The 57,671-nt window shown below is 40.2% G+C and carries 43 protein-coding genes and 3 tRNA genes (1 of these 46 running past the window's edge); 23 read left to right on the forward strand and 23 right to left on the reverse strand.

The features are described from left to right. Positions 1-143: 143 nt before the first annotated feature. From cas2 to LV85_RS14945, 5 genes are all read right to left on the reverse strand, one after another. On the reverse strand, positions 144-491 hold the full coding sequence (cas2, locus tag LV85_RS14920; protein ID WP_111320841.1) for a CRISPR-associated endonuclease Cas2: 348 nt from the start codon (positions 489-491) through the stop codon (positions 144-146). Further along, positions 484-1,377, reverse strand: coding sequence for a type II CRISPR-associated endonuclease Cas1 (gene cas1 / locus LV85_RS14925; protein WP_111320843.1), 894 nt, complete (start codon positions 1,375-1,377; stop codon positions 484-486). The genes cas2 and cas1 overlap by 8 nt, the downstream gene beginning before the upstream one ends. A gap of 673 nt (positions 1,378-2,050) precedes the next feature. Beyond that, complete coding sequence (cas9, locus tag LV85_RS14935) at positions 2,051-6,649, reverse strand: type II CRISPR RNA-guided endonuclease Cas9 (RefSeq protein WP_111320845.1); 4,599 nt, start codon at positions 6,647-6,649, stop codon at positions 2,051-2,053. A gap of 371 nt (positions 6,650-7,020) precedes the next feature. Further along, on the reverse strand, positions 7,021-8,703 hold the full coding sequence (locus tag LV85_RS14940; RefSeq protein ID WP_111320847.1) for an AMP-binding protein: 1,683 nt from the start codon (positions 8,701-8,703) through the stop codon (positions 7,021-7,023). A 78-nt stretch (positions 8,704-8,781) separates the two neighbouring features. Next, positions 8,782-9,939 carry an acyl-CoA dehydrogenase family protein gene (locus tag LV85_RS14945; protein ID WP_111320849.1) on the reverse strand — a complete coding sequence of 386 codons (1,158 nt, stop codon included), beginning with the start codon at positions 9,937-9,939 and terminating at the stop codon, positions 8,782-8,784. Positions 9,940-10,112: 173 nt separating this feature from the next. Between LV85_RS14945 and LV85_RS14950 the strand changes: the two genes are divergently transcribed. Together LV85_RS14950 and LV85_RS14955 are read left to right on the forward strand one after the other, a co-directional pair. Continuing rightward, entirely contained in the window at positions 10,113-11,075 is a 963-nt protein-coding gene (locus LV85_RS14950; protein WP_111320851.1) for a phosphotransferase, read from the forward strand. Then, complete coding sequence (locus LV85_RS14955; protein WP_111320853.1) at positions 11,075-12,319, forward strand: ADP-ribosylglycohydrolase family protein; 1,245 nt, start codon at positions 11,075-11,077, stop codon at positions 12,317-12,319. The genes LV85_RS14950 and LV85_RS14955 overlap by 1 nt, the downstream gene beginning before the upstream one ends. A 143-nt stretch (positions 12,320-12,462) precedes the next feature. Here the strand turns inward: LV85_RS14955 and LV85_RS14960 are convergent, their stop codons facing one another. From LV85_RS14960 to LV85_RS14980, 5 genes are all read right to left on the reverse strand, one after another. Continuing rightward, the gene (locus LV85_RS14960) at positions 12,463-13,050 is read right to left on the reverse strand and encodes a hypothetical protein (RefSeq protein WP_111320855.1); all 588 of its coding nucleotides are present in this window, start codon (positions 13,048-13,050) and stop codon (positions 12,463-12,465) included. A gap of 375 nt (positions 13,051-13,425) precedes the next feature. Next, a complete protein-coding gene (locus LV85_RS14965) occupies positions 13,426-13,941 on the reverse strand; it encodes an acyl-CoA thioesterase (RefSeq protein ID WP_111320857.1) in 516 nt (171 codons plus the stop codon). A 2-nt stretch (positions 13,942-13,943) separates the two neighbouring features. Continuing rightward, positions 13,944-14,579, reverse strand: coding sequence for a bifunctional nicotinamidase/pyrazinamidase (pncA, locus tag LV85_RS14970; RefSeq protein WP_111320859.1), 636 nt, complete (start codon positions 14,577-14,579; stop codon positions 13,944-13,946). 56 nt (positions 14,580-14,635) lie between these two features. Next, positions 14,636-16,132: a nicotinate phosphoribosyltransferase gene (locus tag LV85_RS14975; protein ID WP_111320861.1), complete on the reverse strand. Its 1,497-nt coding sequence runs from the start codon at positions 16,130-16,132 to the stop codon at positions 14,636-14,638. 56 nt (positions 16,133-16,188) lie between these two features. After that, positions 16,189-17,001: a DMT family transporter gene (locus LV85_RS14980; protein ID WP_111320863.1), complete on the reverse strand. Its 813-nt coding sequence runs from the start codon at positions 16,999-17,001 to the stop codon at positions 16,189-16,191. Positions 17,002-17,144: 143 nt separating this feature from the next. On the opposite strand from LV85_RS14980, the gene LV85_RS14985 reads away from it, so the two are divergent. Further along, positions 17,145-17,594: a peroxiredoxin gene (locus LV85_RS14985; protein WP_111320865.1), complete on the forward strand. Its 450-nt coding sequence runs from the start codon at positions 17,145-17,147 to the stop codon at positions 17,592-17,594. A 418-nt stretch (positions 17,595-18,012) separates the two neighbouring features. On the opposite strand, the gene LV85_RS14990 is transcribed toward LV85_RS14985, so the two are convergent. Further along, complete coding sequence (locus LV85_RS14990) at positions 18,013-18,663, reverse strand: ABC transporter ATP-binding protein (RefSeq protein WP_111320867.1); 651 nt, start codon at positions 18,661-18,663, stop codon at positions 18,013-18,015. Between the two features lie 245 nt (positions 18,664-18,908). Here LV85_RS14990 and sucC point away from each other — a divergent pair, with 245 nt between their 5' ends. After that, entirely contained in the window at positions 18,909-20,123 is a 1,215-nt protein-coding gene (gene sucC / locus LV85_RS14995) for an ADP-forming succinate--CoA ligase subunit beta (RefSeq protein WP_111320869.1), read from the forward strand. A gap of 39 nt (positions 20,124-20,162) precedes the next feature. Beyond that, positions 20,163-20,236: transfer RNA gene (locus LV85_RS15000), tRNA-Arg, on the forward strand. Between the two features lie 229 nt (positions 20,237-20,465). Here the strand turns inward: LV85_RS15000 and LV85_RS15005 are convergent. Both LV85_RS15005 and LV85_RS15010 read right to left on the reverse strand, forming a co-directional pair. After that, complete coding sequence (locus tag LV85_RS15005; protein WP_111320871.1) at positions 20,466-21,302, reverse strand: DUF4249 family protein; 837 nt, start codon at positions 21,300-21,302, stop codon at positions 20,466-20,468. A gap of 1 nt (position 21,303) precedes the next feature. Continuing rightward, on the reverse strand, positions 21,304-23,706 hold the full coding sequence (locus LV85_RS15010) for a TonB-dependent receptor (protein ID WP_111320873.1): 2,403 nt from the start codon (positions 23,704-23,706) through the stop codon (positions 21,304-21,306). Between the two features lie 143 nt (positions 23,707-23,849). Between LV85_RS15010 and LV85_RS15015 the strand changes: the two genes are divergently transcribed. The 13 genes from LV85_RS15015 to dprA all read left to right on the forward strand — a co-directional run bounded on the left by LV85_RS15015 (position 23,850) and on the right by dprA (position 36,587). After that, on the forward strand, positions 23,850-24,815 hold the full coding sequence (locus LV85_RS15015) for a vWA domain-containing protein (protein WP_111320875.1): 966 nt from the start codon (positions 23,850-23,852) through the stop codon (positions 24,813-24,815). Next, entirely contained in the window at positions 24,816-25,460 is a 645-nt protein-coding gene (locus LV85_RS15020) for a tetratricopeptide repeat protein (protein ID WP_111320877.1), read from the forward strand. It abuts the gene before it with no gap. Next, positions 25,450-26,079 (forward strand): hypothetical protein, encoded by a 630-nt coding sequence (locus LV85_RS22090; RefSeq protein WP_158531191.1) that lies wholly within the window; start codon positions 25,450-25,452, stop codon positions 26,077-26,079. Before LV85_RS15020 ends, LV85_RS22090 begins: the two co-directional genes overlap by 11 nt. Before the next feature lie 92 nt (positions 26,080-26,171). Continuing rightward, a complete protein-coding gene (locus LV85_RS15035; RefSeq protein ID WP_111321035.1) occupies positions 26,172-27,350 on the forward strand; it encodes an acetyl-CoA C-acyltransferase in 1,179 nt (392 codons plus the stop codon). A gap of 57 nt (positions 27,351-27,407) precedes the next feature. Beyond that, positions 27,408-28,493, forward strand: coding sequence for a toxin-antitoxin system YwqK family antitoxin (locus LV85_RS15040; RefSeq protein WP_111320883.1), 1,086 nt, complete (start codon positions 27,408-27,410; stop codon positions 28,491-28,493). Between the two features lie 59 nt (positions 28,494-28,552). Next, complete coding sequence (locus LV85_RS15045; RefSeq protein WP_111320885.1) at positions 28,553-29,491, forward strand: phosphoribosylaminoimidazolesuccinocarboxamide synthase; 939 nt, start codon at positions 28,553-28,555, stop codon at positions 29,489-29,491. A 20-nt stretch (positions 29,492-29,511) separates the two neighbouring features. Next, positions 29,512-29,901, forward strand: a complete 390-nt coding sequence (locus LV85_RS15050; RefSeq protein ID WP_111320887.1) for an STAS domain-containing protein — start codon at positions 29,512-29,514, stop codon at positions 29,899-29,901. 47 nt (positions 29,902-29,948) lie between these two features. After that, entirely contained in the window at positions 29,949-30,815 is an 867-nt protein-coding gene (locus LV85_RS15055) for a ribonuclease Z (RefSeq protein WP_245942323.1), read from the forward strand. Continuing rightward, the gene (locus tag LV85_RS15060) at positions 30,812-31,603 is read left to right on the forward strand and encodes a queuosine precursor transporter (RefSeq protein ID WP_111320891.1); all 792 of its coding nucleotides are present in this window, start codon (positions 30,812-30,814) and stop codon (positions 31,601-31,603) included. Before LV85_RS15055 ends, LV85_RS15060 begins: the two co-directional genes overlap by 4 nt. A 775-nt stretch (positions 31,604-32,378) precedes the next feature. Then, entirely contained in the window at positions 32,379-34,157 is a 1,779-nt protein-coding gene (locus LV85_RS15065) for a DEAD/DEAH box helicase (RefSeq protein WP_111320893.1), read from the forward strand. 76 nt (positions 34,158-34,233) lie between these two features. After that, positions 34,234-34,938 (forward strand): 16S rRNA (uracil(1498)-N(3))-methyltransferase, encoded by a 705-nt coding sequence (locus LV85_RS15070; protein ID WP_111320895.1) that lies wholly within the window; start codon positions 34,234-34,236, stop codon positions 34,936-34,938. Positions 34,939-35,134: 196 nt separating this feature from the next. Then, positions 35,135-35,488, forward strand: coding sequence for a MerR family transcriptional regulator (locus LV85_RS15075; protein WP_111320897.1), 354 nt, complete (start codon positions 35,135-35,137; stop codon positions 35,486-35,488). After that, positions 35,469-36,587, forward strand: a complete 1,119-nt coding sequence (gene dprA, locus LV85_RS15080; RefSeq protein ID WP_111320899.1) for a DNA-processing protein DprA — start codon at positions 35,469-35,471, stop codon at positions 36,585-36,587. Before LV85_RS15075 ends, dprA begins: the two co-directional genes overlap by 20 nt. A 33-nt stretch (positions 36,588-36,620) precedes the next feature. Here the strand turns inward: dprA and LV85_RS15085 are convergent, their stop codons facing one another. The 5 genes from LV85_RS15085 to LV85_RS15105 all read right to left on the reverse strand — a co-directional run bounded on the left by LV85_RS15085 (position 36,621) and on the right by LV85_RS15105 (position 41,118). Continuing rightward, positions 36,621-37,781 carry a DUF4221 family protein gene (locus LV85_RS15085; protein WP_111320901.1) on the reverse strand — a complete coding sequence of 387 codons (1,161 nt, stop codon included), beginning with the start codon at positions 37,779-37,781 and terminating at the stop codon, positions 36,621-36,623. Between the two features lie 148 nt (positions 37,782-37,929). Next, on the reverse strand, positions 37,930-38,490 hold the full coding sequence (locus LV85_RS15090) for a 1-acyl-sn-glycerol-3-phosphate acyltransferase (RefSeq protein WP_111320903.1): 561 nt from the start codon (positions 38,488-38,490) through the stop codon (positions 37,930-37,932). Next, on the reverse strand, positions 38,487-39,290 hold the full coding sequence (locus LV85_RS15095) for a patatin-like phospholipase family protein (RefSeq protein ID WP_111320905.1): 804 nt from the start codon (positions 39,288-39,290) through the stop codon (positions 38,487-38,489). Before LV85_RS15095 ends, LV85_RS15090 begins: the two co-directional genes overlap by 4 nt. After that, complete coding sequence (locus tag LV85_RS15100; RefSeq protein ID WP_111320907.1) at positions 39,280-40,119, reverse strand: MBL fold metallo-hydrolase; 840 nt, start codon at positions 40,117-40,119, stop codon at positions 39,280-39,282. The genes LV85_RS15095 and LV85_RS15100 overlap by 11 nt, the downstream gene beginning before the upstream one ends. 51 nt (positions 40,120-40,170) lie before the next feature. Continuing rightward, entirely contained in the window at positions 40,171-41,118 is a 948-nt protein-coding gene (locus LV85_RS15105) for an acetyl-CoA carboxylase carboxyltransferase subunit alpha (RefSeq protein ID WP_111320909.1), read from the reverse strand. A 332-nt stretch (positions 41,119-41,450) separates the two neighbouring features. Between LV85_RS15105 and LV85_RS15115 the strand changes: the two genes are divergently transcribed. Both LV85_RS15115 and LV85_RS15120 read left to right on the forward strand, forming a co-directional pair. Beyond that, positions 41,451-41,524: transfer RNA gene (locus tag LV85_RS15115), tRNA-Asp, on the forward strand. Positions 41,525-41,677: 153 nt separating this feature from the next. Beyond that, positions 41,678-41,751 (forward strand) — tRNA-Asp (locus LV85_RS15120). A gap of 219 nt (positions 41,752-41,970) precedes the next feature. On the opposite strand, the gene LV85_RS15125 is transcribed toward LV85_RS15120, so the two are convergent. The 3 genes from LV85_RS15125 to LV85_RS15135 all read right to left on the reverse strand — a co-directional run bounded on the left by LV85_RS15125 (position 41,971) and on the right by LV85_RS15135 (position 50,143). Next, complete coding sequence (locus LV85_RS15125) at positions 41,971-45,531, reverse strand: PAS domain S-box protein (RefSeq protein WP_111320913.1); 3,561 nt, start codon at positions 45,529-45,531, stop codon at positions 41,971-41,973. Between the two features lie 271 nt (positions 45,532-45,802). Further along, positions 45,803-46,810, reverse strand: a complete 1,008-nt coding sequence (gene galE, locus LV85_RS15130) for a UDP-glucose 4-epimerase GalE (protein ID WP_111320915.1) — start codon at positions 46,808-46,810, stop codon at positions 45,803-45,805. Positions 46,811-47,038: 228 nt separating this feature from the next. Continuing rightward, positions 47,039-50,143: a PKD domain-containing protein gene (locus tag LV85_RS15135; RefSeq protein ID WP_111320917.1), complete on the reverse strand. Its 3,105-nt coding sequence runs from the start codon at positions 50,141-50,143 to the stop codon at positions 47,039-47,041. 164 nt (positions 50,144-50,307) lie between these two features. Between LV85_RS15135 and LV85_RS15140 the strand changes: the two genes are divergently transcribed. From LV85_RS15140 to LV85_RS15150, 3 genes are all read left to right on the forward strand, one after another. Continuing rightward, entirely contained in the window at positions 50,308-51,927 is a 1,620-nt protein-coding gene (locus tag LV85_RS15140) for an ABC-F family ATP-binding cassette domain-containing protein (protein WP_111320919.1), read from the forward strand. 149 nt (positions 51,928-52,076) lie between these two features. Further along, on the forward strand, positions 52,077-53,258 hold the full coding sequence (locus LV85_RS15145; RefSeq protein WP_111320921.1) for a class I SAM-dependent rRNA methyltransferase: 1,182 nt from the start codon (positions 52,077-52,079) through the stop codon (positions 53,256-53,258). Positions 53,259-53,313: 55 nt separating this feature from the next. Then, the gene (locus LV85_RS15150) at positions 53,314-53,748 is read left to right on the forward strand and encodes a hypothetical protein (RefSeq protein ID WP_111320923.1); all 435 of its coding nucleotides are present in this window, start codon (positions 53,314-53,316) and stop codon (positions 53,746-53,748) included. A 744-nt stretch (positions 53,749-54,492) separates the two neighbouring features. On the opposite strand, the gene LV85_RS15155 is transcribed toward LV85_RS15150, so the two are convergent. Both LV85_RS15155 and LV85_RS15160 read right to left on the reverse strand, forming a co-directional pair. Continuing rightward, entirely contained in the window at positions 54,493-56,070 is a 1,578-nt protein-coding gene (locus tag LV85_RS15155; protein ID WP_111320925.1) for an NAD(P)/FAD-dependent oxidoreductase, read from the reverse strand. A gap of 133 nt (positions 56,071-56,203) precedes the next feature. Further along, positions 56,204-57,671, reverse strand: partial view of a polysaccharide biosynthesis protein gene (locus LV85_RS15160; protein WP_111320927.1) — the 3' portion only. It continues 443 nt past the right edge of the window; only the last 1,468 of its 1,911 coding nucleotides appear in the window; the start codon falls outside the window, past its right edge — the gene reads right to left on this strand; its stop codon occupies positions 56,204-56,206.

Raw genomic sequence — 57,671 nt, forward strand, 5'->3', positions numbered from 1 at the left:
TGTCTGGTATGCTGTTTTTTATGTCCATTTTTAGAATTATAAAAAACTAGGGATTTCAGGTTGACAATTTTGTTATTTGGTGAGATTAATTTTCCAAAGTTTTAAACTTTTGGGAAATTTTAGACTGAAAGAGTTATCAATATCTAGAACAATTCTAACTGCTGAACTGGTTGTTCTTTTTCTGCAATTGATTTTCCATGAAATAATTCCATCATTCCAAACTGTCGATCAGTAATCTGCATAATCCCCACCTTCCCCTTTGGCGGTAGATTTACCTTTACTCTTCGCGTGTGAACTTCGGCATTTTCCCTACTGGCGCAAAAACGCATGTATATCGAAAATTGAAACATAGCAAATCCATCATTCAGCAATTTCTTTCGAAAAGAAGATGCAATCTTTCGATCTTTTTTAGTTTCCGTTGGCAGGTCAAAAAACACTAAAACCCACAAACTTCGATATTGATTAAGCCTGGAATAATAATTTTCATGCATACTCTGGATAAATAATCTTTCTGCTTATGCCCCTAAAACACTCATACAATGAGTTAGTAGTACGACTGGCCGCAACCATCAGCGGACTCTTTTGTCCGTCAATTGTCACATCCAGCGCTGGAATGGTCAAAAGCTCCTTTTTGAGAACAATGGTCAATTCCTCATAGTTATCTTCTGTTTCTACAATATGAGAAACCACCAGATCCACAAATGGTCGATATGGCTCCATAATATCATCTGCCAGACAATAAGCATTGTACTTATTGTGATGCCATATTCCCAGATTAGGAAGCAAGCCTGAGGAAACCAAAGCCCTAGCTATTACAGCCCTCAAAATCGCATACCCATAGTTGAGTAAATTGTTTGGAGGAATACCTGCTTGAGCCCTACTGAAATCTGGGATATCAAAAAGACTTTGCCAATAAATTGCAGCAGCTTGAGCCTCGTAATTCCCTGTGTCACCAGATTTAACATTTTTGGCCAAATACTCTATGCGCTTGCTTGTCTTACCTTTCTCATTTAATAAAGCATGCTGATTATGAATTTTGGCAGTGATAGTTTGTTGCCATAAGTTTTTCTTCAGTGGCAGGCTAGCATTCATTTGGTACCCAATTCGCTCAGTCTGCTCCGTATGCCCATGCATGGGAAGTAATAGCCCATCGGGAAGGTGTTGGGCATTGCAAGTCACTATCGCAACCTTTCGATCGGTCAATTTGCCCAGCAAGCCATTTGTTATCGTAATTTGCTGATCCTCTAGCACCACCATACCCAGATCCTCAATTGCTATTGTTCGCACAGGTTTATCGTCTGGAAATCTAATCACCAACTGTTCGTTCTTTGTACTCAGATAGGCTGGGTTACCAAAAAAAAGCGTTCGTTTGATCATCGATAATCTCGTTAATATAAAAAGACCTGCTGGTCCGCAGCTGCTTATAGGCAGGTCTAGCCTTTTTCTTATTCAAAATCTTTATTGATTAGCTCATCCTTCTTAGATCCCTTCAATTGATTGAAATGATTCTAGTTATCAAAGAAGTTCTAATAATACACTCTATTTAATAAAGACACTTGCCCCAATGTCTGATACGCCTTCCAGCTAGACCAGTTCCAATCTCTCAAATCCTTGGTAAAACCATGCATAATTGATTTTAGATGAATATATAAAAAGGTGTCCTGCCAGTGTCTCTCAGTTATAATAGCTTTTCGTTTGAAATTTTTGACGAATAAGATTCCTTTTCTTTGATAAACTTTATTGAATGATTGGGTGTATGAACTAAAACAATTAGAAAATTGCTTGGACACCAACTTTTCCAAAGTATCAAACTTTGGAAAAGATTTCGTTAACTGAACATCATCCTTCACTTTCACCAGCAAATGGAAATGTTTAGGCATCAAGCAATAAGCATAGGTGTCCGCCACTTCCCCTAAATACTTACCATATGGCTGAAGAAAAAATCTATAATTCCCCTTCTCCCTGAAAGTATTTTCTGAGCACCATTGTTTGAATTTTAATTTCACACTTCAATCAGCCATTCTAACCTGGAAAATTAAAATGACTTCAACTATCGTATAATAAAACCTATTCTGTCTGCTGATATCTTAATACAGTTTTCCTTTATTGATTTTCCATCTAAAGTTGATTCCATCTTGTTCAATTGAGTAAATTCTACTTTATCAACAATGGCTTTTGATACCGAAAATGGTATAGCATAGAGCCTTTTCCCTGTAAAACTAACCACTCTATATATTTCACTTGGCAATATATTTTCTGAAAATGACTTGTTGATTCCCACACTCAAACCTTTCTTTTCTGGTGTAGATAAATAGATCAAATCATTTGGTGATAAATAAAACAAAAGTAAATCGTCATTTTCATTCCTCTCAGGTACTGATGTTAAGCCTTGTTTCTGCCTCTCAATCACAATATTTAAAGGGACGGTTTCATATGCTCTATTTCCATTTTCATCTTGATAAACAGCGAAATAAAGATTAGTTCCTTTTGCGGCCTCAACGAATTTATAGGATTTATTGCCTTTTTGACCCACTGCAAACTTATTACCTTTCGTTTCGTAGGTTCGTACTTTCAGAATTGGCTGGTGAGGTTTTCCTCGGTTCAAAAGAAGTATATTCTTATTCATTTCTTCAATTCCCTCTGGCGAAAAAGCTAACAATGAAGCTGGTGTATTCTCTCCTTTCTTATCCAAATCCCCTTTATACCCGTCTAAATGCTTAAGAAGGATTTTCTGAATTCCAGTATCAGTTATTGATTCTATCTTTTTTTCATCAAAAGTATTATCTATTGAAACTCTAGATGCTACATTATCATTTTCCCAATAGAAAATTTCAACTCTAGTAATAGATTGTTCCTGAAATTCATTATTGATTTCTCGGAAGTGTTTTGAAATTTTCTTTTTATCAAGTCCAATAGACTTCAATCTTTCTAATTCTATTCTTAACGGTTTATCAACTATATCTTGAATAGTATTAAGTGCCTGATTTAAAGAGACCCTTTTTTTCTTCCTTAATCGCACTAGGCCTGAAACTGTATCCTTATGCATCGGTTTTCTGATAGCCCAATTCACCCCTTTTTGTTCTACCTTTTGTTTTGTTTTTTGACCATCAACTAATACCCATTTTTCATATTTATTTGTTGCTTTATTAATTACCCTCAAATTTTGTTTAAAGCTCACAATGATTCTAGATAATGCATATTTGGCATCTATAGTTAGACTTCCCCACGGCTTAATAAATTCCTTTGGCACATCTCGTTCAATTCTTTTACCCGTCTTAGGATGCGAATAAATTATTCTTTCATACCTTCTGAGCTTTCTGTTGAGATCAAAACGTTTGGACGAATTAGCATGCTTGTTATTCAATAAATTAACATGATCTCTCGTGGCACAGGCAATGACCAAAGCATCCATTGCATGATGACGATGATCAAGCCGTTTCTTTGAAAAGCCCTTGGATAGCTCCAATGGCACGGTTGGAAGGAATTTCTGGTGTTTTTTATTCCAACTAGTAAATTGCGTAGAGTTAGTCAAGGTATTCATCCGCTCAAAACGAGGCAGAACCAATTCGTTCCATACATCATTCAACCCCCAATCGTGTTTGAGTTCATTGGTGATTCTACCATTTACTGAAATGATGTTTTTCGAATTGACTCCATCATCATTACTATCCGACCTTACAATATTGGACAATAGAGACGTGATGAACTTGCTAATATAACGAGTGTCATTTAACTGTCGTTCAATCATTTTCTCTGGAATTTCTTCCATCAAAAGTTTAAAACGTTTTGACCTGTTTTTGGCATAGTGTTGTTTTACAAACTCCTCATAAGCTTCTACTTCAAAAATTCGAGCGGTTTTACCCAGCCCCAAATCAACGATTTCTCCATGATGGTTTTTTATAAATTCCATTCCAATTTGGTTGTCTTTCACCTTATTAATTGCAGATTCGCAAATAACCTTATTATTAAAGCTATCATCAAAATAGCGACTTTGGGGAATAATGTGCTCTATCTCATACGATGGCGTAAAAAGCTTATTTAATGGTATGGTTTGTCCTGTATATGGCGAACAATACCTTTGTTCTAACCATAATTTATACCTCCTCAAATCAGAACTCGAAGGCTGTGGAGTCTTACTGATTTTAAGGATATCATCTTCTATTTCAATATCTGAATTGAGAACTCCTTCTTCATAGATTTTTAAAATCTCATGTTGCATCGGGGAATAGGGACGTACATTTTCCACACTAGCATCATGTAACATTTCTGCCAATAGGGCTTTTATTCGCAAGTTGGTGTTTTCATTTTCAGTCACCTGATTAGTAATTCGTTTCCGGTCATCGGCAGTATTTTTCATCTCCCTTCCTAATTCAACATGAATTTCACTGAAGAAATCTTTTACTCCATTTCCATATTTTGACCAAATATCTTTCACCACACGCATAGTTTCTGTGATCACCTGCTCTACAATAGGGTTTCGAAGTGAGTGCTGTCTGAAATCTTGAAGGTATTTCTCCAGATCATCAACAGAACTCCATTTTCCTATTTCAGCAGCTTCAGCATGACGACCATAGACAATATATTGAGCCAACCAGAGCTGTAAACCTTGAAAATGACTTTCTTGTGTGAGGTTAAATGCTTTTTCTCTTACGCGATTTTTAATGGTCACATCAAATTCTCCAGTTAGGATCTTATCAATTCTTTCCTGTGTTTTTGGATCTACTGCCTCCCAATCCCAAGATTCTCCTATCCTCATGAGTGGTAAAAGCTTCTTTATTGCTTTTTCAGAAAAAGCCCCATATTCACTTTTAAAAGGGGGAAATTTTATAAAGGACTCTACAAAAGACCTTTCATCCAGCTGATTTTTGACTGCAAAAGATTTTAATGCCTTTTCAAAATCTATTTTGTCTGTCACTGAATATATGATATGCCAAAGCTGTTGTTCTAGTTCTCTTGTCAAAAAACCATCTTCAACACCTTCTACTCTATCCAATCTGGTTGTAATTAGAGTTTTAGTTTCGTTACATGGGTATTTTTTATCCTCTACATATCTCCAACGATATTTCTCAGCCTCGGCATTAAGCAATTTTCCTTTAAATCCTTTTCGTTCAAGCAAATATTTCATCAAAGGTTTCTGCTCTATTTCTTTTCTGCTATTTAAAAAAGTAAATAATCCCTCCCAATCTTCTATGCTACTCAAAAATTCGTTCGTCAGATTATCACCATCATCCTCCTTTCTATAAATAGATAGATTATAGATCCATTGCCATATTCTAAATTCCTGATAATAAGGATTTGATTTGGGAATAGCTTTCAATGGCTTTAGCATCTGCTTTCCATTTTCATCTTTGAGCAGTTTCCCATTTTTATCTTTCATTGGTCTAAATTCCAAGGAACAATTACCAATTGATGATTTCTGACTTTTCAATGGACGCTGATAAAAAATAATATCTTCTAAAAACAAATGGACAAAATCCTTTTTCCCCAAAATAATTTGATGAGCTTCATTGTTTCTATACAGCTCTCGAATACAAGCATTATAAAAATCTTCACTTTTCAATTCAGAATGAAACTCAATTTGCTTTGTTAAAATCTGCTTAAACTCATCTTTATAAAACTTTCGTTCGATAGTACTAACTAACTTTCCTTTGATCTTCTGTTTGGGTTTCAGTAAAAGGAAATCATAGATATATGCACCAACGGTTTTTTGTGACTGATCAATTTCCTGTTCAGTTTTCTTCTTAACCAAAGTCCAATCATTCTCCCCAGGCGCTCTGAAACTTCTTTTCTCATTGCCTTCCTTATCAGTTTTTAAACTTCCATCAATATTAAGATCAGTAGTTACAATAAAATCTCGAACCTTATCTTTCCAATCAAACAAAGGTGTTTTACTCGACCTCCTATATACCCATCCATTCTCCAGCATCAAAGAATACCAAATTTCTGCTTTACCCTTTTGGGCTTCATCTGCTATTACATCCACTATTTTAAGTGAATGGAATTCTACTTTCTTATTTGGATTGTCTTCTTCTTCCTCGCCTCTTAATTGATAGTATCCCCGTTTTTGGTTGAAATTCAGAATGATCCAAGCCAACTCCTGTTTGGAGATTTTATTGATCAATGCCTTCTTGCGTAGGTAATAAATAGTCCAATCATAAGGTACAAGTGCCGGTTCACCGTTCTTATTAATCAATAGTTGAGGCTGGCTTTGACGGAAATCCTCTAACATTTCATTAAATGATTCTTTAAAAAGAAAATCAAATTTTGTCTTATTCAGCTCTTCATTGTGAATTGGACGATAAGCCAATTTAGGTTCAGTTTCGTATTTAAACTTTCCTAATCGCCTATCAAAATCTATTTGTGAGGCATAATGAGCAGGTAAAAAATCCAATACATTTAAAACCCGATGTAAACGTTCTCTTCTTAGCAAATGTCTCTCCTTAATACGTCTGACTCCTCTTAATCTAGTACGTTCAGCAGTTTGAGAAATGGAGTTACCTCTTCCAAATTCACCCAAAATATCTTGGGACATTGGTATAATTCTACTTCCCATACCCAAAATCTCACCTTCCTTATTGTCAAAATCCTGATTAATCAGCGCCCAACCTATCGAGTTAGTTCCTAAATCCAATCCTAAAATTCTTTTCATATCGTTTTAAAAATTAAAGTTTAAACCTATATTTAAGCAACATTTTGAAAGCAATTCACAATAAGGATTATTCCGTTGTGAAAACATCCAAGGCGGGGCAACTCGCCTTTTTTTAACTCCATTTTCTACCTCCATCCATAGAATTTCTATCATTTGCTAATATTTACCCAACCTTAAGAGGTAGGTTGAAGCCATATTATTCTCATCAAATAAATAGTATTAAAATATTCAACAATGATTAACTTCATAGAAAATCCATATACTTAATTGGAGTTAACAACCTAGGTATTGGCAAAATACTGACTCCCACACAAAAAAAAATACCCTGTGCAGGGTATTTTTATATCATTTTAAGCAATTGACTCCAACCGTCAACTTTTGATCTTCTCTAGGTGCGCTTCCTTGATCTTTCTTCTTAGAATCTTACCCACATTGGATTTTGGGAGTTCGTCGATGAAGTGCACTTCTTTTGGACACTTGTAGTTGGTCAGGGATTCATGGCAATGAGTGATGATCTGCTCCTGAGTGATTGACTGATCTTTCACTACCACGTAGGCGACCACTCGCTCTGTTGATTTGGGATCTGGAATTCCTATCACTCCTACTTCCAACACGCCTGGAAAAGACGCAATCACATCTTCCACCTCATTAGGATATACATTGAAACCGGAAACAAGGATCATCTCCTTTTTGCGATCTACGATTTTGGTGAAGCCGTCTTTGTCCATAACACCGATATCACCAGATTTGAACCAGTCACCCATCATCACTTCAGCTGTTTCTTTTGGTCTATTCCAGTAGCCTTTCATCACCTGCGGCCCTTTGATGCAGATTTCACCACGCTCACCTGTAGGCAAAATATTTCCCTCATCATCGATGATCATCATTTCTGTGTTGGGCAGCGGGATACCGATAGTACCATTTCTTTCCGTGCCATCTATTGGATTGCAGGAAGCTACAGGAGAAGTTTCTGTAAGTCCATAGCCTTCGGCCAAAGGGGTTCCAGTCACAGCCATCCACTTTTCAGCAGTAGCTTTTTGCACAGCCATTCCTCCACCTACTGCTATTTTCAACTTACTAAAATCTAGGGACTTAAATGCTTCTTGATTAAGTAGACCATTAAACAATGTATTGACTCCTGTGAAAACCGTGAATTGCTTTTTGGACAGGTCTTTACAAAAAGCTGGCATATCGCGCGGATTAGTAATCAACAGATTGTGTGCTCCGATTTTGAGCATCGCGAGACAGTTTACCGTCAAGGCAAAAATATGATACAATGGCAAAGCCGTAATAACGATCTCCTCTCTCTCCTTCAACTTTGGCCTCATCCAAGCTGAAATCTGCTGCATGTTAGCAACAATATTTCCATGGGATAACTCTGCGCCTTTGGACACCCCAGTGGTACCTCCAGTATATTGGAGAAAAGCGGTATCCTCCAAACTGAGTTCTACGGGTTTGAACTTATGGTGAGCCCCCTGAGCCAATGCAGATTTGAATGATACGGCCTTTGGAATAGAATAAGCTGGCACCATCTTCTTGATGTACTTCACTACCAGATTGACGATGGTTCCCTTGGCTCCTCCAAGCAAATCCCCTAAACCAGTCACAATCACATGCTTTGCTGGAATATCAGCCATGATTTTCTCTAGATTGCTAGCGAAATTGGCAACAATGATGATCAAATCTGCCCCGGAATCTTTGAACTGATGCTTCATTTCTGAAGATGTGTAGAGGGGATTAGTGTTCACCACGATCATCCCTGCTCGAATCGCCCCAAACATAGCCACGGGATATTGAAGCGTATTAGGCATCTGTATGGCCACTCTAGAGCCCTTTTTCAAGCGCAGAACCTGAGTCAAATAGCAAGCAAAATCCTCACTGAGCTTGTTCAACTCATTAAATGACATGGTTTTCCCCATGCACTCGTATGCAATAGCATCTCCGAAGTTCCTTACACTTTCTTCAAAAAGCTCTGCAACACTAGTATAAGCAGTATAATCTACTTCTTTTGGTACAGATTCCGGGTAATGCTTTAGCCAGGGAAAATCCTTCATGGTATACGTTAATATTTTGGGTGTATCTATTTTTGTTGAATTAATTAAAATCTTGGCTTAGGTCAAAAGATTTCTTGCCTATTTCAAAATTTTTCTTGCAATCAGCTCTTTCATAATCTCATTGGTTCCGGCATATATACGCTGAACTCGCGCATCTGCATAAGCTCGTGCCACGCCATAATCCCACATATATCCGTATCCGCCATGTAGCTGTACACATTCATCAGCCACTTTGCATTGCAACTCGGTCATGTTGTATTTGGCCGCTGATGCCATGGCAGAATCCAGTTGCCCATCGTTGTGAAGCTGCACCAGGTAATCACAGTATATTCTTCCCTGTTCTAATGCTGCGCACATCTCGGCAAGTTTGAATCGAGTGTTTTGAAACTCTGAAATTGCTTGATTGAAAGCCTTACGCTGCTTTACATATTGGATAGTCTCTTCCAGCATATATTCCCCCAGGGCTACAGCTGCCAGCGCTACCACTAAGCGCTCCTGTGCAAGCTCTGTCATCAAATACTTAAAGCCTTCTCCCTCCTTGCCTAACAGATTCTCTTTTGGGACTTTTACATCTTCAAAAAATATCTCGCAGGTATCCTGTGCATGTAAACCCACTTTTTCAAATGGAAGCCCTTTGGTATAACCCTTCATACTATTATCTAGCAGAAGCAAGCTAATTCCCTTAGCTCCTTTCTTCGGATCTGTCTTTACTGCAACTACTACTACATCAGATAGATAACCATTTGTAATGAAAGTTTTGCTTCCATTGACCAAATAATATTCTCCTTGATCTTTGGCGCTGGTACTTATGCCCTGCAAATCACTTCCTGCCCCTGGTTCAGTCATGGCCACAGCTCCTATATATTCACCAGAAATCATCTTTGGAATGTATTTTTCTAAAGCTGCCTCTGTAGCATAATGTAAGATGTATGGCATCACAATATCGCTGTGAAGTGGGTATCCAATCGCTGGACCTGAGCATCCACTCAAACCAAGTTCCTCGATCAAAATAGCATTGTACCTGAAATCCTGAATATTCATCCCCCCGAGATTCTCCGGAGCTTGTATTCCCAAAAAACCATTTTCACCAAGTTTGAGCCAACTTTCTCTGGAAACCATTTTATCCTCTTCCCACTGTGAATTATAGGGAGTAATATGCTGCGCAATAAAATCTCTGACGCTAACTCTGAAAAGATCATGCTCTTCAGTGAAAAGATTTCGGGGTAGTCCAAACATGCTGTCTGTAGTTAAGGGTTTAATTCAGATCAAAAATAGGGATTTCTAAAAGGTACACTTTCAGTTTGTCTGCAAAAAGACCTTTTGCAACTGATTTTTCAACTTTATTTAAAATGTGCGCTTCTGCGTAAACTTTATTATAGTTTCGAAACTTATAAGCCAAACTCAGTACCATGATTGATTTAAATGAGCATTCAAGTCTAGAAATGCTACAGGCACTCCCTCTCTGGAAGGAAAATGAACAGCTACTGTCGAGAGAGTCCGCAGGGGAAAGCAATATGAACCTAGTATTGCGTATCAATACCAACTTACGATCTGTCATCCTAAAGCAATCTAAAGCTTACGTACGGAAATTCCCACAGATCCCAGCACCTATTGAGAGAATAGAGATTGAGCATACTTATTTCCAATTGCTTCAAGGAGATGAAATATTAAAGCAATACAGCCCGCGAATTTTACTTTACTATCCTGAGGAGCATATTTTGCTTATCGAAGACCTGGGAAATGGGATTGATTTCACCTTCCTATATAAGCCAGCTTCACAGTTAGCTTACGATGATTTAGAAAGTTTGAGTAAATATCTGAATGCTCTTCACCAATTGAAGCTGCCTAATTTCCCAGATAATTCGGCCATGAAAAAATTGAATCATGAGCACATTTTTCATTTTCCGTTTTTAGAAGAAAATGGTTTTGACTTGGATTCAATTCAGCCGGGTTTACAAGAACTGAGCTTAACTTATAAAACTGATCATCTCCTCAAAAATGCCATTTCAAAGCTATCAAAGCGGTATTTGGCAGATGGAGACTGTTTATTACAAGGGGATTTTTACCCAGGATCTTGGCTCAAAACAACAGATGGATTGAAAGTGATTGATCCCGAATTTGGCTTTATGGGTGAACGAGAGTTTGACTTGGGAGTATTCGCAGCTCATCTCGACTTGGCTCAACAAGAAGAAAGTGTGTTCAAAGATTTCTTGCAACTTTATCAGCATCCTTTTTCCATGGAGCTTTTGAATGCTTATCAGGGTGTTGAAATTATGAGACGACTGATTGGTATCGCCCAAGTCCCAGTCTCTTTAGATTTAACCCAGAAGAAAAGCTTACTTGATAAAGCTAGAATGCTAATTTTGACTTAATGAAATATTTAAGTCTAGCTATTATTGTTCTTGCTATAGTATCCTCCTGCGGCAACAGAGAGTCCAAAGTTCCTATCCAGTTTTCTGACCAAGAAGTCCCTGAAATAGGGCTGACGGAGAAACAATTGCATAACAAAATCTTGGGCATGCTGGTGGGATCAGCCATCGGTGATGCGATGGGCGCTCCTACAGAAATGTGGTCAAGAGAGGACATCAAGTTAGAATATGGATTTGTCGAAAGTTTGGATTCTATGGTCAGGGAAGTTTCTCCAGAAGGAATTTGGATTGCAAATCTCCCAGCAGGTGGGACTACAGACGATACGAGATGGAAAGTCCTTACTTCCGATTACCTGCTTACTCAAAAGCAAGATGAACTGAACACAAAGGATTTTGCGAAGCAAATACTTAGGACTTACGAATCTTATACCAAGGAATTTAAAGAAATAAAGGGTATAGATCCAGAACCCTTTGAAGCAGTAACGCTCAAAATGGGTTGGCTACAGGAATGGGCAAAGGTTAGTCAGCCCTTCATTGAGGACAATCTGGTAGCTTATGCAGATTCCTTGGGCAAATTCTATGGTGGCGAGATGGTCTGTGCAGGCTTACTTTACTCTCCTACCTTGGGTTCTTTTTTCCCTGGGAATCCTGAAAAAGCCTACGCTGAGGCATACAAGCTATCCATTTATGATATTGGCTACGCTAAAGATATCTCGGCACTTGCCGCAGCAATGACATCGGCAGGAATGAAACCAGGGGCAACAAAAGAAGATTTACTCGCTTCTCTCCGTATAGATCCTGCCAATTATTTCGAAAGCAGACTGGTGGGTCGTACAGCTCATAACATCCTAAAAAATGCGCTAATGATTTCTGCAGAAGCTGCTAAACTAGACACTCTGGGAAATCAACTCATCGCAGATAGTAAAGCCTTACAATTTGCATTTGCGGAGCTTGATCAGAGATTGCAAGATATGCCATTCCATGCAGGAGAAGTATGGCTTCAGACACTTACAGCTATGATTTACTCCGACTTTGATTTCATGGGAACGATGATGTTTCTGGTGAATTATGGTAGAGACAATGACACCACAGCTGCTATAGCTGGCGGGATCTTAGGGGCATATTACGGCTTTGATAAGCTCCCTCAACTCGAAAGAGAAAAAATACTTTCTGTAAACAAAGAGCTACTTGGCATAGACCTAGAGCAAACCGCAAATGAGCTGACGGCGCATATGGTAGGAAAGTGAGGAAGATAATGCATTAAGATTTCAAAGTACATACACAAAATTGTGTCCTCAATGTAAACCTTTCTGTCCTGCGTGGTAAAAAGAAACGAAAAAACCCCAAATCGTTAGATTCAGGGCTTTGACACAAGAGGTTGGTTTAGAATTCAAATATATATGGTACGAGTTCTTCCTTTTGCGTCAGTTACTTCGAAATAGACATCCTCAGCATCAACTCCGTTTAACTTGTAGTTTTTACGGAATCCTTCAGGCTGATCCACCAATTCTTCGTGTACCAATCTATCACCAGCTACTGTTTTGATTTTGACATCTACACCAGCTTCTTCTAGTCCTATTACAACGAGGTTAATGGTATAGTCATTAACTTTTTTACCATAAGCCATTAGAGGATAGACAACTGGAGTTGGCTCTTCTTTCTCTACAGTCTCCACAGTGTAGGTCACTTGCTCATCTTCTGTGGTAATCATCACCTGATACTCTGCACATGGCAGACCGTTCAAATCGTAAGGCACATGTACCTCATCCTTTGCTTTGACAGATCGCTGATGAAGCTTCTTCCCATTCATATCCAAAATGGCAATTTTTGCTTTTCCCACACCTTCATTTAGATGTACGGAGATTTTCTTGTAGTTCGTGTGAACGGTTGAGTTTTCTTTCAAATCCTCTGGCCCATTAGCTGCAAAAGTACTGGTAGCTAAAAGTCCTGATAGTGCTAGTGTTAATAAAGCTTTCATAATATTGTTGGTTTAGAGTTATGCTTCATCCTGTTGCGAAGCGCGTACCAACTGTGCCAGAAAGGGCTTTTAGAGCTTATTTGAGAGCTTTTCTATTTTGCAAAAATTAACATTCAGGCAAAATATAATTTGGTTACCCACTCAATTTTGTAATAAGAACTGTTTTGAAACTGATCGGTTTAGCCTGAATTTGTATTGAACCCGAACAGTTTAGGACTAAATCTTAAAAAAAGCGGGTTACACTTTATTATAAATATTAGTAAAAATTAATTTTCAAAATATTTGTAAGTGCTTGAATTCAAATATTTTAAAAAAACAAAACCTGTACGCAGGTGTACAGGTCTTGTTCGCTGAGATACAGAAATTTGATTTATATCAAATGTTTTTCATTGCCTGAGCAAGTGTTTTTACCCGATCTTTCACCTGAATCCCAGAGATATCAAGATTCATAGAGGTCGCTGTCAAGAAATCATTGACAGCCCCAGAATGATCAGTGGACTTCCCTTCTGCAAGCGTCACATAGCGCATGGTGGACCAAAGCAGCGTCTTCAACTGGGTCTCAGAATCATCCGTCATATAATACTCCAGAACGATTGTGTTATGATTATGCCAGATGATGCGACTCTTAATGCGAACCCATTCCCCTACCATCGCTGGCTTGACATAGGAAATATTATGATTATAAATCACCCAAGCCGCCTGATACTTTTTGATGAAATCCATCATTTCTACGCCATAAAGCTTAGGTACTTGGTCTTCCCGCGCGTTGAAAAAGTAATCGAAATACTTTGCGTTGTTTAGGTGTCGAAGTGGATCACAATCCTGAAATCTGATCAGAACTCTGCTTTCTGTTTCGATTGGGTAATGCTTTTCTGAGTTATATTCAAACATGATTAATTTAGTATAGCTGAACTATCAATAAGGTTTACTCCTCCGTTTTTCATTTCTTGTAGAGCTTTGTCACCATCCTCTGGATTTAGGTTCACTGCCCGTGTCGCATCGCTAATTAGATAGGTTTTGAAGCCTAAACTCACAGCATCCAATGCGGTGAATTTCACACAGTAATCCTGCGCAAGTCCTGTCACGAAGACATTCATTATTCCTTCGTTATGAAGAAAATCACCCAAACCAGTCATTTCTCTTCTGGCATTGTCAAAGAAACCTGAGTAGGAATCAACTTCAGGATTTTTGCCTTTTTGGAAAATCGCCTTCCATTTGATTGGATTTAATTCTTCATGAAATTCCGCTCCTTCCGATCCCTGTACACAGTGAACTGGCCATAGAATCTGCGACAATCCCGCCAATTCAATCATCTCACCGGGGCTTTTCCCCTTATGATTTGCAGCAAAGCTTCCATGATCTTCAGGGTGAAAATCTTGCGTAGCCACTATAAAATTGAATTTCTCCTGCAAAGCATTGATGACAGGAATGACTTCATCGCCCTGACTGACCGCCAAAGCTCCGCCCGGGAGAAAATCATTTTGCACATCTACTATAAGTAATGCACTATTTTTCAGATTCATTGCCATTTTCTACTTGTTTAGAACAGCCCAAGGAAGTGTCTTCACTCCCGTCTAAGAGAGAATTATTGCTCAGCATCATTGCCATTATCTACTTGTTTAGCTTTCAGCACCAACTCCATTCTTAACTGGTGCAGGTTTTCTTCCAAACCGATCGGATACAAATGCGGATTCACCAATCTCTTATGCGTCTTATCTATTGAGCCCAATTGATCTTGGACTCTATCTCTGATCTGAGCGATAGTCGGCAAAGTATAAATCAGTTTGCCTTTGGCGAAGATTGGTTTCAATAAAATTTCTTCCTGATAGAATGCCGGCATCATTCGTTTTCTTCTCGTAGGATCATTTGGATCTATGATCAATGCTGCCTGTGGATTCAGTTCCTGTGATTCAAGGTAAATCATATCCGCAACCGCTTTTCCTTTAGAAAAGAAGCGTTTGACCGTATGAACTCCCGGAATATTTATTTTCAAGGATTGCTGAGAAAGTTTGATTTTGGGAATCCAACGACCCTCTTCATCGCGAATAGCCGATAGCTTATATACTCCGCCAAGCGCTGGCTGATCAAAGGCCGTCACCAGCTTGGTCCCAACTCCCCAAACATTAATAGAAGCCTCCTGCCCTTTTAGAGAAGTTATGATATTCTCATCCAGATCATTGGAAGCGACGATTTTAGCATCAGGAAAACCTGCCTCATCGAGCATCTCTCTCGCTACATTACTGAAATAGGCCAAGTCTCCGGAGTCTATACGGATACCGACCATTTCCTTTCCATTGCTTCGCAAAGCATTCCCTACTTTAATGGCATTCTTGATTCCATTCACGGTGTCGTAGGTATCGACCAGGAAAATAGATTGATCTGGAAAAGCATCTGCATAGGCTTCAAAAGCCTCCATTTCTGTCTCAAAAGACATAATCCAGCTATGCGCATGCGTACCCGAGACAGGGATCCCAAAAAGTTTACCTGCCATCACATTACTGGTAGAAGTACATCCACCAATATAAGCTGCTCTAGAAGCTGCCAACCCTCCATCAATCCCCTGAGCTCGACGTAAACCGAATTCCAACACTGGTTCACCTTGTGCTGCCAAATTAATTCGTGCGGCCTTGGTAGCGATCAAACTTTGAAAGTTGATAATATTCAGTAGTGGCGTTTCAAGTAATTGGCATTGAATCAATGGGCCTTTCACCCTCACTAAAGGAGTGTTCGGAAATACCACAGTCCCTTCTTCCACAGCATCTATATCGCAGCTGAACTTCATGTTTTTGAGGTATTCCAGAAAGCCCGTTTCAAACAAAACCTTTCCATCCTTGCCTTTCATAGTGGCCAGGTAACTCAGGTCTTCTTGGCTAAACTTGAAATTTTTGCAGTAATCCACAACATAGTCCAGTCCAGCAGCAATGGTAAATCCACCCTGAAAAGGATGCTTTCGGAAGAATAGATTGAAAACAGCTTCCTGCTCGGCCTTACCAGACTTCCAATAAGCATATGCCATGGTAAGCTGATAAAAATCTGTCAGAAGCGCTAGGGAGCCTTGGTATAGGTCTTTGGTGATTTTCATTATTCGAGTTTAGCTTAATTCAAAAATAACCTGCTTTCCCTTCCTGTCCAATTCATTTAGGAAACTTGCTTCACACGCATGTTTAGCAATATCCCCAGCAAAACAAGCCCCATTCCCACATAAGCTAAGGCACTAAAGGTCTCATTGAAGAAGAAAAAGCCGAATATCAAAGCGTATACTATACCTATGTAGGTAAGACTTGCCACCTTAGACACATTGGCATTTTGATAGGCAATAGTCAAGAAATACTGAGCTGTCTGCGTGCATACACCGATGAAAAGCAAGATCGCCCAATCCCAACCTACAGGATTGACCCAACCAAAAGCAGAGACGATTAAGGCAAAAGGCAATGTCACCAGCGGAAAATAAAAGATAATCACCAAGGGGTGTTCCGTGTTCTTCAACTTGCGAATCACATTATAAGCCAAGCCTGAGAATATCGCTGAGATAATTCCTATGACAGCCCAGAAGGTGTCTACCCTAGCATCAACTCCTTGAATCACCAGAACTCCGGCAAAGGAAATGGCAAAAAATAAGAACTGAATAGGCTTTACTTTTTCCTTCAGTAAGAAAATTCCAAACACTGTGGTGAAAATCGGAGACAAATACTGTATGGTCACAGCACTGGCAAGTGGTATGTTTTGCAGGGTGTAGAAGAAAGAAATCAAACCTATAGAACCTACAACTCCGCGGATAATGAGCCATTTCTTATTATTCCCGAAGACATTAATCTTTTGCTTTTTCAGCACTGAATAACTGAACACCAACGAGAAAATAGATCTAAATACGATAATCTCAATGGCGGGAATATGCGGAATGTACTTGACAGAAACATTCATTAGCGCGAAAAATATTCCAGCCAAAAGCATGGACTGGACACTGTTAGTCTTCAAAATTGCAAGTTTTCAGAGTGATCTTTTTCTAAGGATATTGCAAGTGCAATAGTTCAAAAATAATTCACAAAAACTAAATCTCTTTCGAACCATTCTAGACCATAGGGGTTTTACAGATTATGGCATTGAAAACAGGAACAAAAGCACCCGAGTTTATTCTGAAATCCACTGGAGATAAATCAATAGATTCTTCCACCGATCTAAAAGGCAAAGCATTCATACTCTATTTTTACCCAAAAGACTTCACCAGAGGATGTACAGCAGAAGCCTGTGAATTCAGAGATCAATTTGCAGCCTTTCGAGATCTAGACATCCCAGTTTTTGGAATTAGTAAAGACGATATAAAAACGCACGAGCGATTCCAAAAGGAACATAGATTACCATTTGATTTACTTTCAGATCCTACCGGTGAAGTATGCAAATCTTACGATGCCCTAATTCCGCTGATCAAAATGCCAAAACGAATTACCTATTTGATCGATAAGGATCACCAAATTTCCGCAGTTTTCTCTGAGATGTTTGAGTCGAAAGGACATATCGAGAGTATGCTTGACAGTCTGAAGAAGTAGGGGTTTCTTGCGGCGACGCGGCAGCGCAACGTATTTGAATCTCCCGCAAAGGCGCTGTGTTACTCTTGCAGTTGCAGAAAGTGTAAATACCTGTTATTTGTCACCCTGAGCGAAGTCGATGGGTCAATTCAAGGTTAATTTTTAAATAGCATTGCGATATCATAGGCTTCGACTTCGCTAGCAATGACAGATTGATTTGAGGACACCAAAAGCTGGTCAGTTCGAGCGAAGTCGAGAACCTTTCGAATTCGAGACTCTCGTCTCTCATGTGCTCAAGGTGACAATGGTTATGGTTCCAAAGCAAATTACTGTCATTTCCTTTTTGTATGTTCGCAGAATATTTAATACTCAGCTTGACAGCGCCACCAAAAACATGGAAAGATCCTTTTCTGCCTTCAAAAATCTTAAGTCTAAAATCTTATAATATCAACCCATCCTGCATCACAACCTTCCGATCTGCCATAGCAGCTAGTTCTTCGTTGTGAGTGACGATTACGAATGCTTGTCCCAGTTCTTTACGAAGCGTAAAAAACAATTCATGCAGCCCTCTGGCATTTTGAGTATCAAGATTGCCACTTGGCTCATCGGCAAATACGACAGCCGGGCTATTGATCAGCGCTCTAGCCACTGCCACTCGCTGCTGCTCTCCGCCCGATAGTGTGGAAGGTTTGTGATCGAGTCTATGTGAGATCCCAAGTAATTCGGCTAGCTCCCCAGATTTTTTGCTCAGTTTATCAGGTGAAGTCTGTGCGATCAAGCCTGGGATCATAATATTTTCCTGAGCGGTGAATTCTGGTAGCAGGTTATGAAATTGAAAAATAAAGCCAATACGCTCATTTCTGAATTTGGCCAACTCCTCCCCTTTCAGATTGAGTAGTTTTTTTCCATCCATCTCCAGTATCCCCTGATCTGGATGATCCAAAGTACCCAAAATATGAAGTAAGGTACTTTTTCCCGCTCCAGAGGAACCGACTATGGAAACAATTTCAGAAGTTAAAATTTCGAGATCTACTCCTTTTAATACTTGTAGGCTTCCATAGGATTTATGGATTCCGTTGGCTTTCAGCATGCTAACATTTTTTATCCGTTCAAAAATAGAACAAATGCCTATCTCCGCAGGGATTTAACGGCTTTTTTTATGAAAAAAGGAAAAAGGCAGGTTTGATTTATCGAGTCTAAGAGCTTAACTTCGGGCAAAAATTTCCAGAGGATGAAATCGAGCATGGCTGAAAAGTCAATGGGGTAAAATCTCTACCTTGCGAGATTCCTCCCGATAGCTATCGGGATGACATTTGAGAAAAAAATCATACACATATGAATATTCACGAATATCAGGCTAAAGAAGTATTAAAAGGTTACGGAGTCCGTATTCAGGAAGGTATAGTCGCCGACACACCTGAAGCAGCTCATGAAGCAGCCGTTAAGTTGAACGAGCAAACCGGTACTAGCTGGTATGTGATCAAAGCGCAGATTCACGCAGGTGGTCGTGGAAAAGGCAAGGTCAATGAAACTGGTTCTAACGGTGTTGTTCTTGCTAAGAAATTAGAAGACGTAGCTGAGAAGGCGAAAAATATCCTTGGCGGTACATTGGTGACTCACCAGACTGGCCCAGAAGGAAAAGTTGTAAATAAGGTTTTGGTAGCTCAGGATGTATATTATCCAGGTGCTTCCGAGCCAAAAGAATATTATCTATCTATCCTATTGGACAGAGCTACAGGAAGCAATGTAATCATGGCCTCTACCGAAGGTGGAATGGACATCGAGGAAGTAGCTGAAAATACTCCTGAGAAAATAATGAAAGAGTGGATCGACCCTAAAGTTGGTCTTCAGCCTTTCCAAGCTAGAAAAGTAGCTTTTGCTCTTGGTCTCTCTGGAAACGCTTTGAAAGAAATGGTGAAATTCATCACTGCTCTTTACAATGCTTACGAAGGAACTGATTCTTCTCAGTTTGAAATCAACCCAGTATTAAAAACATCTGATGATAAGATCTTGGCAGTAGATGCTAAAGTGAATATCGACGACAATGCTCTTTACAGACAAAAAGGTTTGGCTGAATTGAGAGATGTAGCTGAAGAAGATCCATTAGAAGTAGAAGCTGGTGAATCAGGTTTGAACTATGTGAAACTTGACGGAAACGTAGGTTGCATGGTGAACGGTGCTGGTCTTGCAATGGCTACTATGGACATGATCAAATTGGTAGGTGGCGAACCTGCAAACTTCCTTGATGTGGGAGGAGGGGCCAACGCTACTACTGTAGAGGCTGGTTTCAGAATCATCCTTCAGGATCCTAATGTAAAAGCTATCTTGATCAACGTATTCGGTGGTATCGTAAGATGCGACAGAATCGCTAGCGGTGTGGTAGAAGCTTACAAATCAATTGGAGACATCAGAGTTCCTATTATCGTAAGACTACAAGGAACCAATGCTGCTGAAGGCGCTAAAATCATTGATGATTCAGGATTGAAAGTATTCTCAGCAATCACCTTGAAAGAAGCTGCTGACAAAGTACAGTCTGTACTCGAAGCATAAATTATAAACTGTACTGAGGAGCGATTCTCAGTACATTCTGCGCTCGTAGTTCAACTGGATAGAATATCAGATTTCGGCTCTGAGGGTTGAGGGTTCGAATCCTTCCGAGCGCACAAAGAAAGCTTAGACTAAAAGTCTAGGCTTTTTTGTTTTGATGCCTCTGCATTTTATAGGGAAATTGATTTTACTCTATCAAAAAGATCTTACTGCTTTAGCCTCAGTTTCTAATCTAGGAAGGGTATCAGCTATACTTTTCACTTTCAACAAAAAAATCGCTTTGGCCTCAGTTCGTGACGTACGGCCGGAACCTAATTACATTTTCCTCCGCTAATTCAAATCACCTCAGTCATCCTCCTCCTCAATAAGCACAGTTTCTACCAAGATGGGAGACACATTGAAATAGCCCAACACATTAGGATTTCCTTTGACCACCTTGATATTCGTTTCTGGATTTTGCGGTGGAGGACTAAACAAGCCCCCGTCAGAAAAAAGTAAGCCCACCAATTGATTAAGATAATTGTAAGGTTCTTCATTTAACCTATACAGTTCTAAGCGTACCTTATCACCTTGGTCAAATGCATAACCAAGTTCCAAGCCCTCTTCAAAAAAATCTAAGCCAAAGGTATCGTCAAACAATAAATAATCTTCCCTGCCATTCTTTAAGGAATCGTTCTCTATGACTTTGATTCTATAATAATTATCTGAAGTAAATGGGATCTCACCATATACTTTGATGTAATATCCTTCATCTCGAAATAAGCGCTCCTCTTGATATTCATAAGTCAGGCTATCCAAAATGGGAGGAGCAAGCATGGTAGCCTTAGCTTCATATTCATTTTCTTCCCACTTTACTTTTAGCGTATAATCCTCTCCAATATGTGCGGTCTGATATATCTGTGCAGGCCTATAACTTTCATATTCCTCATAGTAGCGGAAAGGAATTTCTGTTCCCGTCTTCGAAGCTACAACCATCACTTCCGCATTTTTAATAATGGTATTGTCTACCGTGTCCAGAAAGTCCTTGGCGAGGGTGACTTTGACCTCATTATAATAAGCCAAATCAGACCATAGCGCTTCTATCACGGGCACATCGCCCTCAACAGTCGCCAGCGGAAGATCTACCTCTATCTGGCAGGAAAAGGTGAATAGCGTAATAATCAATAGCCAGAATCTGTTCATCTTAGAATTCAAAATTGTAGGTGAGGGAGGGTAAGAAAGTAAATAGGTAAGTCATCACTATACCAGGTCTAGAACTGACAATAGGTCCATCTTCAGATGAGTTATATTTGATATCATCGTTGTTTATCTCTCTAAACTCATAAGAAAAAGGATTCTTTCTTCCATAGAGGTTATACACAGAGAAATTCCAACTACCTCTCCATTTTCTGCCTTTCTGGGTATTTTTCCATGTCACAGAGGCATCCATGCGATGGTAGTTAGGATAGCGATCTGTGTTCCTATAATTTGAATACAGGGGTACCAGTTGGTTATCTAGCTGATAGCTTCCTTCTGGAAAGGATACCGCCTGGCCAGTGGCATATACAAAGGTAAGCCCTACAGACCAAGCTGTATTAAACTCATGATTTAATACCAGAGTCAAATCATTCGGCCTATCATACCTAGGGTTATATTTGACATCCATACTGACTCCATCGATTTGCCTCCAAGTACGGGAGTAGGTGTATGCCAACCAGCCAGTAGTCTTTCCTACACTTTTACGCAAAAGAACTTCCAAACCATAGGCGTAACCATCTCCAATAAGAATTTCAGTTTCCACATTATCAGTGAATAATACCGACGCTCCATTTCTCAGATCGATGATATTTTTGAAGTTCTTCGCATATCCTTCCACCGAAAACTCCCAGCGATTGTCTTTGAAATTCTTGAAATAACCCAGAGAAATCTGGTCTGATCTAATCGGAGGAATATAAGTCCCTGCCTGTATCCATCGATCTATTGGTAATCCAGCAGAACTATTCGAGGCAACCTGTAGATATTGAAAATTACGATTATAGGCAGCTTTGATTGAGGAGGAAGTATTGATCATATACCTAAATGCCACTCTAGGTTCCAGTCCCTGGTAGAACTTCATATTTTGCAGGGTGGAAAAATTCAAGGTATCAGTAATAGGGGAATCGATGCTAGCTATACCATCTTGATAAATGTATTCGGTCCCCTTTCCTACTTGATTGTAGAATCCCCATCGAATCCCTACTTCCGAACTAAACTTTGGCGAAAACTCGACGGTTGTTCCTACAAAGAGATTGTTCAATAATGCATTATTCGGGCTTGTATTAATTCCTTGAATGCTGCTGTTAGGACTAGGATCCAAATCAATTGGAGCCAGGTGATACCATTGTGATTGAAAACCCCAGAAAGTTTGAATTTTCTCACCATTGACCAGTCTCCATTGCCCTTTTAATCCTGTCTCTAGTATTTTATTATTCCATTCGAAGCCAGTGTCAGGATCTTCAAAATTTACTCCATACTTATAGCGAGAATGATACAAGTTCAGATCAAAAAATGCCTTATCACTTATATTTCTATTCCAAACTGCAGAAGTCACCCAATTAGAATATTTCAATCCAAATTCTTCATCTAAGCCCAGATAATCTCTTCCCTGATAACTTGATAGGGTGATTTTATCTTTGTCTCCAAGCCTAAAAGCTAATTTCCCACTCAGGTCATGAAAGTTCAGTTTGTTGTTACTTATATCTTCATTTCCGACAAATTTCAGCCCAAGGTCAGCATAAGTTCTTCTGCCCGAAATGATAAATGTTGACTTATCGGAGAATAATGGTCCGTCTAGGGTTAACCTTGAGGATATTGAACCTATGCCTCCAGTTCCTCTTATTTGCTCATTATTACCTTCCTTCAACCCCACATCGATCAATGAAGACAATCGACCACCATAGGAAGCAGGCATATTCCCCTTGTAAAGATCCACTCCACTCAATGCATCAGGATTGAACACAGAGAAAAAACCAAAGAAATGCGCGGCATTATACACAGGAGCTCCATCTAGCTGAATAAGATTCTGATCAGCCGATCCACCTCGCACAAATAATCCTGTAGTCCCCTCTCCTGCCGATTGTACACCTGGCAGCAGCTGCAAACCTCTCAATAAATCCACCTCCCCGAAAAGTGCCGGAATTGTTCTGAGTGTCGCCATAGGGACGGTTACTTTACCAGTTTCCAAACTTTTAATCTGAGCATCAGGATTTCGAGCCTGAATCACTATTTCATCTAAGGACAAATCTTCAGGTTCAAGATAAAATTTCAGTTCCTTAGCTGTATCACCCTTATTAATGGTTCTAATGGACGTTTTATAGCCTATGTAAGAGATGACTATTTTGCGTGGAAAGGAGCTTGATTTCAGTGAAAACCTTCCATCGAGATCCGAAATTACTCCTGAAGAAATTTCATTTTCCCAGTAAACTGTAGCTCCCAATAAAGGTTCTGAATTGGTAACATCCATCACCAGAGCATTGATTTCTTCTTGTGTTTGGGCGATAAGTGCAGTAAAATTCAATAGAAAGATTCCTAAAAAAATTATAATCCTTCGAGTACTCAAATCGAACATGCAGTTTCTGTTTGTATGGAAGCCTCAAAGCTAAGACTTTCTGAAAATTTAATATTTGTTAATTCCATTTACTAAACAACCGATTTCTCAGACTTTAGTTGTCCAAATGCTTAAAAGTTGGCTTTATTTTATAATTTCAGGCTATGATTTGGGCATATCCGGACGTAAAACTCACCCTCTTGCTAGCCGGCATTTTCGGCTTGCTGTATTTTATATATTTATTTCGCTTTTGGAAGATTAACCGTAGGCTGGAAGTAGAGAAGCGCAGGCTATTCACGAAAGTGGTTATTAGAACCATCTATTTTGTGCTGTTCCTTATTGCCTTTGCTGGCCCATCTATTGGTACTTCCCTGAAAGAAATTCAAGAAGAGGGTAAAGACATCTTCATCGCGGTAGATTTATCCCAGTCGATGAATGCCGCAGATATAGGCCCTAGCCGACTTCAGCGCATTAAGTTTGAATTGAAAAACTTAACCAAAAGCTTTCCTTCGGATAGAATTGGTTTGATCATTTTCAGTTCTGAAGCTTTCATGCAATGTCCACTTACGTTCGATCAAAGTGTACTTCAATTGTATATCGATGGATTAAATACAGGTTTGGTTCCCAATTTTGGAACTGATCTCAATGGTCCTCTGAGAATGGCTGAAGAAAGATTCTTGAGTGATGAAAGCCAGGAAGCGAAGTCCAAAACAATTATTCTGATTTCTGATGGAGAGAATTTTGGAGATGATTTGGAAGATATTGGATCGCGGCTGAAGAGCGAAGGAATTAAAGTATTCACTTTGGGTATAGGAACCACCAGTGGAAGCAGCATTCCTAGAGGCAATGGTTTGGTGATAGATCCTCAAACTGGAAAGCCTGCACAAACTGTCCTAGACCGTGCACCTCTTCAGCAAATTGCCGCGGAAACAAACGCACAATACTTTGAGATCTCAGATGAAGCTCAAGAAATCGGAGACTTAACTGCCGCTTTGGAACGAGTAGAAGGTGGAGTGACAGGATCTAGAATTGTAGAAGCTTCCGCAAATAAGTATTTTTATTTTCTATTGGCTGGCTTAGTCCTTTCTTTGCTAGACATGATGTTACCAATCAAAACGATCAAATTATAAATGAGCTGGACTAAGGTAAGCGTAGCAGTATTTCTTCTCATTCCCGCATCTTGGACTCAAGTTTCTAGATTGAATTCTGCCATCGATTTGGCTGAAGAAAGCTACGCCAAAGCCGAGTACGAGCAATCCATTACAAATCATCAAATCCTAATTGATGAGTTTGGCTTCGCCTCGCCCGCGCTTGATTACAATCTGGGCCTGAGCAATCAGTATGCAGAAAAACTAGATGAAGCTACTGGATATTATGATAAAGCATCCATCGCTCCCAATAAGATGCTGGCATCTTTTGCCTTCAATCAGGGTGGTGTGCTTCTAGGAAATAAGAAAGAATATGAACCTGCACTCAGCAAATTCAAATCTGCTTTGATTCAGGATCCAAATAATGAAGTAGCCAGACACAATTATGAATTGCTGGCAAGATGGTTGCAACGAGACCAGGAACGCAAGGATCAGGAAGAGAACAAGCCGGAACCTTCTGACTTTGCGAAGCGCAAAAAAGCAGAGGCAGATCGCATGGTGGAACAATTCCGATTCAAAGATGCGTTGAACCTAATGAACGAAGCGCTACAACAAGATGAAACCGTAGCTGCTTATCAAGATTTTATCACGAGCCTTCAAGATATAACCGAGATCGATGAGAAATAAACTTCTATTATTACTGGGATTTGCCTTTAGTTTAAGTCTATCTGCAAGTATTGCTCAAACTTCCGGTGAGTACTTCAACCGTGCCGCTCGCTCCTACGTCAAAACCGAAAAGGATCAAGCCCTAGCTACCGTGAATGACGGACTGAGCAAATTCCCTTCGGATTCAAAATTGCAAGCTTTGAAAGAAAAGCTAGAAAAAGAGCAGGAAGAGCAAGACAAGCAGGATCAGCAAAACCAGGAGAATCAAGACCAGCAAAATCAGGAGGAGAAGCAACAGCAGGAAGATCAAAAAAGTCAAGGTGAAGACGGTGAGCAGCAAGAATCCAAAGAGGATGGCGACAAAACCAATGAGGATAAAGCCAAAGAATCCCAAGCTGGTGACCCTACTGAGCAGAGTGATGACAAGCCAAGCGACAATGCCAATGACCAGATGGATGCCAATCTAGCGGACAAGCAAAAGGCCATGGAGGAATTTAAGGAAAAGCTAAAAGCCATGAACCTGACTCCTGAGCAAGCTGCCCAAATACTCGAAAGCATGAATGCTGCAGAGTTGCGCTATATTCAGCAAAACAAGAAAAAAGCCACTGAGAGACCCAAGCGAGGTATTCCTGATTGGTAAAATGCCCGATGTCAGAAGTTAGATGACCGATGTGAAATTTCCACCGGACATCCCACATCGGACACCTAACATAATAAAACCCAAATATCATGATCAAAGAAGTATATATCGTTTCAGCCGTTAGAACTCCTTTGGGGAGTTTTGGAGGAAAATTAGCTGGACTTACAGCTGTAGAACTAGGCAGTACAGCCATCAAAGGTGCACTGGCAAAAGCAGGAGTGCAATCAGAAGCCGTTCAGGAAGTTTTTATGGGAAATGTAATTTCCGCTAACCTTGGACAAGCTCCTGCTCGTCAGGCTGCTATAGGAGCTGGCATAGGCTATAATGTTCCCTGTACCACCGTCAACAAAGTTTGCGCATCAGGAATGAAAGCCGTCATGTTTGGAGCACAATCCATCATGCTAGGCATCAATGATGTAGTCGTGGCAGGAGGAATGGAAAGCATGTCAAATGTACCTTTCTATGTGCCTAAAGCAAGATTTGGCTACAAATACGGTAACGCAGAATTTGTAGATGGTTTAGTGAAAGACGGACTTTTCGAAGTTTATTATAAATTCCCTATGGGAAATTGCGCAGATAATACTGCCAAGGAAATGGATATTTCCCGCGAAGCACAAGATGCGTACGCTATTCAATCTTATCAAAGATCTGCTGATTCATGGGCCAAAGGATACTTCAAAGATGAGGTGGTGCCTGTAGAAATGAAGGGTAGAAAAGGTGATACTGTTGTGATCGATGAAGACGAGGAATACAAGAATGTAATGTTTGACAAGATTCCTTCCCTTCGACCAGTATTTGATAAGGAAGGAACAGTGACGGCTGCTAATGCTTCTACCATGAATGACGGGGCTTCTGCTTTGGTTTTGGTGAGCAAGGAAAAGGCAGAGGAATTAGGCTTGAAGCCTTTGGCTAAGATCAGAGGATTTGCAGATGCGGCTACTGATCCACTATGGTTTACAACCGCTCCTGCCCTAGCTATTCCCAAGGCGATTCAGCATGCTGGATTAACTGCTGAAGACATTGACTTCTATGAGATCAATGAAGCTTTCTCTGCTGTTGCTTTAGCTAACCAGAAGGAGTTAAACCTAGACAATGACAAAGTCAACGTCTTCGGAGGAGCTGTTTCTCTGGGACATCCACTTGGAGCTTCCGGAGCTAGAATCATCTCCACCTTGAACACTGTTTTGCATCAGAAAAATGGCAAAATCGGTGTTGCAGGAATATGTAATGGTGGTGGTGGCGCCTCTGCATTGGTTATTGAGAAAATGTAATTTTACAAAACCCTATTTACCGCAAGGCTATTCGTCTTGCGGTTTCTTTTTATACCCATGAATAAATTCCTTCTTCTTATCTCGTTTAGCTTTCTAGCCAATTCTATCATGGCTCAGGATACTATTCGTACCTATTATGATGAGGAAGAAACTCTAGTCAAGGAGTTGTACTTCATGGTAAATGGCAAGGCCAATGGTGAAATCAGAAGATTTGACGAAGAGGGAAATCTAGTTCTAATCGGTCAGTTGCAAGATGATCAAAGGAATGGGGATTTTGTAGATTTAGATCCTGAAACTGGCGATACGCTAAGGATCATTCCCTTTGTAAACAATGTCAGATCTGGGGTTTCCAAAAGTTTTTTTCCAAATGGAAGCTTAAAGCAATCCTCTACCTATGTAGATAATCAAATTACTGGCGAGGTGATCACCTATTATGAATCAGGTCAAGTATCAGACAAAACCAATTTCCTAGACAATAAGCCTGATGGGCTCAGCGAAACATTTTTTGAGTCTGGAAAGCAAGCTTCCAAAGTACATTTTTCGGAAGGCAGGTACGATGGGCTTTTCGAAGAATTCACCGAGAATGGGCAAATCCTAGTTTCCGCTAACTATATAAATGGTGAGTTGGACGGAAGAGAAACTCAGTACTTTGAAGATGGACAAATACTATCGATCATAGATTACTCCAAGGGAGTGTTGGATGGAGTTTACGAACTCAATTATCCTGATGGTTTGCCAGAGCGAAGAGGCAACTACAAAAAAGGTTATGAAGAAGGTGAAATGATATCCTATCATCCCAATGGAGAAATAAAGGAAAGAGCTATTTTCAAGAAAGGAATCCCTACTGAGCCCTCAGAGAAATATTATCCTTCTGGGAAACTTAAGCAGAAAATGAGCTTTGATAAATCTGGACAGCCCCTTTTGGAAATAAATTACCACCAAAATGGACAAGTATATTTCGCAGTAAATTACCTAAACAACGAAGCTCAAGGTGAGGTAAGAATCTATCGGAAAGATGGTTCTTTGGAGGAAATCAGAAGGTTTCAAGATGGAGAATTTCATGGGAAACGAGAATATTTTGATGAAAAGGAAACTTTGATCAAAACAGAAACCTACGAAAAGGGTAACAAAATCAATAAATAATAGCATCAGCTAGAGAGGAAAGGCAAAGCTTTTTCTATTTTTGCCCAAACGATAAAAGGATGAGTAACGCAATCAAAGAAACACATTTTCAATTCCCAGGACAGCAGGGTTTTTACAAAGGCAAAGTTCGCGATGTCTATATGTTTGACAAAGAATTGGTTGTAGTCGCATCCGATAGGATTTCAGCTTTTGATGTGGTTTTACCTAAACCTATTCCTTACAAAGGTCAAGTCTTGAATCAGATCGCTGCCAAATTCCTAGCTGCGACTTCTGATATCGTACCCAATTGGGTAACTTCCATTCCTGATCCAAACGTGACGATTGGTACTCGCTGCGAGCCTTTCAAAGTGGAAATGGTGATACGCGGATACATGTCTGGCCATGCTGCCAGGGAATATAAGAAAGGAAAGCGAAGTATATGTGGAGTAGCGATGCCTGAGCATATGCGTGAAAACGATCCTTTCTCAGAGCCTATCATCACTCCTACTACCAAGGCGGATCAAGGTCACGACGAGGATATCTCGAGAGAGGAAATCCTGAAGCAAGGAATCGTAACTGAGGCTGACTACTTACAATTAGAAAAATACACCCGAGCACTATTCCAGAGAGGTCAAGAAATGGCCAATGAGATGGGATTGATCTTGGTGGATACTAAATATGAGTTTGGAAAAGTTGGGGACAAAATCCTCCTGATCGACGAAATTCACACCCCTGATTCTTCTCGTTATTTCTACGCAGATGGCTATGAAGAAAACCAGGCTAAAGGAATTGCACAGAAACAACTTTCCAAGGAATTTGTAAGACAATGGTTAATTTCGAATGGTTTTCAGGGCAAGGATGGACAATCTGTGCCTGAAATGACTGACGAAATTGTAGAAAGCATCTCTGATCGCTATATTGAGCTCTTCGAAAAAATCACGGGAGAAAAATTCCAAAAAGCTAATACAACTGAAATTGAGTCTAGAATCGAGAAAGCGATCCTTTCTCACCTAGGCTAAAAGACCAACTTAATAACAATATGAAATATTCAATTGATAAAAAAGAACAGTACGTCATCTTCACCCCACAGGAAGAGAAATTGGATTCATTACTTGCACCAGTATTAAAATCTGAATTATTGACGATTCATGCTGAAGGCTTCGAAAATCTAGTTTTGGACATGAGCGAAGTGAAATATGTAGATTCATCAGGACTTAGCGCATTGCTAGTTGGTGATCGTGAATTCGGTAAAAATGGAGGAGTATTCATTATCTCTGGCGTTCAAGACCACGTGATGAAACTATTGAAAATCTCCATGCTGGACAAGAAACTGAACTTGGTAAGCTCTCTAGAGGAGGCCAGTGAAGCCATCTTCATGCATGCTATCGAAAGCGGAGCAGAAGAAGAAGAAGAAGAGGAGGAAGGTTGATACCGGACTTTGAAGTCACCATATTAGGAAACACATCTTCCATCCCAGTGCATGGAAGACATCATACTGCCCAAGTCGTTAGATTTGGGCAGGATTTTTTACTGATAGATTGTGGTGAAGCCATGCAGTTGCAGGCACGTGCTTTCAAAATCAAAGTCTCCAAGATCTCCAATATTTTCATTTCGCACCTTCACGGAGACCATTATTATGGTTTGATTGGTTTGCTCTCCAGCTACAGTTTAGGAAAGCGCACTACCCCACTAACCATTTTTGGCCCAAAGGGACTGGACGAAATCATCACAACTAATTTCAGATATAGCAATACTAAATTGCCTTATCCTCTGAATTTTGTTGAAACCCATGATGACGGCTTGAATCTTCTTCTAGACAACCCCAGATATGAAGTGTATTCTTTCCCATTGAAACATCGCTTGCCTACAACTGGCTTTCTGATTAAAGAAAAGCATGGCCTACGAAGTATGATCAAGGAAAAATTGCAGCAAAATGAAGTGCCTTTAGCTGCTATTCAATCTTTGCGTCAGGGGATGGACTACAAAGATGATACTGGGAAACTATACAAAGTGAAAGCTTACACGCACCCTTTACCTCCCCTTCGCTCCTACGCCTATTGCTCAGACACGATCTATAATCCAAACTTGAAGCAGTTCATTAAAAATGCAGATCTACTCTATCATGAATCCACTTTTATGGACGATAATTTGGAGCGAGCGGCTGCCACATTTCACAGCACTGCAAAGCAGGCTGCAGAAATAGCAAAAATGAGTCAGGTGAAAAAACTACTACTTGGCCATTTCTCCTCACGCTATATAAATCTAGAACCTTTATTAGAGGAGGCTAAAACAATTTTTGACAACTCTATATTAAGTGAGGAAGGCTCAACTTATGCAATATGAACAAGTCTCAAAACTCCCGAAAGACTAACCTTTTTATTATCCTAGGAAGCATCTTCCTTACTAATGCGATATTGGCAGAAATCATCGGAGTGAAGATATTCTCAGCTGAGAAAACATTGGGATTTGATCCTGTTAACTGGACTTTTTTCGGAGAGTATTTATTGGACTTCAACCTAACAGCTGGGGCTGTGATCTGGCCAGTGGTCTTTATCACCACAGATATTATCAATGAGTATTTTGGGAAGAAAGGAGTTAAGAAAATGTCCTTTCTAACCGCCGGGCTAATTGCCTATGCATTTATTATCATCAGTGTAGTGACCGCTTTGACTCCAGCAGATTTCTGGCTGGATGTAAACGCCACGACTCCTGATGGAGAAAGCTTTAATATCAGTTATGCTTTCAATACAATTTTCCGTCAAGGACTGGGCATCATCATTGGCTCACTCACGGCATTTCTGATCGGTCAGTTGATAGATGTCTATGTATTTCAAAAACTACGAGCTGTAACGGGCGAAAACAAAATCTGGTTGAGAGCTACTGGCTCTACGCTAGTCTCTCAGTTTATTGACTCTTTTGTAGTCTTGGGAATCGCTTTTTACGTGTTTGGAAACTGGAGTATCAGTCAAATCATTGCGGTAGGAATTATGAATTACATCTATAAAATGACCGTTGCGATAGCTCTTACTCCATTGCTTTACCTAGCTCATGGAATAATTGACCGATACCTGGGCAAGGAACTAGCTGAGAAAATGATAGAGGAAGCAAGTGAGAATAAATCGTTTTTGTGATAGGATTAGAGACTGGAAGATATGATTGTCCACTTTAAAGCGATTTAAAACGTCACCGCATAAGCTTATTTAGCGTGACTTCTTTTGATGTGAAATTTGATTTTTTTTCAGGCTAAGGCGACTAGCGTTTGAAAGGCTCCGAAGGAGCATAACAATTCATAACCCTCTACGAAGTGCAGGGTATCTAAATTCATTACAAATTATAGAGCCCTGAAAGGGTGAGACTTGATACAGTTCCACTCCTTCGGAGTTTTATTTTCTAAAGTTTATTTTTGCCCCCGGCTCTGCCGAGGGTTATGAATTGTTTCAATCCTTCGGATTTTTTTGAAGGTGGAGAATAGTATTTATCAACGATGAAAATAAATTGTATACTCATATAAATGTTAATAGTCCTATTGAAAAATATTATTATCCATACTAGATGTCTGTTGGTATATTTCCATTGGTTCCTTCAGTGGATGTCTGAAGACGGTGACAGATCTACTCTATACGCATGATGTCATCAATTCCATAGTGCATTTATTACTTTTCTTCACAAATTATTCTTCTTTAGAAACAGCTTTATCATACACTAACCAAATAAATTTCTCCCAAAACCATCTTTTTTTAAGGATTATTCTAAATACTTTCGAATACTGTTTGGTATTCCAAATTATTAATCATACTTTTGCACCCGTCAATAAGACATAGAACAATTTTTCATGCCGTGAATTCCTTACTGTCGCTTGTCGGGATATTTATTAGGACCGAATGGCAGGGAAATTAAGGAAACATCATGGATCAAACACTCAAGTTTACAGACTTGGGAATTTCTGCGGAAATTCTTAAGTCAGTGGAAGAGATGGGCTATACCCAACCTTCCCCAATTCAAACACAATCAATCCCTTTTATCCTACAAGGAAGAGATGTCATCGGACAGGCTCAGACTGGTACAGGTAAGACAGCGGCTTTTGCTATTCCAATTATCGACTTAGTCGATCCGGATTTCAACAAGCCACAAGCAATCATTCTTTGCCCTACTCGTGAACTTGCTGTTCAGGTAGAAGGTGAAATTCAGAAACTTGCTAGATATCACAGATCAATCAATTCTGTTGCTATTTACGGTGGAGAATCAATCGATCGTCAGATCAGAGTTCTTCGTAAAGGCGTTCAGATCGTAGTAGGTACTCCAGGTCGTGTACAAGATCACATCAATCGTGGCACCTTGAAGCTAGATTCAGTTGGCATCCTAGTTTTGGATGAGGCTGATGAAATGCTTGACATGGGCTTCAGAGATGATATCGAGGCTATCCTTCAGGAGATGCCAGAAGAAAGACAAACTGTTTTCTTCTCAGCGACTATGGCCAAGCCTATCATGGACTTGACTAGAAAATATCAGACTAATCCTGAGATTGTTAAAATCGCTAAGAAGGAATTGACTGTTTCTAATATCGAACAAACATTCTACGAGGTAAGAAATCCATTGAAATTGGAATTGATGGCTCGTCTGATGAACGTTCATGATATCAAACTAAGCGTGGTATTCTGTAATACCAAGAGAATGGTAGATGAGGTTACTGAAGGCTTGATAGCAAGAGGAATTGCAGCTGATGCGCTTCATGGAGATCTTTCTCAAGCTCAGCGTGACAAAGTAATGGGCAAGTTCCGTAAGGGACATTGCAAAGTATTAGTTGCTACAGACGTGGCAGCAAGAGGAATTGACGTGGACAATGTAGAGGCTGTATTCAACTACGACCTTCCATTGGACGAAGAATATTACGTACACAGAATCGGACGTACCGGCCGTGCAGGTAAAAGCGGAAAAGCAATCAACTTCGTAACAGGTAGAAGAGATAGCTTCAAGATGAGGGATTTGGAAAGATACACCAAGGCTACTATCACGAAGATGTCCCCTCCTTCTGCAGCTGAATTGATTGAGTTGAAAAAAGCTCAATTCGTAAAAAGCGTAACTGAGCAAGTAGAGAAAGAAGAAGATAATCAACTCTTCGAAGCAACTATCGGACAGATGCTTGCTGAAGGTCTTACACTTGATCAAGTGGCTGTAGGTCTAATCAAAATCGTAATGGGCGACTCAGTGAAAGAAATGAGCGAGCAGAACTTTGGTTTGGATTCTTATGGTGGAGACAGAAGAAGAGAAGGTGGACGTGACGGCGGAAGAGGCGAACGTGGTGGAAGATATGAAAGAGGCGAGCGCGGCGATAGAGGCGGAAGAAACGAAAGAGGCGGAGAAAGAGGCGGCGAGCGTAGAAGAGAGTTTGGTAACCGTGAAGGTGGCTCTAGAGATGGCGGAAAAAGACCAGAAAGAGTTCGTGAAGCGAATATGACTCGTCTATTCTTGAATCTTGGTAAAAAAGACAGAATTCGTCCAAATGATATCGTAGGTGCGATTGCAGGTGAAACTGGCGTACCAGGACGTAGCATCGGTGGAATTGATATCTATGACAACTTCTCCTTCGTGGATGTTCCTTCAAAAGACGCTGATCAGGTGATCAATGGCATGAAGAACAACACCATCAAAGGCAAGTCTGTCAGCATGGAAGTATCGAAAGGTTAAGGTTAAAAGGTTTATATTGTTTAAAGCACATTTCTTCATTGAAATGTGCTTTTTTTGTGTCTAAGAAAATTTACTTATGCAGCTCTTTTTTCAAGAAAACATATCTCCACCGCTTATTACACTGGAACCTGATGAATCTAAGCATCTCTGCAGGGTGCTTCGCAAAAAACAGGGAGATCAGGTATTTGTAACAAATGGAGAAGGGACTTTATTTGAATGCCAGATAGTAGAAGCCAATCCTAAAAAGACCAGTCTAAAAGTCATGCATACCACCAAGGTGGAAGAAGAGGATTTTCACATTCACTTAGCCATAGCCCCTACCAAAAGTCCTGATCGCATGGAGTGGATGGTAGAAAAGATCACTGAAATCGGATTCCATGAACTTACGCTTATGATGACTATGAATTCTGAAAGAAGCTACCTCAAAACTGATCGCTTGCAGAAAAAAATTATTTCTGCCTGCAAGCAAAGCTTGAAATACAGAATTCCCAGCCTCGATCCCATTTCCAACCTAGATGAGATTCTAGAATCGAAAGAGTTTGAAGAGTATCAGAAATTCATTGCTTACGTAGATGATAAGCATGATCATCACTTGTTTGACCGTGCAGAAGCAAAGGGTAAATACCTGGTTTTAATTGGCCCAGAGGGGGATTTTGACCCAATAGAAATACAGAAAGCATTTGATGCAGGATTTAAGCCAGTATCTCTAGGCAAGGCAAGACTTCGAACTGAAACGGCTGGATTGGCCGCAGTTCAGATGTTACAAACACTAAATCGCTAAAAAAATCGTTTTTAATCGTAGTGAGTTAAAGTTCTTATTGAAGAAATAGAGTCAGCCTAGCAGGCCTATTAGGCATAGGAATTACGCTAGAATGTTTAAAAATCATACGAGATTCCATGTCCCAAATAAAAATCAAATTTTAAACGTATGAAACTATAGCTTTTTCCTTAATTTAGAGTCAAAGACAATTTTTACCGTGCCATACAAAGAGCGAGAAATAGAAAAGAAGTATCATTCCATAGGGGAAGTAGCGCAAATGTTCAAAGTTGCGCCTTCACTGATTAGGTATTGGGAAGGTGAGTTTGATATCATTCGTCCTAAGAAGGACAGAAAAGGCAATCGTCGCTATACCAAAATTGATATCCAGAAGATCAAGTACATCTATCACCTGGTAAAAGAAAAAGGATACACGCTTCAAGGAGCCCAAGACGTAATCAAATCCGGCAAAGAAAAAGGATTTGATAAGGTGCAAGCGGTGCAAAGGCTTCAGGAAATCAAAGATTTTTTAATAAATATCCGGGACGAATTCAATGCAAAATCAGGCTCATGACGATTTACGATATCTGCTAGCATTATCCCTAGCTCCTAAAATCGGGCCAGGAGTATTCAAAGCAATTATAGCCTATTCAGGTTCAGCCGCACATTTTTTCAAACTCCCAAAAGGGAAAGTAGCCAAGACTCCGAAAGTTGGAGCAAAACTATTAGAACTTAGAAATCAAGAAAATGAACTGCTTCGCAAAGCTGATGAGCTAATCAGCGAATGCGAAAAAAAACATTTTCAAATCCTCACTGCACTTCATCCTGATTTCCCACAGCGCTTCAAAATGCAAGAAGATAGCCCTGTGGTGATCTTTGCTCAAGGAAATACCAATCTCAACTTTGATCGAACTGTAGGCATTGTGGGCACCCGAAATGCCACCAGCTATGGCAAATCTGCCACCAGAAAAATCATTGAGGATTTGGCGATCTACCAACCTGCCATCATCTCAGGACTAGCATATGGGATCGATATCGAAGCGCATCGTGCAGCGCTTGCGGTAGGCTTACCCACTATCGCCGTGTTAGGCTCTCCTATAGGCCATATTTACCCAGCAGTTCATCGGAAAACAGCCGAAGCAATCATGGAGACGGGAGCATTAATTAGCGAATACGCACCAGGCAGCACGATGGTACCTGGGAATTTTCCTGCTAGAAATCGAATTATCGCCAGCCTATCGGATGCATTGATTGTAGTGGAAGCCGCGGAAAAAGGAGGAGCTTTGATCACCGCTGAGATCGCCTACAGTTACGACAAAGATGTCTTTGCTGTGCCTGGAAATCTGCAATCACAGTATAGCGAAGGTTGCAATTTCCTCATCAAGAAAATGAAAGCCAATATCTATACTGGACCAAATGATGTGGCAGAAGCACTTTTCTGGAGCAAACCAGGAGAAGTAATGACTCAAAAGCCCCAACTTGATTTCACCAATCGGGATGAAGAGGAACAAGCCATCCTTAGCCTGTTACAACAAAAGGGCGAAATAGAAATTGACTCCCTAAGCATTGCTACAGAAATCCCTCTTGGTCTTTTATCCTCCAAACTACTCGCATTGGAATTTGAGGGAATAGTAAAGTCCTTACCTGGTAAAAAATATAGATTGTTGATTTAGTAGGACTTTCTCCATCCTGAATTGTTTTGTAACCTAGATATCTTCAACTTTCATAATGACGAATGCCAGTTCATCATTGATGTTTTCATACATCCAGATGTTCCCATCTTTAGTAAAGTATTTTAGCGGGAGCTTGGTCAATTCAGGAATCTGAGCTTCAGCAATTAGATTCAAGTCCTCATCAAATACACTCAAAAAAATATCCGCTCCAGTCGATATAAAGTCTCCGTAACCATTGAGTTCTTCTCCAAAATGCATTCTATCTGAAAACCTAAAAACACGTTCATTTTTCTCATCCCAAAAAAAAGATCTGTAATTAACATCTTCCTCAGTTTTTCTAATAATTTCCTTCAATTGACCAGAGGTTCTTTCAACTTCTTTTGGAGGCACGTAACTTTTCTTATCAGCCAATAAATGGGTATTCCAATATTTGGTATAAAGACTATCTTTTTCCAGATCAAAAATCAACATTTCATTAAAGGCAGTATTACTAATAATAATTTGCTCATTGACAATTATAGCTGAGGCACTTGGCCCATAGCTGCCTGCTGGAGATCCTTCAAACAATAGATTAACATTAAAACCCCTTAGTTTTTCTAATTCTGGCAACTCTATCTTTTCAAAAGTTTGCTCTTTCAAATCAAAATCAAGTATGAGACGGGATCCACTCTCCCAGTGAAAAATAAATACAATAAGCCTATCTGAATTATTTTCAACTTGAAAAAATGCTCCTGCATAGTATTCATCAGTTCCAAGAAATTCAGGAGCAATTTTATCCAATGCCAAATCCTTGACCAAGTGACCCTTTTGATCAAAAATTTTATACATAAAATAATCCCAGATAAGTATATTCTCATCCGACCAATTGGAGAAGTGTGAAACATAGGGAACTGCGTTAGTTACGCCATTAGGCCCCTCTTTCTCGAATTGAACCTTTTCTAATAGTCTAAGTTCATCTAAATCAATCTTCTCTGTGGTAAAATCTTGCCTATTAAAATTAATCAGATAGCTTTTATCATTAAATAGCCCAGAATAATAAAGGTGATCCTGTAAATAAAGGAACTCATCACCTGAATCCACCAGCACAGTATCTAAGGAAACTCTGATTTGATCCGAAACCGTTTGTTTTTTTTCGTCCTTAGAAGCACAGGAAAAAATGACTAAAAATAAGGCAACAGCCAATAACAATCTCATAAAATGATATTTTGAATTCAATTAAACCTTTTGAACAAGAAGGTAATTGATTTCAACCTAACTATTGATTTTTGAGATGTTATAGAAAGTTAAAATACATATTCTGGCTCTTTGAATTTTAAGATTTCAAATTTCAAACTTTAGAATTTTACAAAATCCCCTTCTCTGGATGCCTTCCGGTAACAGTTCTGCCGAAGACTTTTAGCTCTTCGATTTGTGCATCCATATTTCCATCAGGATAGATGCATGGCCCGATGCCCGCTTCCTTTTTCTTATAATCCAAGTACCCAACTACCACTGGAACATTTGCTCCAAGTGCAATATGATAGAATCCTGATTTCCATTTTTTTACCTGACTTCTAGTTCCTTCTGGGGTCACCATGATTACGAGTTCATCACGCTCATTGAGCATAGAAACCATTGACTCGGTATAGGTCTGTTTTCTACCTCCTGGCACACGCTTTCTGTCGATAGCGATAGCTCCCAAGCCTTTGAGCATCCAGCCCATTGGGCCTACCATGACTTCTTTTTTGATCGTAAACCGAACCGGAATATCCATAAGAAAAAAGGCAGCTCTGGCATACAAAATATCCCAATTGGAAGTATGTGGGATAGCGATGAGCACCGCTTTCTTTAAGCCTTTTGGCCATTGATCATTCAGAGACCAGCCGGAAACCCAAAACACAATACGGGACAAAAATTTCATCATGCTTTACTAGATTTAATGTTGTTCACAGCTAAGTCCAAAATTGAAGGATTATTTTCAATGTAATTCATCGTAAAGTCATAACCAACAGCAAACAACGCAGAAGCTTTTTTTATATCAAACACACCATAGCCTCCTAGTCCAGGAGGCTCTATGAAGTAATCACATTTGGATTTACGGCTATACACGTTATAATTCATGGCCATGATCACTGATCTTTCTATCAGCTTTTTCATATTACTGATATTGCTTTCTTCTGGCAGCTGATTGCAATTTACTCCTATCACATAATCACAGGTGCCGTCCAAAGGCTCCACAGGAAGATTATTAAGCACTCCACCATCCACCAGGTATCTCTTGCCGATCACAATAGGGTCAAACATACCCGGAATGCAAGAAGAAGCCATAATCGGCCTGATCAGCTCCCCTTCTGAATAATATCGAACCTTTCCCTTTTTGATATCTGTGGCTGCCACGGTCAAAGGAATCTGCAGCTCCGCAAAATCATCATGCTTAAGATATAGCTTAAATAGATTTCCTACAGAGTCCATTTTCAGAAAACCCGTCAAAGAAATTGCTGGGCGCATAAACTTGAAATAATTGGTCTCTACGATGATTTTGAGGATTTCATCAGGAGCGTAACCCTGGCAAAACATCGCACCGGCAATTGCACCAGCTGAGGTCCCAGAAACTTTCGTCGGGAAAATACCAGATTCGGTAAGGGCTTTTAAAACTCCCAAATGAGAAATCCCTCGAACTCCCCCACCGGAGAGTGCGATTCCTATCTTGAGATTAGATTTCATCCAGTCTAAAGGTTTGATCCAAGCGAACGCCCCTATCAGTCATTTTCACTGTGCAGCATTCATTTTCGGCATCATGCTCTAAGAACAAAATATATTCTTCTCGTGCTGCTTCCTCCAAGAACTTTGCTTTTTCATCCATTGTAAGCAGTGGACGCGTGTCATAGCCCATTACATAAGGCAAAGGAATGTGACCCACCGATGGAAGCAAATCAGCCACAAATACCAGCGTTCTACCCTTATATTGGATCTTAGGCAGCATCTGCTTATCCGTATGACCATCAGCGGTGATAAAGTCAAAGCCCGGAAGAAATGACTTCTTATCCAAGTCCAAATAGCCCAGTTGACCCAATTCTAGCATTGGAAGAATATTCTCTTTGAGAAAAGAAGCCTTTTCACGTGGGTTAGGGATTGTTGCCCAGTCCCAGTGATCTTTATTTGACCAGTAAGTGGCTCTAGGGAAACACATTTCGTATTGGCCATGCGAACCGTACTTCACGCCACCTCCACAATGGTCAAAGTGCAAATGTGTCAGGAAATTATCAGTGATTTGATGAGGGCTAATGCCTAGTTTCTTCAGGTTTTTGTCCAAAGAGTCATCTCCATGAAGATAATAATGAGAGAAAAATTTAGCATCCTGCTTATCTCCAATACCATTATCGATCAATACGATCCTATCACCATCGACCACAAGTAGAGATCTCATCGCCCAAGTACAGAGGTTATTTTCGTCAGCCTTATTGGTTCTAGACCAAAGCGTCTTTGGCACTACGCCAAACATGGCGCCACCATCTAATTTGAAAAAACCGGTATTGACTACGTGTAACTCCATGATATGAAAGAAAAATCCCGGACTCTGTAAGAGGTCCGGGTTTGAAATATTTTACTCAACTACTACTCCCATCGCACAAAACTTGTCGATGCGTTGATCAATTCTTTTTTCTGGTTTGATTTTATCCAATTCCTTTAGGGCTTGGAGGATGGCTTCCTTAAGTGTGATAGCCATTTTTTTCATATCTCTATGGGCGCCACCTAGCGGTTCTGGGATAATCCCATCTACCAATCCATTGCCTTCCATATCAATGGCAGTCAACTTCAGTGACTCAGCTGCCTGCTCCTTGTAATCCCAGCTTCTCCAAAGGATAGTAGAGCAGTTTTCAGGAGAGATTACTGAATACCAAGAGTTTTCCAACATCAGAACTCGGTCTCCAATAGCAATACCCAATGCTCCCCCTGATGCACCTTCACCAATAATGATGCAGATCACAGGAACTTTCAGCATAAACATATCTCTGATGTTTCGAGCAATAGCTTCGCCTTGTCCTCTTTCCTCAGCTTCCAATCCTGGAAATGCACCTGGAGTATCGATTAAGGTAACGATAGGCTTGCCAAACTTCTCCGCCATTTTCATAAGACGAAGTGCTTTTCTATAGCCTTCGGGATTTGCCATCCCAAAATTCCTCATCTGGCGTTGCTTGGTATTTCTACCTTTCTGCTGTCCTATGAACATCACAGATCTGCCGTCCAAATCTCCCAGACCACCTACCATTGCTTTGTCATCTGCTACATTCCTATCTCCATGAAGTTCGACAAAATCATTTGTCATCTCATAGATATAATCAAGTGCATACGGTCTATCTGCATGTCTGGAAAGCTGAACTCGCTGCCAGCGGGTCAGGTTTTGAAAAGTTTCTTTTTTCAAAGCGAGAATTTTTTCTTCAAGGGATTCAATATCTGAGCTTAAATCGATATTTCTGCCGGTAGCCAACTCCTTCATTTCCTGAAGTTTGTGTTCTAAATCAGCTATAGGTTTTTCAAATTCTAATACCATTCTGGTGATTTTTGGGAAAAACAAAGATAAGCATATACCCTTGGGAATTAAAATATTTAACTGAGGGTAAATGTATCTATCCTGAATTAATAATCAGAAAGCCCAGCAGTATAAATTGTGGGAATTTGAAAAAGCATACTCTCAGCATCCAAATAGGAGGAAGATTTGTTACGTGATGAAAAATTATCTCCTTGAAAAAGAAGTCTATACAAATTCTATCGTCAAATTTTCCGTTCTGTTTTTGCAATAACGAATCTAAAACATACCTTTGCATCACTTAAAAACGAGGTGTCTCAGCATAAACACTAAGACAATTTTGGATTTGAGCAAACGGAGTGGTAGTTCAGCTGGTTAGAATGCCTGCCTGTCACGCAGGAGGTCGCGGGTTCGAGTCCCGTCCATTCCGCTTAAGTATGATGAAAAAGTTCATCATTTTGTGACAAATAAATTATTGAAGTGATAGTTCAGCTGGCGACATGCTTGTCCCCATTCATCGGAAAGTTCGCGGATTCGAGATCACTTGAAGAGATAAAAAAGTTTATCTCAAATTTATAATATTGGAGTGGTAGTTCAGCTGGTTAGAATGCCTGCCTGTCACGCAGGAGGTCGCGGGTTCGAGTCCCGTCCATTCCGCACTAAGTCCCGAAGAAATTCGGGACTTTTTTGTTTTATTTATAGATGGAATTTTTTACATATATCGGATCAGTCCTAAAAGTTGGGGGAATTGACATAATCCTTTTTCCACCCTACTAACTCTATCCTTTCTTTATTTACCACTAGAGATAGCAGAAAAAGAAAAGGAGTAAATATCAAATATTTACCCCACCCACTTCTAATTCAAGATCAGTTCTTTTACTCCGCAATTCCAATATTCTCTTTATCAATAAGCTTTAGAACAACCTCAATTTCCTTCTCAAGAGCATCTAACAATCCTTTCAATTCTGAAGGTTCAATATCTTCCATCTGCTCCAAAACAACTGCCATTTTGGATAAATCCCGCATACCTGAGGAGATAGCCGTCCCAAATAATTTATGTCCAGCCTCGTTGATTTTAGTGAGATCCTGAGAAGCTATAAACTTCTTGAGTGAATCCAAAGAGCTCTTCAATTCAGACTTTACGATAGTCAATATTCCCTTCAATACTTCTGGATCATTATCGGTATAATTTTTCAGCTTTGCAGCATTGTAATGAGGATTTATAGCTGTACCTCCAGAATCCCTCGCAGCATCTCCAAATTCATAATCTGAGTCTAGCCACTTATTAAAGACCATCTCTATTGTCTCTTCTACCACTGGCTTTACGACGAAGTCATCCATTCCTGAAGCCAAGCATTTTTCCCGCTCACCTTTCACATTCCCTGCGGTAAAGGCAATAATGGGCACATGCGTATCTTTTTCTAAAACCCGAATACTCCTTGTTGCTTCATAGCCGTTCATGACCGGCATCTGCACATCCATCAGAATAATATCCGGGAATTGTTTTTTACAATATTCCAAAGCCTCCAATCCATTGCTTACCTCTACTAATGTAGCCTTTGGCGCGATCTTTTTGATGATAGTTTTGGCTAGTAACATATTCACTGGATTATCCTCTGCAACAAGCACTGTAAAAAGTCTAGCCGAACTCTGATGGACAGGAACTTCCTGTATTTCCTTAAACGAATCAAATGTATACAGTCTAGAAAGGGCCTGATAGAAATCCTGAATTTTCAGTGGTTTAATCAACCTATGATTTACCCGTAGTTCCCGACAACTTTCAATAATTTTATGATCATCTGAAGAACTATGTAGCAACATAATTGGCTCCGTCTTTTCCCAAGATGGGAAGGTTTCTCGTATTTTCCTGATAGTTTCCAAGCCATCCATAAACGGCATATGATAATCCATCAGAATCACATCGAAACTTTCTCCTGTGGACAAAATTTGAAGTGCTTCAAAGCCATTCGAGGCCTCAACAGAATTTATGTTTTTAAGAAGCAACATTTGCCTAACAATCAGCCTATTATTCTCATTGTCATCAACAATCAACACGTTCTTTATTTCATCTACATCAAACCAATCAATTGGCTCTCCGTCCTCAGTTTTCAAGGTGACTTCAAAATAAAACGTACTTCCTTCACCTGGTACGCTTGTCAAATGAAGCTGGCTATCCATCAGCCTAAGTAGACTATTGGAGATTGTCAATCCCAGTCCAGTCCCTCCATATTTCTTAGTGGTAGAGCTATCCTCCTGAGAGAAAGCTTCAAATATTTTGGATTGTTTCTCAGGCTTGATTCCAATTCCAGTATCTCTTACAGCAAACCGTATTTTATGCAAATCTCCATTTTTCTCAAGGGTTTGAATCTTCAACTCTATTTCACCCTTTTCTGTAAACTTGGAGGCATTGCCCAACAGGTTAACTAGAATTTGTTTTAGGCGAACTGAATCTGCATACACAAATCTAGGGAGGTCTGTTGCCAAATTCAGGAGCATCTCTAGACCTTTGCTTTGGATTTGATAGGTAATGATGTCTGTAGCCTGCGAGCTCATCTCGTAGAGATCACATTTATCTATGTCTAGCTCGAGTCTTCCTGCCTCTATTTTAGAGAAATCAAGAATATCATTAATGATACTCAAAAGCGCATTTGCTGATTGGTTTACGATCGACAAATACTGATGCTGTGTTTCATTTAGATTGGTTTTGAGCACTAGATCAGTGAATCCAATTACACCATTCAAAGGAGTACGTATTTCATGACTCATATTCGCGAGAAACTCGGACTTGGCAACACTGGCTTCCTCTGCTAGTTTCTTCGTTCGTTCCAATTCCAACCGTGCTTTTTTGGTTTCATCTATATCCTGAAATGTCCCAAAAATCCTTTTACAAACACCATTAACCATCTCTCCCTGACCAATTGACCTAACCCAGATTTCATTGCCTAGATGAGTCACCAATTGCAGTTCCAAATCCCAAGATTTCCCTTCTAATATCGTACTATCAAGTGCTTCAATAATTTTATCTCTACTTTCACCTTCTTTGTAAAAATTAATACCAGTAGCCAAATCAGGCTCATATTCAGGAGGTAGCTCATGAATTTGCTTAGTCATAGGTGTCCAGGTGACCTGCTGAAGTTCAAGATCCAGATTCCATCCTCCTACTCTAGCAACTTTGCCTGTTTCCTCCAGTAATAGCTTAGTTTGTCTCAAATCCTCTTCCAACTTCACGCGCGCAGTTATATCTATCGCGTTTCCAATCACATATAAAGCTCCATCTTCAGAGCTCCTCTCAAGGACATTGTTGAACATCCAGATATAAGTCTCTCCATTCTTATGCTGAGTAACCATTTGGTTACTCAATTTCCCCTCTTTTTCAATGGTCTTCAAATAAATACCCACAGCCTCTTGTCTATACTCCGGGACCAATTCCAACAAGTTCATACCTATAATCTCGGATTCAGTATAACCCAACATCTCGGCTCCGGCCTTATTTACAGCCAACAATTTCCCCTGCATATCATGAGTGCACATAAAACCAGGTGAATTCTGAAAAAACACACGCTGCCTCTTTTCACTTTGCTCGAGCTCCAATTCTCTCTGGCTGGCTTCCGTGATATCTCTTGCAATAGCATAAAGATTTCCAGTGACTATTTCAGGAGAAGCCACCCATTCTAAGATCTTGTATGTCCCGTCTTCGCACTTGAATCTATGAGAGAAATTAATCGTGGATTCCCCTTCGGAAAGGCGCTTAATTTCCAATCCAGTTTTCTCCAAATCATCAGGATGTACTAACTCAAAAAAGGATGTGCTTAATAACTTTTCCTTGGACCAACCTAACAACCTAGTAAATGAAGGATTGACTTTCTTAAAAAACCCATCCACCCCAGCGATGCAAATGAGGTCATTCGATAAGTTGAATAACTTCTCTACGTTGCTAAATTCATTTAGCATTGTCCTTTCTTCAATTATTATCAAAGCCTCGCTGGCTAATAATCGAAGAGCTGTTCTACTCTTTTCATCCAAAGAAATTGACTGATCACCAAGAACCACTAGGCATCCTACCCATTCTTTATTCTCAGCTTGTAATGGGATTCCTACAAAGGATTTGATAGAAGAATCGGAAAAATCTTTGGCGATTTTGGCATCGAGTGAAAGTGTGGCAATATCTTCACAACTTACTATTTCACTACTTCCCGAGGTTTGATTTTTAAAAAAAGCATAAAGTTCAGGACTAGCTTCATTGTCTCCAACTTCTGCTGTAAAACCTACCTTAGAAGCGTCCTCAAATAAGAAAATCGCTTTGGGGGTGCTACAAATAATAGAGCCAAGCTGGCAAATTCTATACAGTGAGGCATCCTGAACAGGATCGAGATTTTGATAACTATGAACTGACAAATGATCGGATTTACTTTCCCCTTTATCGGAATTTTTACTCATGCCTAACTGTGTTTTTTTCTATTCTTCACCAACTCTCCTAAAACCAAAAACGTCTTAATTTTGCTCTCAAATTATCACTCTTTCAGAACAATAAAAAGCGAGGATAAACGATCCGAAAACTTCATTCCAAGTCATTATCAAGTCTATATACGCTAAAATGCCTGTTGAATAATGAATTCCGATTTTCGTCTCTCATCAATACTAAAATAAAAAGACTCGCTTGAAGTCATATAATTCATCAAACGAGCCTTTTTCAATTCATCTTGTAGAATTACAAGGTCTTTTGCCAGTTCCAGCTATCTCGCAAGGAATCTTCCAGAGAATAACTCGGCTCCCAGTTTAGCACTGTATTGATTTTGCTAGTATCTGCCCAGATTTTCACAATATCTCCTGGTCTTCTAGCTCCGATCTCAAAGTTTACTTTTACACCATTGATTTTCTCGAAAGTACGAAGCACCTCTAAGACCGTGTTGCCATTTCCGGTACCGACATTAAACACATCGTAGAAATTATTCTCTTGAGCTCCCAAATAGGCCAAAGCCTTCACGTGTGCATCTGCTAAATCCATCACATGGATGAAATCACGAACACATGAACCATCTACAGTATCGTAGTCGTCTCCGAAGACGGTAAGCTTCTCGCGGATGCCCGCTGCTGTCTGTGTCACAAACGGAACCAAATTAGCTGGTGTACCGATAGGCAACTCTCCTATTTTCGCAGATGGATGTGCTCCTACTGGATTGAAGTATCGCAAGGAAATCACTCGGATTCCAGCTTGACTCTTTACAAAATCCATCAAAATATCCTCGCAGATTTTCTTCGTATTGCCATAAGGGCTTTCAGCGTCTTGTCTAGGTGTCTCTTCTGTAACCGGCAATATCTCCGGCTGACCATAGACTGTACATGAAGAAGAAAAAACCAGGTCTTTGATTTGCTTAGCACGCATAAAATCAAGAATTGTCAATAAAGAACCCAAGTTGTTCTGGTAGTATTTCAAGGGTTGCACGGTACTTTCTCCCACCGCCTTGAACGCGGCGAAATGAATGACACCAGAGATATCATGTTTATCAGCGATTTGATCCAAAAGATTACGATCGCTGCAATCGCCCTTATAAAAAGTAAGCCTTTTGCCTAGAATCTCTTCTAATCTATCCAGTACTTTTTCGTCAGAATTAGAGAGATCGTCAATGATAATTGGGTTGAAACCCGCTTCAACTAGTTGAACTGCAGTGTGAGAACCTATATATCCGGCTCCGCCAGTGATTAAAATGTTTTTCATTCGTGGTTAAATTTTGCTTAGGCAAAACTATCTAATTGCATGGATTATCGGATTGTTTTCGGTGAAGAGTTATCGAAAGATTTCAAATGTCCAACAGAATGCATCTGTTATCAGATCAGGTCATCCTTTGTTACTACATGTGAAGTGAGAGTTTCACAAACACAAAAAAAACTGACTTTGAAGTAACCACTTTCTATCTCATAAGGCTTGTAAGTACAGAATATTTGATTATCTAACTAATAAAAAGCTCCCTCTTTTCTCGACAGTTTTAATCTCACCATCTAGAGGAAAGCTATACTGCATAAGGAAGGTATAAGTACCCAAAGTGGCATTTTCTCCATTCACCAAACCATTCCAGCCTTCCTTGCCTTGGTAAATCAATTGCCCCCATCGATTAAAAATCCATATATCAAAATTGATCTCGCAATTTGAAACACCTTCGAAGAGACCTCCATCTTTGGATGGATTGTAGCCTGTAGGCATTCTTACCTCAGGAGCTTTTTCTTCAACTACCCCAGTTCCCAAACTCACACAGCCAGAAGCATCCAGCACTGAGATACTATAAGTACCCTTTGCTAAACCAGTGAGGGAATTTTGAGTAACACTCTGCTCATCCCAGTAATAGATGTACGGTGCCTTGCCCCCATCAGGAAAAGCAAACAATTCACCATTGCTTCCTCCAGGACAAGCCGGCTTAGTCATTCGTACATCCACCTCTAAAGCAAGGGGGGAGCTAATCTCGAAACTAAGCGGTATAGCACAACCATTCTGATCAATTATGGAAAGTTCATATTTCCCTTGCGCCACATCAATTAGGTTAAGCTGGTTAGAAAACACTTTTTCGCCATCCAGATCTAATGTATAAGGCGAGGTACCACCCGTTACGGACAAGTTCAAAATACCGTCCTTTTTTCCATAGCAACTTACTCCTACTACATCTACTGAGCTAATCGCTAACAAAGCTGGTTCGGTAATTTCTAAATCCTCTAGGACTCTTTCACATCCAAGCTGATCGACTACGGTCACCGAATAGTTTCCTGCAGGCAAATTTTTAGCAGTTGACTCATTCAAATCCGCGTCGTGAGACCATCTAAACTCATATGACCCAACACCACCGCTGACATCTAGAGTTATTTGCCCATTAGTCTCTGAAATACATTTGACATCTTCTAAACCGGCTATTTTGACTTCAAACTCATCTGCAACAGCAACTTCCACTGCTTCAGAAGTCCCCGCACAGGAGTGATCAATCAAACTGTAGGTCATATAACTTACAGTCCCAATAACACCTGGAATATTCCAGCTGATCTCAACCGTATTTTGATCCTCACCTGAAACAATTTCTCCCCCAGTTACCGTCCACTCATATCCTCTTCCTACGGAGGAATTGGGAGCAGCAAATAAATGTGTGGTGAGCGGATCAAAACATACCTCCAAATTACCGATAGGATCAGCAGCATCAAGAATCACGTTGACTACAACATCAAGTGTAATTGGTTCAACTAGGCAACCATTCGTACTAATTGGACTAGCGACAATTTTGGCATTAGGATTAGCTGGCCCCCAATTAACCAAAACAGAGTCTCCATAATCTTCTACAATAGTCCCGCCTTCTACCTCAAAAGTTACAGACTTGATGTTTTCAAGTGATCCAAGTTTATAGATCAACTCCTCTACATCGGGACAAACTGACGTTTCCCCTACAATCTCCGATGTAGAAGCCAACACTTCTACCTTAAAAGTTTCTTCCTCTTGCTGATCACAGGTATTAGGACTAATTGAGGCTGTAACTGTAACGTCATATATCCCAGGCTTGTCAAAGGTATGAGTAACATCCTGCCCTTCCTTGAGCACAGTCCCATCTCCAAAATCCCAAGTAAAATAGGTAAAGGCATCACTTTCCGGCAAAATACTCCAGGCTCCTTCCTGATCTAGGCAGGCTACCCTATCGCCTTCCACCTCAAAATCATAGTCTACTTTGACTTCAAAATTCAGATTATCCAAGGCCGCGCCTACTGCATATCCATAGGACTCCAAGTAGCCAAAACCATACACGTATGCGATAAACCCTTCTGAATTGGTCAAATGATGTACTCCTCTGGAAATAGTCTTACGTGTATAAGAATAGGCGGAATTCCCTGGGACTTGCGTAAAGGAGGAACCGATATTATTTCCGTCCAAAAATGTCTTTGACTCAGCACCAGCAGGGACTATTATATTCACATAGCTCACTTCTATAGATTGTAAGGAAAGTGCCGAGAACTCCACCTTTTTCAGAAGCTGTTCATTAGGACTGTAGGAAATCATAAAAGGATCGCCTTGTTGATATTTTGGATCCCCAACCAGGTTACATTCCTGACTCTTAGAAAACATGGTCACCGAAGAAGGTTTGGAAGTAGTAATGGAAACAGTCTGGTCTGCATTGAAATCAAATTTCAAAAATTCTGTAGCATCGATAGTACCTCGACTGATTCCATTCACAAATACATCTGTATCATCCTCTGATGCTAGAACCTTCACCAATTCCCCCGAGGTTCTCCCCTCCAATGCTACATGAATATATGATTTTCCCCAGGTGCTTATAGGATAAGCTTGTTGAAAAAGATTGTCATTTGCTCCACCGCAATTACCCACTGAAGTCCACTTATTCCCTCCGAATACTGCAATTTTCTTACATGAATTAGCATCTTCTCCTATCACTCGGATCCGCGAGCCAGTCAGGTCAAACCTTTCCTTAATCTGGTAACTTTGACCTCGATTCAAATCTATAGTAAAAGGAGCTGTTCCATTGCTTTTAGTGATTTCAATCTTTGTATCGTCCTCCGTGGCAACCACCAGCAAACTACTTTCATCATCAATATTACCATCATATTCCACCGGAGCAGTTAGCCGCTCAAAGTGAGAAGTCACGAGATAATCTTTGCCCAATGCCCCTATAGGCAATACCACCGTACCATCTGCACTTCGTATTCGCTCATTAAAAGCATATACCGACAAATCCCCTGTGGAACTGATGTATATCCCTTTGTTTTCTACTCGCTGAGAAAATCTATGAAGCAAATCATACAACTGAGAATCAACAGTCAAAGAATAACGATTCCCCTGCGTAAGCGATGCTGTACGGGTAGTACCTAGATATTCAATCGTGAAAGTAGCATCCTCTACCGCAGTTATTTCTAAGACGGCTCTATCAGAAGCTCCTGGAAGAATCCGGTTGTTGTCCATAAATCCCAGCCAAAACTCTTTCCCAATCGTAGAGATTTGACCATAGGATGCTACTGCAAAAAACTGTAGCAAAAGGAGTAAATATACAAGCCGGTAAATTTTCTTCATTCAGTACTCAAAAACACAATAATTGCTCAATATAGCTAACTGATAAAAATAAACTTAGCCATCCGGTCAGAAAGCAGCATACTAACTACCCAAAAGCTTGTCAATAGCTAAGTCTTCACATATTTAATCCTTATCTTTGCGCCTCAAAAAAGAAGAAATATAGAATGGTATCAGTAGATAATTTATCACTCAAGTTTGGTAAGAGAACCCTTTTCGACGAAGTTTCCTTAAAGTTCAATCCTGGCAATTGCTATGGTGTGATCGGGGCTAATGGAGCTGGAAAGTCAACTTTTTTGAAAATACTTTCTGGGGAAATGGATAGTACCAGTGGTGGCATCAGTATCACTCCTGGTCAGCGAATGGCGGTTTTAAGTCAAAATCACTTTGGTTTCGATGAAGTGGAAGTGCTTAAAACGGTTCTGATGGGTCACAAAACCCTTTACGCTATCATGGAGGAAAAGGACGCTATCTATATGAAAGAGGATTTTTCTGAAGAAGATGGCTTACGCGCCTCACAGTTAGAAGCTGATTTTGCAGAAATGGATGGCTGGAATTCTGAATCTGATGCTGCAGCGCTGCTATCAGGACTGGGTATCACCGAAGACCTGCATTACATGCAAATGAAAGATCTTGCGGGTAATCAGAAAGTTCGTGTACTCCTAGCTCAAGCACTTTTTGGAAATCCTGATATCTTGATTCTCGATGAGCCTACCAACGATTTGGATGCGGCGACTATTGAGTGGTTAGAGAATTTCTTGCTTGATTTCAAAAACTTGGTGATTGTCGTATCTCACGATAGACACTTCCTAGACTCAGTTTCTACCCACATCGTGGATATTGACTTCGGAAAAATCAAAATCTATTCAGGTAACTATACCTTCTGGTACGAATCTTCTCAGCTAGCTTTGAAGCAGCGATCGGATTCCAACAAGAAGGCTGAGGATAAGAAGAAAGAATTACAGGCATTTATCGATCGATTCTCCGCCAACGTCGCCAAGTCAAAGCAGGCTACAGCACGTAAAAAGATGATCGAAAAGCTGAACATCGATGAGATTGAGCCTTCGATGAGAAAATACCCTGGCATCATTTTCAAGCCAGAAAGAGAAGCTGGAGACCAGATTTTCATGACCGAGAACTTGGAATTGAAAGCTGACGGAGTGACTTACTTCACTGATGTCAATCTGATGGTGGACAAGGGTGACAAGATTGCTTTTATCTCTAAGACCAAGCAGGCTGTCAATAAATTCTTCCAAACGATAATGGAAGAAATTCCTGCTTCGAAGGGAAGTTACAAATGGGGAGTTACGATAAACAAGGCCTACTTGCCAAACGATAACTCAGAGTTTTTCAAAACAGATATTTCTCTGATCGATTGGCTGAGACAGTTCTCTGGAAATCAGGAAGAGGCATATGTGAGAACTTTCTTGGGAAGAATGCTTTTCACAGGTGAAGAGTCTTTGAAGAAATGCTCTGTGCTTTCTGGAGGTGAAAAAGTTCGTTGTATGATATCCAAAATGATGCTACAGAATCCAAACCTTCTGGTAATGGACGAGCCAACAAACCACTTGGATTTGGAGTCAATCACAGCTTTCAACAATGCAATCATTGACTTTACCGGAACGGTGCTGATGTCATCCTATGATCATGCCTTTGTGCAGTCTTCCGCCAATAGAATTGTAGAATTCACTCCAAATGGCACAATTGATAGAAGAATGCCATACGATGATTACTTGGAGAATGAAGAAATCAAGGCATTGAGAGAGCAGATGTACGGTAAATCTTAATACCGATTAGTTGCTTCTCACTGCAATCATAATCTATTTGGCGATCACAATCGCTATCGGAGCTCGGGCTTCAAAATTCGTAAAGGGATCGAAGGACTTTGTTTTTGAAGCTCATTCGCTCCCTTTATTATTCTACAATAAATTTATCTATGAACTATCCTAAAATCATCCTCAAACACGGAAAAGAGATTTCCTTGAAAAGACGCCATCATTGGGTGTTTTCAGGTGCTATTTTCCAAAAAGACTCTGACCTAGAAAATGGCCAATTGGTTACCGTTCGCTCTTCAAAAGATGAGTTTTTGGGAATAGGTCATTTTGCCGAAGGCTCAATTATGGTTAGGATCATTTCCTTCGAGGAAAGAGAAATCGATCAGGACTTTTGGAATGAGAAGGTTACTTCAGCACTTACTTTAAGAACAAGCCTAGGGCTAACTGATAATGAAGAGACTAACGTATATCGATTGATCCATGGAGAAGGTGATTTACTACCAGGCTTGATTGTAGATTACTACAATGGGACGGCAGTTATCCAGGCACATCAAATAGGTATGCATGCGCATTTAAAGGAAATTGCCCAAGCCATCAAAACAGCCTATGGAGATCAAATTTCTGGTGTTTATGACAAAAGCGCTGAGACCTTACCAAAGAATTTGGGCATCACATCCAATGAATGGGTACTTGGCGAGCCAAAAACTGATCTAGTTCAGGAGTATGGAGCTACCTATAAAATCGATTGGGAAAAGGGCCAGAAAACCGGTTTCTTTATCGATCAGCGAGAGAACAGAAAATTGCTTGCTTCTTATTCCAAAGGAAAAAAAGTATTGAACACCTTTTGTTACTCTGGAGGATTTTCGGTCTTGGCTTTACAAGAAGGCGCAGCTGAGGTACATTCCGTGGACATCTCTAATAAGGCAATTGATCTGACGGAAGAAAATATTCAGCTCAATCCATCGATCAAAGGAAAACACGAGTCGAAAGTTGCTGACGTCGTCAAATACATCCGTGAAATAGGAGACGATTACGATCTGATTGTGTTAGACCCTCCCGCATTTGCCAAAAACCTGAAAGCTCGGCACAATGCAGTGCAGGCTTATAAGAGACTGAATTTAGAGGCTTTGAAGAAAATCAAATCCGGAGGAATTCTCTTTACATTCTCCTGTAGTCAGGTGGTAGACAAGGCACTATTCCGCAATACTGTCACTGCAGCGGCTCTTGAATGTGGCAGAAAGGTGCAGATCCTTCATCAGGTTACGCAACCTGCGGATCACCCGATTAATATTTTCCATCCAGAAACTGAATACCTCAAAGGCTTAGTGCTTTTTGTGGAGTAAAAACAGCGTTTTTAAAGTCTTTTGACCTATTTTCGTTTACTAATAAAAACACATCATGTACACAGGAATTCAACATCTTCATTCAGGAATCGCTTATCTGGCATTGTTTGCTTTGGTAGTGGTAATTATTTACATGCTTATCGGTTCACTTTCAAATCGTGAGTTCACGGAGAAAGATCGTAAAATAGGATTGATTGCTTTTATCCTTTGTCACATCCAATTGCTTGTAGGCTTGATTCTTTATTTCCTAAGTCCACTTGGCTTAGAAATGCTAAAATCTGGCTCAGCCATGTCTGATCCAGCAGCTAGACTTCTTGCGTTAGAGCATCCATTGATCAATATTATTGCGATAGTTTTAATTAGCATTGGCTATATCCGAGCGAAAAAACCTGGCGCATCCCGAGCAAGATTCAGAAGCATTTACATGATGTACGCCATAGGATTGGTGTTGATTCTGATGCGAATTCCTTGGTCAACTTGGTTGGCATAAGTCGGGTTATCATATCATTGAGGCCCTAATAACAATGTTTGGATTTCATCATTCAGCATAAAATGAAAAGAGCTAGCATGTATCATGTTAGCTCTTTTTGGTTTTATAGCTGGTTGATAGATTTATCCATTTCAGGACTATCTGAGGATATACTAAATATGATTTCTATTTTCCATTCCTCGGGAAAAACGATCCTTTTAAAAAAACGTTCTGCTCCGATGGGAATAAACCGAAACTATTTTTTAAACCATGGGTTACGCTGCGCTAAACCCATGGCTACAAAACAATCAGCCCTACGGGCTTTATTGCTTGATCGCCGAAGGTACCAGCGAATAATGATTCTCCCTTACATATCTCTGGGTCACCACGAGTGGCATTAACATGATTAATTGCTTTCACCGTGGTCTGTGTCCCCTCAAACCAAGCCTATAAATCATCGCCGCCGTTCGTGTCGTCACGAACGGTTTTAGTAAAGAATAATAGACCTATTTATGAGATTTTACTTAAGGATTTATCCCTTTCAGGACTATCTGAAGATATACTAAATATGATTTCCATTTTCCATTCCTCGGGAAAAACGATCATATAAAAAAACGCTCTGCTCCGAGGAGAATAAACCGAAACATTTTTTTTAAACCATGGGTTACGCTACGCCAAACCCATGGCTACAAAACAATCAGCCCTACAGGCTTTATTGCTTGATCGCCGCCGGTACGGGCGAATAATGATTTGCCTCTACATGTATCACTTCACGTACGCTGCTATCAATCGCTCAGCACATCGTTCTCCATCCATCGCCGCAGACACAATTCCACCTGCATATCCGGCGCCCTCACCACAAGGATACAATCGCTTGATCTGGATATGCTCAAAAGACTCCCTATCACGAGGAATACGTACTGGTGAAGAAGTTCTGCTTTCAATACCGATCAACTGAGCATCATTGGTATAATAGCCTTTCATCTTTTGGCCGAAAGCCTTAAAAGCAATAGCCAAACGTGCTGAAATAAAGTCCGGAAGAACATCTCTCATTTCCACTGAATTCAGGCCTGGTTGATAGGATGTATCAAGCAAGGACGAACTCACTTTTCTGTCAACAAAATCAATCATTCGCTGAGCTGGCGCTGCTTGAGTTTTACCACCTGCTACCCAAGCTTTTTTCTCCACATCAGCTTGAAACTCCATTGCCGCCAAAGGACCGAACTTTTGATATTCTGGCAAGTCTTCTAATTCTACCGAAGCCACAATTCCCGAATTGGCAAACTTCCCATCTCTACGACTTGGGCTCATGCCATTTACAACCAATTCTCCCGGAGCAGTAGCAGCAGGGACTATAAATCCACCTGGGCACATACAAAAGCTAAAAACCCCTCTTTTCTTTTTCTTAAATTCTGTCTGATGGACCAATGAATATGCAGAAGCAGGCAAATAAGGCCCACGATCTATACCACAGTGATATTGGATACTATCGATGAGATTTTGGCTATGCTCAATTCTTACCCCAAGCGCAAAAGGTTTCGCTTCGATTGTAATCTCCTTTTTGTGGAGCAAATGAAAAATATCACGAGCAGAGTGGCCAGTCGCCAAAATGACGCCAATCCCAGTAATGCTATCTCCATGCTGAGTGACTACCCCCTTCATTTCATTTCCTTCCAGTATGAAATCTTCAACTCTGGTGTCAAATAAAACTTCCCCTCCAAACTGCTTGATACTTTCCCTAAGATCTTCCACAAGTTTGGGAAGCTTATTAGTACCAATATGAGGATGTGCGTCGACCAGAATTTCTTCTGTCGCTCCATGAGCTACCAGAATTTCCATAATCCGCCGAATATCTCCTCGCTTTTTGGATCTAGTGTACAGCTTCCCGTCCGAATAAGTACCGGCTCCACCTTCGCCGAAACAGTAATTAGAATCTGGATTTACTAAATGGTCTTTGTTAATGGCTGCAAGATCTCGACGGCGGGATTTGACATCCTTACCTCGTTCGATCACAATGGGCTTCACTCCAAGTTCAATCGCACGTAGCGCTGCAAAAAGTCCAGCCGGACCTGCCCCTACTATAATGATTGGATCTTCATTTCCGACATTTTTATAGGCTGGTTTATGATCAAGCATTGCTGGCGGAGTTTCTTTGATAAAAAGCTCTGCCTGAATATTTATTTTGACATTTCTGCCTCTTGCATCAATGGAGCGTTTAACCTGCCTTGCTATGGCATCAGAGGAATCCGCCGGAAGCCCAGCCTTCTTGAGGACTACTTCTTGAAAAACAATAGGATCATAAGCCTCTTGCGGGCTCAATTGTAGGGTGAATTCTTTTTTCATGATGTAAGGTTTTTATCCTTAAATGTGATGAGTGAAGATACTGTTTTTAGCAAATAGAATGTTCTATTCTAAGTGATAAGTAGTAAGTGGTAAATCTGTACTGAATACTATTAAAACTATATTTTCAAAAAATTTAATTCAACCTATCCAGCACCTCAAATCGAGATGAGTTGGATATAAATTCGGGTACGATAACTTTCAAGTGTGATACTATTTCGTTTTCAGAATTCTGCTTTACCAACTCTATAAACAGCTCAATTTGCCCATCAATTTTGTGGTAGGAAGAAGGAAGGACTTGTGCAATTTTGATTTTAGGGTGGTGGGTGATTTTAACAGTCTCAAAATCATTGAGTAGTTCTTCATACAACTTCTCCCCTTCTCTCAATCCTGAGAACACCACCTTAATATCTTCATCTACTTTTTTACCAGACAGCTGAATCATCTTATTTGCCAGGTCAAGAATCTTTATCGGTTCTCCCATATCAAAGATATAGATCTCACCACCCTCACCCATAATACCAGCTTCAAGCACCAATTGACATGCTTCTGGAATAGTCATGAAATAGCGAGTGATTTCAGGATGCGTAACGGTAATTGGTCCTCCGTGAAGAATCTGCTTTTTGAATAGAGGAATCACAGAACCATTTGAGCCCAGTACATTTCCAAATCGAGTGGTAATGAACTTTGTATGGTAGCTTTTATGATTTCTTTCTAAGTATTCATTGAGAGCCTGCACATACATTTCTGCAGCTCTCTTGCTAGCTCCCATTACATTCGTAGGATTGACAGCCTTGTCCGTAGAGACAAAAACGAATTTATCAACTTTAGCCAACACCGAAATATCTGCAAGTATTTTGGTGCCTAGGACATTGGATTGTATGGCTTCTTCAGGATAATTCTCCATCATAGGCACATGCTTATAGGCAGCAGCATGAAATACCACTTGAGGTTTGAAAGCTCTAAAAACTTCCTTCACCTTCTTCTTATTCCTCACATCCCCCAGCACTATTTTGATGCTGCAATAAGGGTAGTTCTCTTTAAACTCCTGCTCCACATCATAAAGTGCAGACTCAGCAATATCAAACAAGATCAGAAGCTTGGGCTCATAATGACTAATCTGACGACAAAGCTCTGAGCCAATAGAACCGGCAGCCCCTGTCACTAAAATCACCTTGCCTTCCAAGTCCTGTTGGATTCTTGGATTGTCCAGAATAATTTGCTCACGACTTAGCAAATCCTCAATTTTCACTTCTCTAATAGCTCCAGCGGTCAGGCCACCATTGATCCACTGATCTACTGGTGGAACAATGGAAACAGAGATTTTCAAACGAAGACATTCATCAATAATTTCCTTCTTTCGAGCAACAGACAGATCTCTAACAGCAATAATCAGCTCAGTGACTCCATACTGTTTTGTCAATTTCTCCAGATCAGCGACTCCTCTGTAAATACGCTTGCCATCAATATTCTTCCCCTCTTTTTTGGGATCATCATCCAAAAATGCCACCGTATTAAAAAGAATTTTACTGTCTCTCTTGATCGCTTCCTGCGCGATAATGCCAGCTTCACCAGCTCCAAAAATAATTCCGTGCTTCAACTCC

This window comes from Algoriphagus chordae, assembly GCF_003254055.1.
In the GTDB taxonomy this organism is placed as follows: domain Bacteria; phylum Bacteroidota; class Bacteroidia; order Cytophagales; family Cyclobacteriaceae; genus Algoriphagus; species Algoriphagus chordae.

What these genes read in the sequence shown, in the direction of transcription:
- cas2 (WP_111320841.1), bottom strand. Translation starts at nt 491, where the DNA reads ATGCATGAAAATTATTATTCCAGGCTTAATCAATATCGAAGTTTGTGG.
- cas1 (WP_111320843.1), bottom strand. Translation starts at nt 1,377, where the DNA reads ATGATCAAACGAACGCTTTTTTTTGGTAACCCAGCCTATCTGAGTACA.
- cas9 (WP_111320845.1), bottom strand. Translation starts at nt 6,649, where the DNA reads ATGAAAAGAATTTTAGGATTGGATTTAGGAACTAACTCGATAGGTTGG.
- LV85_RS14940 (WP_111320847.1), bottom strand. Translation starts at nt 8,703, where the DNA reads ATGAAGGATTTTCCCTGGCTAAAGCATTACCCGGAATCTGTACCAAAA.
- LV85_RS14945 (WP_111320849.1), bottom strand. Translation starts at nt 9,939, where the DNA reads ATGTTTGGACTACCCCGAAATCTTTTCACTGAAGAGCATGATCTTTTC.
- LV85_RS14950 (WP_111320851.1), top strand. Translation starts at nt 10,113, where the DNA reads ATGATTGATTTAAATGAGCATTCAAGTCTAGAAATGCTACAGGCACTC.
- LV85_RS14955 (WP_111320853.1), top strand. Translation starts at nt 11,075, where the DNA reads ATGAAATATTTAAGTCTAGCTATTATTGTTCTTGCTATAGTATCCTCC.
- LV85_RS14960 (WP_111320855.1), bottom strand. Translation starts at nt 13,050, where the DNA reads ATGAAAGCTTTATTAACACTAGCACTATCAGGACTTTTAGCTACCAGT.
- LV85_RS14965 (WP_111320857.1), bottom strand. Translation starts at nt 13,941, where the DNA reads ATGTTTGAATATAACTCAGAAAAGCATTACCCAATCGAAACAGAAAGC.
- pncA (WP_111320859.1), bottom strand. Translation starts at nt 14,579, where the DNA reads ATGGCAATGAATCTGAAAAATAGTGCATTACTTATAGTAGATGTGCAA.
- LV85_RS14975 (WP_111320861.1), bottom strand. Translation starts at nt 16,132, where the DNA reads ATGAAAATCACCAAAGACCTATACCAAGGCTCCCTAGCGCTTCTGACA.
- LV85_RS14980 (WP_111320863.1), bottom strand. Translation starts at nt 17,001, where the DNA reads ATGCTTTTGGCTGGAATATTTTTCGCGCTAATGAATGTTTCTGTCAAG.
- LV85_RS14985 (WP_111320865.1), top strand. Translation starts at nt 17,145, where the DNA reads ATGGCATTGAAAACAGGAACAAAAGCACCCGAGTTTATTCTGAAATCC.
- LV85_RS14990 (WP_111320867.1), bottom strand. Translation starts at nt 18,663, where the DNA reads ATGCTGAAAGCCAACGGAATCCATAAATCCTATGGAAGCCTACAAGTA.
- sucC (WP_111320869.1), top strand. Translation starts at nt 18,909, where the DNA reads ATGAATATTCACGAATATCAGGCTAAAGAAGTATTAAAAGGTTACGGA.
- LV85_RS15005 (WP_111320871.1), bottom strand. Translation starts at nt 21,302, where the DNA reads ATGAACAGATTCTGGCTATTGATTATTACGCTATTCACCTTTTCCTGC.
- LV85_RS15010 (WP_111320873.1), bottom strand. Translation starts at nt 23,706, where the DNA reads ATGTTCGATTTGAGTACTCGAAGGATTATAATTTTTTTAGGAATCTTT.
- LV85_RS15015 (WP_111320875.1), top strand. Translation starts at nt 23,850, where the DNA reads ATGATTTGGGCATATCCGGACGTAAAACTCACCCTCTTGCTAGCCGGC.
- LV85_RS15020 (WP_111320877.1), top strand. Translation starts at nt 24,816, where the DNA reads ATGAGCTGGACTAAGGTAAGCGTAGCAGTATTTCTTCTCATTCCCGCA.
- LV85_RS22090 (WP_158531191.1), top strand. Translation starts at nt 25,450, where the DNA reads ATGAGAAATAAACTTCTATTATTACTGGGATTTGCCTTTAGTTTAAGT.
- LV85_RS15040 (WP_111320883.1), top strand. Translation starts at nt 27,408, where the DNA reads ATGAATAAATTCCTTCTTCTTATCTCGTTTAGCTTTCTAGCCAATTCT.
- LV85_RS15045 (WP_111320885.1), top strand. Translation starts at nt 28,553, where the DNA reads ATGAGTAACGCAATCAAAGAAACACATTTTCAATTCCCAGGACAGCAG.
- LV85_RS15050 (WP_111320887.1), top strand. Translation starts at nt 29,512, where the DNA reads ATGAAATATTCAATTGATAAAAAAGAACAGTACGTCATCTTCACCCCA.
- LV85_RS15060 (WP_111320891.1), top strand. Translation starts at nt 30,812, where the DNA reads ATGAACAAGTCTCAAAACTCCCGAAAGACTAACCTTTTTATTATCCTA.
- LV85_RS15065 (WP_111320893.1), top strand. Translation starts at nt 32,379, where the DNA reads ATGGATCAAACACTCAAGTTTACAGACTTGGGAATTTCTGCGGAAATT.
- LV85_RS15070 (WP_111320895.1), top strand. Translation starts at nt 34,234, where the DNA reads ATGCAGCTCTTTTTTCAAGAAAACATATCTCCACCGCTTATTACACTG.
- dprA (WP_111320899.1), top strand. Translation starts at nt 35,469, where the DNA reads ATGCAAAATCAGGCTCATGACGATTTACGATATCTGCTAGCATTATCC.
- LV85_RS15085 (WP_111320901.1), bottom strand. Translation starts at nt 37,781, where the DNA reads ATGAGATTGTTATTGGCTGTTGCCTTATTTTTAGTCATTTTTTCCTGT.
- LV85_RS15090 (WP_111320903.1), bottom strand. Translation starts at nt 38,490, where the DNA reads ATGATGAAATTTTTGTCCCGTATTGTGTTTTGGGTTTCCGGCTGGTCT.
- LV85_RS15095 (WP_111320905.1), bottom strand. Translation starts at nt 39,290, where the DNA reads ATGAAATCTAATCTCAAGATAGGAATCGCACTCTCCGGTGGGGGAGTT.
- LV85_RS15100 (WP_111320907.1), bottom strand. Translation starts at nt 40,119, where the DNA reads ATGGAGTTACACGTAGTCAATACCGGTTTTTTCAAATTAGATGGTGGC.
- LV85_RS15105 (WP_111320909.1), bottom strand. Translation starts at nt 41,118, where the DNA reads ATGGTATTAGAATTTGAAAAACCTATAGCTGATTTAGAACACAAACTT.
- LV85_RS15125 (WP_111320913.1), bottom strand. Translation starts at nt 45,531, where the DNA reads ATGAGTAAAAATTCCGATAAAGGGGAAAGTAAATCCGATCATTTGTCA.
- galE (WP_111320915.1), bottom strand. Translation starts at nt 46,810, where the DNA reads ATGAAAAACATTTTAATCACTGGCGGAGCCGGATATATAGGTTCTCAC.
- LV85_RS15135 (WP_111320917.1), bottom strand. Translation starts at nt 50,143, where the DNA reads ATGAAGAAAATTTACCGGCTTGTATATTTACTCCTTTTGCTACAGTTT.
- LV85_RS15140 (WP_111320919.1), top strand. Translation starts at nt 50,308, where the DNA reads ATGGTATCAGTAGATAATTTATCACTCAAGTTTGGTAAGAGAACCCTT.
- LV85_RS15145 (WP_111320921.1), top strand. Translation starts at nt 52,077, where the DNA reads ATGAACTATCCTAAAATCATCCTCAAACACGGAAAAGAGATTTCCTTG.
- LV85_RS15150 (WP_111320923.1), top strand. Translation starts at nt 53,314, where the DNA reads ATGTACACAGGAATTCAACATCTTCATTCAGGAATCGCTTATCTGGCA.
- LV85_RS15155 (WP_111320925.1), bottom strand. Translation starts at nt 56,070, where the DNA reads ATGAAAAAAGAATTCACCCTACAATTGAGCCCGCAAGAGGCTTATGAT.